46 protein-coding genes (1 of these 46 only partly in view) are annotated in these 57671 nt (G+C 60.2%); 17 read left to right on the plus strand and 29 right to left on the minus strand.

The genetic code is table 11. The features are described 5' to 3' along the window. The first annotated feature begins 134 nt into the window (after positions 1-134). Positions 135-1667 carry a M48 family metalloprotease gene (locus AC1RO0_RS25730; protein ID WP_498595415.1) on the plus strand — a complete coding sequence of 511 codons (1533 nt, stop codon included), beginning with the start codon at positions 135-137 and terminating at the stop codon, positions 1665-1667. A gap of 255 nt (positions 1668-1922) precedes the next feature. Here the strand turns inward: AC1RO0_RS25730 and AC1RO0_RS25735 are convergent, their stop codons facing one another. From AC1RO0_RS25735 to AC1RO0_RS25755, 5 genes are all read right to left on the minus strand, one after another. Next, the gene (locus tag AC1RO0_RS25735) at positions 1923-2786 is read right to left on the minus strand and encodes an RNA polymerase factor sigma-32 (protein ID WP_498595579.1); all 864 of its coding nucleotides are present in this window, start codon (positions 2784-2786) and stop codon (positions 1923-1925) included. Positions 2787-3204: 418 nt separating this feature from the next. Beyond that, positions 3205-3777 carry a CarD family transcriptional regulator gene (locus AC1RO0_RS25740; RefSeq protein ID WP_498595416.1) on the minus strand — a complete coding sequence of 191 codons (573 nt, stop codon included), beginning with the start codon at positions 3775-3777 and terminating at the stop codon, positions 3205-3207. A 398-nt stretch (positions 3778-4175) separates the two neighbouring features. Next, a complete protein-coding gene (fdxA, locus tag AC1RO0_RS25745) occupies positions 4176-4514 on the minus strand; it encodes a ferredoxin FdxA (RefSeq protein WP_498595417.1) in 339 nt (112 codons plus the stop codon). A 211-nt stretch (positions 4515-4725) separates the two neighbouring features. Beyond that, a complete protein-coding gene (locus AC1RO0_RS25750; RefSeq protein ID WP_498595418.1) occupies positions 4726-5130 on the minus strand; it encodes an RNA-binding S4 domain-containing protein in 405 nt (134 codons plus the stop codon). Between the two features lie 3 nt (positions 5131-5133). Then, positions 5134-8325 carry a helicase-related protein gene (locus AC1RO0_RS25755; protein WP_498595419.1) on the minus strand — a complete coding sequence of 1064 codons (3192 nt, stop codon included), beginning with the start codon at positions 8323-8325 and terminating at the stop codon, positions 5134-5136. A 1286-nt stretch (positions 8326-9611) separates the two neighbouring features. Here AC1RO0_RS25755 and AC1RO0_RS25760 point away from each other — a divergent pair. From AC1RO0_RS25760 to AC1RO0_RS25770, 3 genes are all read left to right on the plus strand, one after another. Further along, a complete protein-coding gene (locus AC1RO0_RS25760; protein WP_153369573.1) occupies positions 9612-9767 on the plus strand; it encodes a DUF3309 domain-containing protein in 156 nt (51 codons plus the stop codon). A 47-nt stretch (positions 9768-9814) separates the two neighbouring features. After that, positions 9815-10069, plus strand: a complete 255-nt coding sequence (locus tag AC1RO0_RS25765; protein ID WP_498595420.1) for a YMGG-like glycine zipper-containing protein — start codon at positions 9815-9817, stop codon at positions 10067-10069. Between the two features lie 173 nt (positions 10070-10242). Further along, positions 10243-10416 carry a hypothetical protein gene (locus tag AC1RO0_RS25770; protein ID WP_498595421.1) on the plus strand — a complete coding sequence of 58 codons (174 nt, stop codon included), beginning with the start codon at positions 10243-10245 and terminating at the stop codon, positions 10414-10416. A gap of 46 nt (positions 10417-10462) precedes the next feature. On the opposite strand, the gene phbB is transcribed toward AC1RO0_RS25770, so the two are convergent. Both phbB and AC1RO0_RS25780 read right to left on the minus strand, forming a co-directional pair. Next, a complete protein-coding gene (gene phbB, locus AC1RO0_RS25775) occupies positions 10463-11188 on the minus strand; it encodes an acetoacetyl-CoA reductase (protein ID WP_498595422.1) in 726 nt (241 codons plus the stop codon). Between the two features lie 130 nt (positions 11189-11318). After that, a complete protein-coding gene (locus AC1RO0_RS25780) occupies positions 11319-12500 on the minus strand; it encodes an acetyl-CoA C-acetyltransferase (protein ID WP_498595423.1) in 1182 nt (393 codons plus the stop codon). Positions 12501-12739: 239 nt separating this feature from the next. On the opposite strand from AC1RO0_RS25780, the gene phaR reads away from it, so the two are divergent. Next, positions 12740-13312, plus strand: coding sequence for a polyhydroxyalkanoate synthesis repressor PhaR (phaR, locus tag AC1RO0_RS25785; RefSeq protein WP_007692303.1), 573 nt, complete (start codon positions 12740-12742; stop codon positions 13310-13312). 225 nt (positions 13313-13537) lie between these two features. On the opposite strand, the gene rpmF is transcribed toward phaR, so the two are convergent. The 3 genes from rpmF to mtgA all read right to left on the minus strand — a co-directional run bounded on the left by rpmF (position 13538) and on the right by mtgA (position 15411). Continuing rightward, on the minus strand, positions 13538-13723 hold the full coding sequence (gene rpmF / locus AC1RO0_RS25790; protein WP_006724402.1) for a 50S ribosomal protein L32: 186 nt from the start codon (positions 13721-13723) through the stop codon (positions 13538-13540). Positions 13724-13902: 179 nt separating this feature from the next. Further along, the gene (locus AC1RO0_RS25795) at positions 13903-14553 is read right to left on the minus strand and encodes a glutathione S-transferase family protein (RefSeq protein WP_498595424.1); all 651 of its coding nucleotides are present in this window, start codon (positions 14551-14553) and stop codon (positions 13903-13905) included. Between the two features lie 111 nt (positions 14554-14664). Further along, positions 14665-15411: a monofunctional biosynthetic peptidoglycan transglycosylase gene (mtgA, locus tag AC1RO0_RS25800; protein ID WP_498595580.1), complete on the minus strand. Its 747-nt coding sequence runs from the start codon at positions 15409-15411 to the stop codon at positions 14665-14667. 181 nt (positions 15412-15592) lie between these two features. On the opposite strand from mtgA, the gene AC1RO0_RS25805 reads away from it, so the two are divergent. Together AC1RO0_RS25805 and AC1RO0_RS25810 are read left to right on the plus strand one after the other, a co-directional pair. Beyond that, positions 15593-16507, plus strand: a complete 915-nt coding sequence (locus AC1RO0_RS25805; RefSeq protein WP_498595425.1) for a polyprenyl synthetase family protein — start codon at positions 15593-15595, stop codon at positions 16505-16507. Positions 16508-16633: 126 nt separating this feature from the next. Continuing rightward, positions 16634-17275 carry a LysE family translocator gene (locus AC1RO0_RS25810; RefSeq protein ID WP_498595426.1) on the plus strand — a complete coding sequence of 214 codons (642 nt, stop codon included), beginning with the start codon at positions 16634-16636 and terminating at the stop codon, positions 17273-17275. 16 nt (positions 17276-17291) lie between these two features. Here AC1RO0_RS25810 and ispG read toward each other — a convergent pair whose 3' ends face one another. Together ispG and AC1RO0_RS25820 are read right to left on the minus strand one after the other, a co-directional pair. Then, positions 17292-18545, minus strand: coding sequence for a flavodoxin-dependent (E)-4-hydroxy-3-methylbut-2-enyl-diphosphate synthase (ispG, locus tag AC1RO0_RS25815; protein WP_498595427.1), 1254 nt, complete (start codon positions 18543-18545; stop codon positions 17292-17294). Between the two features lie 126 nt (positions 18546-18671). Then, the gene (locus tag AC1RO0_RS25820) at positions 18672-19871 is read right to left on the minus strand and encodes an MFS transporter (RefSeq protein WP_498595428.1); all 1200 of its coding nucleotides are present in this window, start codon (positions 19869-19871) and stop codon (positions 18672-18674) included. Between the two features lie 256 nt (positions 19872-20127). On the opposite strand from AC1RO0_RS25820, the gene AC1RO0_RS25825 reads away from it, so the two are divergent. Further along, positions 20128-20997 (plus strand): DMT family transporter, encoded by an 870-nt coding sequence (locus tag AC1RO0_RS25825; protein WP_498595429.1) that lies wholly within the window; start codon positions 20128-20130, stop codon positions 20995-20997. Positions 20998-21054: 57 nt separating this feature from the next. Here AC1RO0_RS25825 and AC1RO0_RS25830 read toward each other — a convergent pair whose 3' ends face one another. Further along, positions 21055-22305 (minus strand): MFS transporter, encoded by a 1251-nt coding sequence (locus AC1RO0_RS25830; protein ID WP_498595430.1) that lies wholly within the window; start codon positions 22303-22305, stop codon positions 21055-21057. Positions 22306-22550: 245 nt separating this feature from the next. On the opposite strand from AC1RO0_RS25830, the gene AC1RO0_RS25835 reads away from it, so the two are divergent. Next, positions 22551-23426 carry a LysR family transcriptional regulator gene (locus AC1RO0_RS25835; RefSeq protein WP_498595431.1) on the plus strand — a complete coding sequence of 292 codons (876 nt, stop codon included), beginning with the start codon at positions 22551-22553 and terminating at the stop codon, positions 23424-23426. Between the two features lie 244 nt (positions 23427-23670). Continuing rightward, a complete protein-coding gene (locus AC1RO0_RS25840) occupies positions 23671-24405 on the plus strand; it encodes an SDR family oxidoreductase (protein ID WP_498595432.1) in 735 nt (244 codons plus the stop codon). On the opposite strand, the gene AC1RO0_RS25845 is transcribed toward AC1RO0_RS25840, so the two are convergent. Next, entirely contained in the window at positions 24356-25294 is a 939-nt protein-coding gene (locus tag AC1RO0_RS25845) for a LysR family transcriptional regulator (RefSeq protein WP_498595433.1), read from the minus strand. The genes AC1RO0_RS25840 and AC1RO0_RS25845 overlap by 50 nt on opposite strands. Before the next feature lie 141 nt (positions 25295-25435). Beyond that, positions 25436-25822, minus strand: coding sequence for a cupin domain-containing protein (locus tag AC1RO0_RS25850; protein ID WP_498595434.1), 387 nt, complete (start codon positions 25820-25822; stop codon positions 25436-25438). Between the two features lie 120 nt (positions 25823-25942). On the opposite strand from AC1RO0_RS25850, the gene AC1RO0_RS25855 reads away from it, so the two are divergent. The 6 genes from AC1RO0_RS25855 (at position 25943) to AC1RO0_RS25880 (ending at position 29822) form a co-directional block, all read left to right on the plus strand. Next, complete coding sequence (locus AC1RO0_RS25855; protein WP_498595435.1) at positions 25943-26257, plus strand: ArsR/SmtB family transcription factor; 315 nt, start codon at positions 25943-25945, stop codon at positions 26255-26257. Then, the gene (locus AC1RO0_RS25860; RefSeq protein ID WP_498595436.1) at positions 26254-26613 is read left to right on the plus strand and encodes an SRPBCC family protein; all 360 of its coding nucleotides are present in this window, start codon (positions 26254-26256) and stop codon (positions 26611-26613) included. The genes AC1RO0_RS25855 and AC1RO0_RS25860 overlap by 4 nt, the downstream gene beginning before the upstream one ends. A gap of 45 nt (positions 26614-26658) precedes the next feature. Further along, a complete protein-coding gene (locus AC1RO0_RS25865) occupies positions 26659-27276 on the plus strand; it encodes an ATP-dependent Clp protease proteolytic subunit (RefSeq protein ID WP_498595437.1) in 618 nt (205 codons plus the stop codon). Between the two features lie 245 nt (positions 27277-27521). Next, positions 27522-28295, plus strand: a complete 774-nt coding sequence (locus AC1RO0_RS25870) for an amino acid ABC transporter substrate-binding protein (RefSeq protein ID WP_498595438.1) — start codon at positions 27522-27524, stop codon at positions 28293-28295. 88 nt (positions 28296-28383) lie between these two features. Next, the gene (locus AC1RO0_RS25875; protein WP_174052791.1) at positions 28384-29064 is read left to right on the plus strand and encodes an amino acid ABC transporter permease; all 681 of its coding nucleotides are present in this window, start codon (positions 28384-28386) and stop codon (positions 29062-29064) included. Beyond that, positions 29061-29822: an amino acid ABC transporter ATP-binding protein gene (locus tag AC1RO0_RS25880; protein WP_498595439.1), complete on the plus strand. Its 762-nt coding sequence runs from the start codon at positions 29061-29063 to the stop codon at positions 29820-29822. The genes AC1RO0_RS25875 and AC1RO0_RS25880 overlap by 4 nt, the downstream gene beginning before the upstream one ends. 152 nt (positions 29823-29974) lie before the next feature. On the opposite strand, the gene AC1RO0_RS25885 is transcribed toward AC1RO0_RS25880, so the two are convergent. The 6 genes from AC1RO0_RS25885 to AC1RO0_RS25910 form a co-directional block, all read right to left on the minus strand. Beyond that, on the minus strand, positions 29975-31924 hold the full coding sequence (locus AC1RO0_RS25885) for a M10 family metallopeptidase (protein ID WP_498595440.1): 1950 nt from the start codon (positions 31922-31924) through the stop codon (positions 29975-29977). A gap of 211 nt (positions 31925-32135) precedes the next feature. Continuing rightward, the gene (locus AC1RO0_RS25890; protein WP_498595441.1) at positions 32136-33446 is read right to left on the minus strand and encodes an HlyD family type I secretion periplasmic adaptor subunit; all 1311 of its coding nucleotides are present in this window, start codon (positions 33444-33446) and stop codon (positions 32136-32138) included. Continuing rightward, positions 33443-35164: a type I secretion system permease/ATPase gene (locus tag AC1RO0_RS25895; RefSeq protein WP_498595442.1), complete on the minus strand. Its 1722-nt coding sequence runs from the start codon at positions 35162-35164 to the stop codon at positions 33443-33445. The genes AC1RO0_RS25890 and AC1RO0_RS25895 overlap by 4 nt, the downstream gene beginning before the upstream one ends. 713 nt (positions 35165-35877) lie before the next feature. Beyond that, a complete protein-coding gene (gene aidB / locus AC1RO0_RS25900) occupies positions 35878-36699 on the minus strand; it encodes an AidB family quorum-quenching N-acyl homoserine lactonase (protein ID WP_498595443.1) in 822 nt (273 codons plus the stop codon). A gap of 81 nt (positions 36700-36780) precedes the next feature. After that, positions 36781-40242: a pyruvate carboxylase gene (pyc, locus tag AC1RO0_RS25905; RefSeq protein WP_498595444.1), complete on the minus strand. Its 3462-nt coding sequence runs from the start codon at positions 40240-40242 to the stop codon at positions 36781-36783. A gap of 114 nt (positions 40243-40356) precedes the next feature. Continuing rightward, complete coding sequence (locus AC1RO0_RS25910) at positions 40357-41097, minus strand: helix-turn-helix transcriptional regulator (RefSeq protein ID WP_498595445.1); 741 nt, start codon at positions 41095-41097, stop codon at positions 40357-40359. Positions 41098-41465: 368 nt separating this feature from the next. Here AC1RO0_RS25910 and AC1RO0_RS25915 point away from each other — a divergent pair, with 368 nt between their 5' ends. Then, the gene (locus AC1RO0_RS25915) at positions 41466-43235 is read left to right on the plus strand and encodes a glucan ABC transporter ATP-binding protein/ permease (protein WP_498595446.1); all 1770 of its coding nucleotides are present in this window, start codon (positions 41466-41468) and stop codon (positions 43233-43235) included. A gap of 247 nt (positions 43236-43482) precedes the next feature. Here AC1RO0_RS25915 and AC1RO0_RS25920 read toward each other — a convergent pair whose 3' ends face one another. The 8 genes from AC1RO0_RS25920 to AC1RO0_RS25955 all read right to left on the minus strand — a co-directional run. Beyond that, a complete protein-coding gene (locus AC1RO0_RS25920; protein WP_498595447.1) occupies positions 43483-44574 on the minus strand; it encodes a porin in 1092 nt (363 codons plus the stop codon). 343 nt (positions 44575-44917) lie between these two features. Next, positions 44918-46132: an OpgC family protein gene (locus tag AC1RO0_RS25925; RefSeq protein WP_498595448.1), complete on the minus strand. Its 1215-nt coding sequence runs from the start codon at positions 46130-46132 to the stop codon at positions 44918-44920. 92 nt (positions 46133-46224) lie between these two features. Next, positions 46225-54735 (minus strand): glycoside hydrolase family 94 protein, encoded by an 8511-nt coding sequence (locus AC1RO0_RS25930; protein WP_498595449.1) that lies wholly within the window; start codon positions 54733-54735, stop codon positions 46225-46227. A 421-nt stretch (positions 54736-55156) separates the two neighbouring features. Next, positions 55157-55840 carry a helix-turn-helix domain-containing protein gene (locus tag AC1RO0_RS25935; RefSeq protein WP_498595450.1) on the minus strand — a complete coding sequence of 228 codons (684 nt, stop codon included), beginning with the start codon at positions 55838-55840 and terminating at the stop codon, positions 55157-55159. A gap of 288 nt (positions 55841-56128) precedes the next feature. Next, positions 56129-56287, minus strand: a complete 159-nt coding sequence (locus AC1RO0_RS25940) for a hypothetical protein (RefSeq protein WP_007692368.1) — start codon at positions 56285-56287, stop codon at positions 56129-56131. Between the two features lie 163 nt (positions 56288-56450). Continuing rightward, positions 56451-56639 carry a hypothetical protein gene (locus AC1RO0_RS25945; protein WP_498595451.1) on the minus strand — a complete coding sequence of 63 codons (189 nt, stop codon included), beginning with the start codon at positions 56637-56639 and terminating at the stop codon, positions 56451-56453. Between the two features lie 151 nt (positions 56640-56790). Beyond that, positions 56791-57540, minus strand: coding sequence for an ABC transporter ATP-binding protein (locus AC1RO0_RS25950; RefSeq protein WP_007692372.1), 750 nt, complete (start codon positions 57538-57540; stop codon positions 56791-56793). Further along, positions 57537-57671: the 3' portion of an ABC transporter ATP-binding protein gene (locus AC1RO0_RS25955; protein ID WP_368512370.1), read on the minus strand. 699 nt of this gene lie beyond the right edge of the window; 135 of the gene's 834 nt are visible here — the last part of the coding sequence; its start codon lies off the right edge, out of view; it ends in the stop codon at positions 57537-57539. Before AC1RO0_RS25955 ends, AC1RO0_RS25950 begins: the two co-directional genes overlap by 4 nt.

Below are 57671 nucleotides of genomic sequence, written 5' to 3' on the forward strand. Positions count from 1 at the left end.
GGCTACAGCAAAAGCTTGGATCATCCGGTCGAACTCAGGTCTGATCGCGATGGATGCAATCTTAAACGACACACGGCCATGATGGGCCGGGTCATGATCAAGCAAGTTTGGCGCCCAGCCGGTATGGCAGCGAAATGAGTGGGATACAGGCACTGAAGCAGAGCAAGAACGCGGGACGAAGGATCAGTGCGACTACCGCGGCCCATGCGCGCCGCTTCGCTCTCGTCCTTCTCGCCGCGACGGTGCTTAACAGCTGCCAGTCGGTGATGGACCAGTCCTATCAGCCGAACGTGTCGCCTTCCGCCAATCCGCAGATCGTCTCCGAAGTGCAGAAGAACGATCCGCGCGCGCAGATGGGCGCCCGTGAGCATCCCCGCATTCTGGCGAGCTACGGCGGCGAATATAAGGACGCCAAGACCGAGCGCCTTGTGGCCCGCATCGCCGGCGCGCTGACCAGCGTTTCAGAAAACCCGCAGCAGTCCTACCGCATCACCATCCTGAATTCGCCCTCGATCAACGCCTTTGCGCTGCCCGGCGGCTATCTCTACGTCACGCGCGGCCTGCTGGCGCTTGCCAACGACGCCTCGGAAGTCGCCGCTGTGCTGTCGCACGAGATGGCGCACGTCACCGCCAATCACGGTATCGAGCGTCAGAAGCGCGAAGAGGCCGAGGTCATCGCCAGCCGCGTCGTTGCTGAGGTCCTGTCGAGCGATCTGGCCGGCAAGCAGGCGCTTGCCCGCGGCAAGCTGCGCCTTGCCGCCTTCTCGCGTCAGCAGGAGCTGCAGGCCGACGAAATCGGCATCCGCACACTCGGCCAGGCCGGCTACGACCCCTATGCCGCCGCCCGCTTCCTCAATGCGATGGAAGACTATAGCCGCTTCATGACGGCCAATTCCGACGCCGACCAGAGCCTGGACTTCCTATCGAGCCATCCGAGCACGCCGCAGCGCATCGACCTTGCCAAGGCACATGCCCGCGAATTCGGCGAGGAAGGCAAGGTCGGCGACACCGGACGCGATTACTATCTCAACGGTATCGATGGCCTGCTCTATGGCGACAGCCCGGAGGAAGGCTATGTGCGCGGCCAGACCTTCCTGCATGGCGGGCTCGGCATCCGTTTCGACGTGCCGCCCGAATTCCGCATCGACAACAAGGTCGAGGCGGTCATGGCGACTGGCCCCGGCGACATCGCCGTCCGCTTCGACGGCGTTGCCGATAGCCAGAACCAGAATCTGACGAATTATATTTCCAGCGGCTGGGTCACCGGCCTCGATCCGACATCGATCAAGTCGATCACGGTCAACGGCATGGAAGCGGCAACCGCGCGCGCCTCGGCCGACCGCTGGGATTTCGATGTCACCGTCGTGCGCGACCGCGCGCAAATCTTCCGCTTCCTGACGGCGGTGCCGAAGGGCAGCATCACCCAGCTCGAGCAGACGGCCGATGTGCTGCGCTCAAGCTTCCGGCACATGACGCCGGAGGAAGCCTCGTCGCTGAAGCCGCTGCGCGTGCGCGTCGTTACCGTCAAGGCGGGAGACACCACGACTACGCTCGCCGCCCGGATGATGGGCACCGACCGCAAGCTCGATCTGTTCAAGCTGATCAATGCAATGCCGACCGGCGCGTCGATCGCGCCCGGCGACAGGGTCAAGATTATCTCTGAATAGGCAATTTCAGGAAAAGCGTGCTGCGGTTTTCCGTCCGGATTGCATCAAAGCAAAAAGATGGAGCGCTTTTACGCTACCGTGAAGCGTTGAAACGCTCAACAGAAAAAGCGCCTTCGCCCCAACGGGGAGAAGGCGCGCGGCATGCGCAGGCCGCTGGGCATCAGTCTGCCCCCAACCTGCGCCAAAGGCGTCGGAAACGAACGCTCCTCGTCCCGTTACCGCCCCCGGCACCCTCTCCCCGAGGGGAGAAGGATGTCACGCATAGCTTGCCATGCGTGGATCGGCATCGACCAGGGCGCTGCGGAGCTTCTCCATGGCGCGGCTTTCGATCTGACGGACGCGTTCCTTGGAAATGCCGAGATCGGCGCCCAGCTCCTCCAGCGTCGCGCCATCCTCCACCAGGCGGCGCGCGCGGATAATCTTCATTTCCCGTTCGTTCAGATGCTTCAGCGCGGAAGCAAGCCAGACGCGGCGGCGTTCGCCGTCGATCATGTTGGAGACCTGCTCGTCCGGCAAAGGCTCGTCGCTGATCAGGAAATCCATGCGCTCGGCACTTTCGGCGTCGCCGGATATCGACGGCGCCTGCAGTGAGGCATCATTGCTGGAAAGACGGGCGTCCATGGTCTGCACATCGACGAGGCTGACCCCGAGGGCGACGGCGATTTCCTCATGGATGGATTGCACCGTCACGTTGGTATCGCCCCTGGCGAGCTTGGCGCGCAGGCGGCGGAGATTGAAGAACAGCGCCTTCTGCGCCGAACTCGTGCCACCGCGCACGATCGACCAGTTTCGCAGGATGTAATCCTGGATCGAAGCGCGGATCCACCAGCTTGCGTAAGTGGAAAATCGCACCTCCCGCTCCGGCTCGAACCTTGCCGCCGCCTCCAGGAGCCCTACATAACCTTCTTGTACAAGGTCGCTCATCGGCAGGCCGAAATTGCGGAATTTCCCCGCCATGGAGATCACCAGGCGCATATGGGCGGTGGCGATTTTGTTGCGGGCGCCACGATCTTCGTGGTCCTTCCAGCGGATGGCAAGATCGTGCTCTTCGTCACGGGCGAGATAGGGAGCCGCCATCGCGATCTTTATCATGCGCCGATCTGCAGACATATTCTTCATATGCATCATGTGCATCTCCCTAAATTCGGCCTCAAAATCATCTTTGTGCCGCGGGTCGACGAAAAAGGCAGCAAACATCGTTTCCGAACATTGCTGCGCGGATGAAAAGCTATGAATGGAATGCAATTGGAGACCGATGTCCGAATAGCCGGACGGTCGGCTACCGGTCTAATTCAATGTCATCGAAACAACCTGGCGAAGGAAATGCCTTTAGATCGCCGGGAAATTTCCTGTCAAAATGCATCGGCCGGTCCTCATGAGCGTCAGGGGGGAACGGCTAGTCCGAGAAATCACTCCACGAGAAAAACTCACACCAGCCGCAAACACCAGGCCTAAACGCAGCAGACGGCAAAAGGTTCCAAAGAAAAAACCCGGCACGATGGCCGGGTTTTTTGGATGTGGTATTTTGGCTTTCGACCTATGCGGCCTCGTCCTGAGATTCGTCTTCGTCGACGAGCTTGCCGCGCTTCGGGCCTTTGTTCAGATTGGTCTCGACCAGGCGGACAGCCTCGGTTTCGGACATCTTGTTGACGGCGGCAATTTCGCGCGCCATGCGATCAAGCGCAGCCTCATAGAGCTGACGTTCGGAATAGGACTGCTCCGGCTGGTTCTCGGCGCGATAAAGGTCGCGAACCACCTCGGCAATGGAAATCAGATCGCCGGAATTGATCTTGGCATCATATTCCTGGGCGCGGCGCGACCACATGGTACGCTTGACGCGGGCCTTGCCCTGGACGACCTTCAGCGCCCGTTCGACGAAATCCGTCTCGGAAAGCTTACGCATGCCAATGCTCATGGCCTTGGCCACAGGCACCTTCAGACGCATTTTGTCTTTTTCGAAGTCGATTACAAAAAGCTCAAGCTTCATGCCTGCGACTTCTTGCTCTTCAATCGCGGTGATCGTACCAACGCCATGAGCGGGATATACGATCGATTCACCAGTCTTGAAGCCATGGCGTGCTGCTGAAGGTTTTTTCTGCTGGGTCGTCATTCTTTTCAAAAACTCCCTGTTACGCACCCGGTGAGGGCCGGGGCCGGGTCAGTCAGGCCCGGATGAGACGGAAGCACCGTCGGGGTGACTTCATTCTGTTCCAACCATACGCATAAAAAAAGAAATCCGTTCATCGCGATCCCCGACCCGACAACTCAAATCGTTGATATGTCAAGGAAACCGCGTACGGATTGGTTGTTTGCTTTCGTGATGGTTCAGGGCATGCGGAATGCCACAGTGGATCAGTGTGAGGAAGCTATCATAAAAATCTGAGGAAATCAATAATTTGCTTTACACGCGACCAAACGGCCACGTTGACCGCTCAGCAAGCCAACGGCGATGATTCGTCTCGATGACTACCGACTACACCCTTATCGATTGCCTGTCACGGCCTTCGATCAGTCGCCGGAACCGGGATTGGCCGAGAAATACTTCTCGAACTTACCCTCTTCGCCATCCAATTCCTTGGCCTCCGGCAGCGCTTCGCGCTTCACCGTGATGTTCGGCCAGATCGCCGCGTAGTCCGCATTGATCTTCAGCCATTTGTCGAGGCCCGGCTCCGTATCGGGCTTGATCGCCTCGGCGGGACATTCCGGCTCGCAAACACCACAGTCGATACACTCGTCCGGATGGATGACAAGAAAATTCTCACCTTCGTAGAAGCAGTCGACTGGGCAGACTTCCACGCAGTCGGTATATTTGCAGCGAACGCAATTGTCGGTCACGACATATGTCATGAAGCACTCCAGGAATGACTCTCATTTTCCGTGGACGGGCAACCTGGAACGTCGCGCCTTTCCCCCGGAAGCCGGAACGGACAAGCGGATGTGCTGAGCACAAGCATGCCGCCCGGCCGGATTACCAACGGGTTGACCGTCAGGTATCCACTTTGACAGCCAATTTCAAGGATAAACAATCCCGAAAAATCCCAGAGGGCGACAGAGTTTTCTATTCATCGCCGGAAGTGAGCCGATCGATGGCGCGCCGTTCGCGTTTCGTCGGCCGTCCGCTGCCCGGCGAACGCAGCGCTTGCTCGAATGGCGTGAAGCGTTTTGTCGGGTCCGGCGGTGGCGTCAGATCCTCGTAAAGCAGCTTCGCTTCCTCGAAAGGACCCCGGCGATCACCTGGGAGGCGCACGATCAGGATGACGTCGCGCCGCTCCATCGACAGCTCGATGCGGTCGCCCGCCTTGATGCCATGGCTCGGCTGCGTGATCCGCTCGCCGTTCACCCGCACATTGCCCTTCTGGACGTAAACCTGCGCGAGCGAACGGGATTTCAGCATACGGGCAAAGAACAGCCACTTGTCGATGCGCTGGCGCGAACCGGAAGATGGCTGCTTTTCGTCCGTCATGGCCTACTTCTTCATCTGCTCCTTGAGCACCGCGAGCTTGGCGAAGGGAGAATCCGGATCGATCGGCTTTTCCTTGCGCGGCGGCTTGGCTTCGAAACGCAACGGTTGCGGCGCACCGCGATTGTTGCGGTCGTTCCGGTCATTGCGATCGTTACGCTCTTTCCGTTCGCCACGATCCTGACGGTCGCCGCGTTCGGGGCGGTTGCCCTGATTCTGAGGACGGCCGCCATCGCGGTTGTTGCCACGCGGGCCACGATTGTCGCCACGGGCTTCGCGCCCTTCGCGATTGCCTTCGCCGCTCGGCTGCTGCTCACCGCCGCTATTGTTGCGGCGATTGCCCTGATAACCGCGTGCCTCGCCCTGGCCCTGCTGGCCGCGGCGATCGCCCTGGGCGCGTCCACCCTGGCGCTGCTGGTTGTCGTTGCGTCCGCCAAGACGCCAAAGCAGAACCGGCTTCGGTTCGACCGGCTCGGCAGCGGCCGCGTCGGCAGCATCAGTAACAGAAGCTTCCACAGGTTCAGCGGCGGCGACAGCCGGCTCCGCCAGAGCTTCCGTGACAGCAGCTTCAGCGGCAGGCGCTTCCGCGGCGGGAGCTGCGACCTCGGCAACGGTTTCGCCTTCCGTGGCCGGCTCATCGCTGGCGCCATCGGCGTCGTCGTGATCGGCGGCAACTTCGGCAGCCTGCGCCGCCGGAGTCGGGGCCGAGGAGGCATCCTGCTGTGCGAGGTAGGCCGTCGCGTCCTCTGCCTTCACGGCATCGGCGCGATAACCGAGACCCTTGAGGATCTCTTCCATGTCTTCCAGCGTTGCGCCGAGGATGGAAAGCATCGCCGTCGTCGTCGTAAAGCGGCGGCCGTCATACGCGCCTTCCGGACGCGACGCCTGCCCCGGCTTCCACTGCAGCAGCGGACGGATGATATCCGCCAGGCGCTCGAGGATGTCGATACGCACCGCGCGCTTGCCGAGGAAACGGAAGCCGGCGAGCTTGTAGAACGTGCGCTCATAGGTCGGATCGGTGACGACGGAAGTCCGGCCGGCGGCGAGCACCGGGATCAGGTCGCCATAGCCCGGCTTGTCGAGGCCGTCATTCTTCAGCGCCCAGAGCAGGCTGATGAGCTCGGCGGGCGCCGGCTTCAGTAAGGCCGGTACGAAAATATGGTAGGCACCGAAGCGAACGCCATAGCGACGCATCGAGGCACGCCCATCCTGATCCAGCGACTTCACCTCTTCGGTGACATCGCGGCGGAATAGAACGCCAAGGTTTTCGACCAATTGGAAGGCCAGCCCCTTGGCCAGCCCCTGCAGGTCCTCGGCGCGCGACAGATCGTCGAGCGGCTTCAGGACCGTGCTGATATGATGGTTCACGAAGCGCTCGATGCGCGCGGCGACATGATCGCGTGCATTGCCCGTCAACTGCTCGTCGGCGAGCAGGATGACCCGCGGCCGCATGATGTGATCGCTACCCGACAGGCGCGCCACGGGATCGCCGAGCCAACGGACGAGACCGTCCGCGCTGATCGCCAGATCGCTGTTGCCGGCCGCATGCATCCGAGCGGCGCGCGCCTCGAATTCCAGCGCGAGCGCCTTTAGCGAGGCGGTCTGGACTGCCTTGGCGTCCGGCCCCTCGGTTCCCGAGACCGGCGTAAACCGGAATCCGGTCAACTGTCCCACATGATGTCCCTCAACGAAGACATCCCCATTCACACTGATTTCAGCTTCCAGCATCGCATTCTCTCTCAGGCGCTTCATGAGCACAGATGTCCTGCGATCAACAAAGCGGTTCGTCAACCTTTCATGTAACGCGTCGGACAATCGATCCTCGATTTCCCGCGTCTTTTCTTGCCAGTGTGTCGGATCGGCAAGCCATCCGGGCCGGTTCGACACATAGGTCCAAGTTCTTATCTGCGCGATTCGCGCCGAAAGCGTGTCGATCTCGCCATCCGTCCGATCGGCGCGGTGCACCTGCTCGGCAAGAAACTCCTCCTTCACCGTGCCATAGCGCACGAGGTCGGAAAAGAGGGTAGCGATAAGATCGGCATGCTGGGCGGGCGTAATACGCCGATAGTCGGGAAGCGCACAGGCTTCCCATAATTTTTCGACCCGCGCCGGGCTGCTGGCGAGATCGGCAGTTTCCAGATCGCGCGACAGCGCTTCCAGCGCTTGTTGATCAACCGCCGGCAGTGCCCGCGTCAGGCCCGGTACGCGGGGCGCCTCCTCAAGGCTCGCGCGGAGCGAAGCGATCGACGAAAAATCGAACTGCTTGGTGCGCCACTGTAGCACCTTAACATTATCGAACTCATGACCCTCGATGCGCCGCACCAGCTCGTCGTCGAAGGGATCGACCTGGCCCGTCACGCCGAAGGTGCCATCCTTCAGATGGCGACCGGCGCGGCCGGCGATCTGGCCAAGCTCGCCCGGATTGAGGTTGCGGAACTGATAGCCGTCGAACTTGCGGTCCTGGGCAAAGGCAACGTGATCGACATCGAGATTGAGGCCCATGCCGATCGCATCGGTCGCCACCAGATATTCGACGTCACCGGCCTGATAGAGCGCCACCTGGGCATTGCGGGTGCGCGGGCTGAGCGCGCCGAGCACGACGGCCGCCCCACCGCGCTGGCGGCGGATAAGCTCGGCAATGGCATAGACCTCGTCGGCGGAAAAAGCGACGATCGCGGTGCGTTGCGGCAGGCGGGTGATCTTTTTCTGGCCGGCATAGAAGAGATGCGACAGGCGTGGCCGCTCGACGACGGTGATCCCCGGCAGCAATTGTTCAAGGATCGGCCGCATCGTTCCGGCGCCGAGCAATAGCGTTTCGTCACGACCGCGCAGATGCAGGATGCGGTCGGTGAAGATATGGCCGCGCTCGAGATCGCCGGCGAGCTGCACTTCATCAATGGCAACAAAGGAAGCGCGGGTCTCGCGCGGCATGGCCTCGACGGTACAGACCGAATAGCGCGCATTGGGCGGCGAAATCTTCTCTTCGCCGGTCACCAGCGCAACATTCTGCGCGCCGACCTTCTCGACGACACGCGTATAGACCTCGCGCGCCAGCAGCCGCAGCGGCAGGCCGATCACGCCGTTGCCGTGCGCCACCATGCGCTCGATAGCGTAATGGGTTTTGCCGGTATTGGTCGGTCCGAGCACCGCGGTTACGCCGCGTCCGCTCAGGATCATTGGCTGCGAGGTCTGAGTCATAGGTCCGTGCATGGGCGAGAAACCACTGTCTTACGATCAGCAAGCTCCCCAGGGAAGAGGAGAAGAGATGACGACCATATGTGACAAAGGCAAGACCTGAATCAAAAAACAACCGCCGCAACATTCGATTTCATAAATAACAAGCTCAACCAAAAGCTACATTATCGCTACATCCCAGGCGAGTCCCGACGAGTCCGGAACAGCTTGAGAACGAATCGGCGACGAATCGCTGACTCCGATGAGTTCCTATTTTGTTCACTACAACATATGGATTTCGATTCCTAGAGTCCCACCAAATGCTGAATCGTCTTTTCACCCGCCTTTTCCATGAAAAGGGAGTCAATCGGTTATTCGGCAGGGATCGGGATTACCTTGCGAAACATGATTAACCATTTGTAAATATGGCGACTTCCTTTGCGAATCCAACTCAGGAAAGCGCCCCGTTAAGATTCGGGTCAAAGCCGGAACGAATCGGCGACGAATCACCGATTTCTTCGGATTCCGCCTTTGTTCTCCACAATATCTAGCGCATTTACGGAGGAAACGCACAGGACTCCGGATGGTTGAAGCGCAGAATCGGCCCGAATCGGGGATTGCAATTAACCTTTAAGCGAAGTCGAATAAAATAAATCAATAAATTCCCGCAGGAATTGTATCCGTTAACACCTCGATCAAAGCCGGAACGAATCGGCGACGAATCGCTGATTCCACCTCGTATTCTATTTGTTCACGGCTACATCTAGCGATCGGATGAGGAAGCCGACCCAGATGGAGAATGGGCTGACGGAGTGGACGAGCCCGAAAGCGTGCGATCTTAACGATTTCGATCGATGGGGCACCACCTTGCGGCGATCGGGCCAATACCCGCATGCCCGAAGGCAGTCATCGCTCTAAGGCCCAATCGCTCGCCGGCGTTAACCAAAGCCCAAATGCAGAACGAATCGCTGACGAATCGCGGACAGGCCCATCTTCCCGTTTCGTTCACCGCAACATATTGTATTTAAATAAATTTTTAACCATAAGAAGAGGTCGTCGAACGGCATTTTCGCACGCGCAACGCGCTGCTCCGTTAACCTTTTCACCTCGACCTACCGGCGCGTCCTAACACCGGCGGTTATTTCTGAGCCGGAACAATTTCGCCCGGCGCGAGTTTCTTCGGGTAGCGAACACGGTGCGCCGCCCGTTTGGTATAAACGAGGTAAATGGGCGCACCGTTTGAAGCAACCGCTGGGGCGAAGTCTCACTCCAGCGGAAACTTCAAACGCTGGACGTGGAGGAAATAAGCCATGCTTGGTACCATTTTACTCGTAATCGTGATTCTCATGCTGATCGGTGCATTCCCGAGCTGGGGTTACAGCCGAAGCTGGGGATATGGTCCATCCGGCGGTCTCGGCCTCGTTCTTGTCATTGTTCTCATTCTATTGCTGATGGGCCGGATCTGATCGGGCTGATAACGTTGAAAACCTCGTCATACCAGGGAGCAAATACCATGAAGAAAATCATCGTCGCGATCGCCATTGTTGGCGCGCTCGCCTCATGCAGTGCCACGGAGAGAGGCACGGCCATCGGCGCCGGAACAGGCGCGCTCATCGGCGGCGTTGCCACCAATAGCTGGGGTGGTGCTGCAGTCGGCGCCGTGGCCGGCGGTGTTGTCGGCAACCTCATCGGCCGCTCTCACGAGCGCCGCGGCTATTGCATCTATCGCGACCGCTATGGCCACCGTTACGAGGCTCGCTGCCGCTAAGCCGGTGACAGGCTAAGACAGATTTCCGACCGGTCGTCAGCACGTTGTTAACGACCGGTCGCGAAGATCAAATCGTCATGCAGAAAACTTCGAACCGGCATATTTAGGCGAATACAAGCACCCGCGCCGATCGCGTAGGGATGGGTCAACGTTTTTGAAAAGGGACGGACACCATGATTGCAATCATCGCAGGCGTCGCAGCATTTGCTCTCGTCGGGACCAGCCTCATCGTGCTGATCCACGCCTCGCGGGCGCATGACAGGGAAATGCGCCGGATGGTGTTCAAGCCCGTCATCCTGGAATTCAAGCCCAGGCAACAGCGCTCCAGGAATTCAGGCCGGAACTGATTGCCGGACACTCCCGACAATCAGCCAACACATCGATCCTATAGGCTCAAACGACGAACTGGCCGCCGTTGGCGCTGATCGTCGATCCCGTGATGAAACCGGCATCATCGGCGGCGAGGAAGACGACAACGCGGGCGATCTCCTCCGGCTCACCCAAGCGTCCCACGGGGATCTGCGGGATGATACGCTCATTCAGCACCTTTTCCGGCACCGCCAGCACCATTTCCGTGCCGATATAGCCGGGGCAAATGGCGTTGACGGTGATGTTCTTGGCCGCCCCTTCCTGCGCCAGCGCCTTGGTGAAGCCGAGGTCGCCGGCCTTGGCGGCGGAATAGTTCGCCTGGCCCATCTGGCCTTTCTGGCCGTTAATCGACGAGATATTGATGACGCGGCCGAAGCTGCGGTCACGCATGCCCTGCCAGACGTGATGCGTCATGTTGAACAGGCCGGTGAGGTTGGTATTGATGACCTCGTTCCATTGCTGCGGCGTCATCTTGTGGAACATGGCGTCGCGGGTAATGCCGGCATTGTTGACGAGGATCTCGACCGGACCAAGCTCGTCCTGCACCCTGGCGATCCCCCTGCCGCAGGCCTCGTAGTCAGTCACATCCCATTTGTGGACGGAAATGCCCGTCACCTCATGGAAAGCTCGCGCTTTCTCCTCATTGCCGGCATAGGTCGCCGCAACGCGGTAGCCCGCATTGCGCAACGCCATCGAAATGGCCGCCCCGATGCCGCGCGTACCGCCTGTCACCAACGCCACTCTGCTCATGGTCCACTCCCCTTTGTTGCTGCGAAGACTGGACGACCGATCCTCAGGTCGCCCGCCCCGCCTTCATCGTTTCTTCTGGAAAACCTGGCTCAAAACCGCTTTGCGCGGCCCTGGGGATACGCGAAACGCCTCAAAATGCCTCGAAGCACATCGCCACGCCCATGCCGCCGCCGATGCAAAGCGTGGCAAGGCCCTTCTTGGCGCCCCGGCGCTTCATTTCGAACAGCAGCGTGTTGAGGACGCGGGCGCCGGAAGCGCCGATCGGGTGGCCTATGGCGATCGCGCCGCCATTGACGTTGACGATCGACGTATCCCAGCCGAGATCCTTGTTGACGGCGCAAGCCTGGGCGGCAAAAGCCTCGTTAGCCTCGACGAGATCGAGTTCGCCGACCGACCAGCCTGCCTTTTCCAGCGCCTTGCGCGAGGCCGGGATCGGGCCGGAGCCCATGATCTTGGGATCGACGCCCGCCGTTGCCCAGGAGACGATGCGAGCGAGCGGCTGGATGCCGCGACGCGAGGCTTCCGCCTCGGACATCAGTACGGTGGCAGCCGCGCCGTCGTTGAGGCCGGAGGCATTGCCCGCCGTTACCGTGCCATCTTTGTCGAAGGCGGGGCGCAACTTGGTCATGCCGTCCAGCGTCGCGCCATGGCGGATATATTCGTCGGTATCGACGATGATGTCGCCCTTGCGGGTCTGGATCGTGAAGGGAACGATCTCATCCTTGAACCGACCGGCCTTCTGCGCGGCCTCGGCCTTGTTCTGCGAGGAAACGGCGAACTGGTCCTGCTCCTCGCGCGACAGCTGCCACTGGCGAGCGATGTTTTCCGCCGTGATGCCCATGTGATAGCCGTAGAAGGCGTCGGTCAGGCCATCCTTGATCATCGTATCGATCATCTTCATGTCGCCCATCTTGGTGCCGGCGCGAAGATGCGCTGCATGCGGGGCCATCGACATGGACTCCTGGCCGCCGGCAACGATGATCTTGGCGTCGCCCGTGGCGATCTGCTGCATGCCGAGCGCGACGGCGCGCAAGCCCGAGCCGCAAAGCTGGTTGACGCTCCAGGCGGTCGCCTCCTGCGGGATGCCGGCCTTCATCGCAGCCTGGCGGGCCGGGTTCTGCCCTTCGGCCGCCTGCAGCACCTGGCCGAGAATCACTTCATCGACGTCCCCAGCTTCGATACCGGCGCGCTCAAGCGCGCCCTTGATGACGGCAGCACCAAGCTCATGGGCCGGAACAGCGGCAAAAGCGCCATTGAAGGAACCGACAGCGGTGCGGGCAGCACTGGCGATGACGATGGATGGATTGCTCATGGAAGCCTCCTCACAGGATGAACATATATGAGGCGAAACTGTCAAAGCTTTGCGCCCGAGTCAAACTGCAAGACGGCGGTTGCCCATATTTCATCCAGCCGTCACCACCAACGAAAAATACAACCAATAGAAAGGGCTTGCCGCATCGCACAAAGCGATTGTCACCAAGCTTCTTTTGCGTCTACACTTGGTAATGGAGGAGTATTCCATACAATCAGACGGGGTCAGGAGACTGAGTAATGGCAAAGAATGAGGGCCAGATCGTAATCAAGAAATACGCCAACCGCCGCCTATACAATACCGGCACCAGCACATACGTGACCTTGGATGACCTGGCGGAAATGGTGAAAAAGGGAGAGGAATTTACCGTTCAGGATGCGAAAAGCGGCGAAGACATCACGCATTCCGTCCTGACGCAAATCATTTTCGAACAGGAATCAAAGACCGGAAACACGCTCCTGCCGATCTCCTTCCTCCGGCAGCTGATCGGCTTTTACGGCGATCAGATGCAGATGGTCGTACCGAGTTTTCTTGAGCACTCCATGCGCTCCTTCACCGAGCAGCAGGTGCAGATGCGCGAACAGATCAACCGCGCCTTCGGCGAGACGCCGCTCGTCAAGAATTTGCAACTGCCGATCCAGATGGTCGAGGAACAGGTGCGCCGCAACACCGAAATGTTCCAGCAGGCCATGCAGATGTTCTCGCCCTTCATGAAACCGCCGGCAAAGGAAAGCCGCAAGGCGGAAGCAAAGGACATTGACGAGCTGAAGGAGCAGCTCCGCGCCATGCAGAGCAAGCTGGATAGCTTGTGAGATAATCCCCTTCTCCCCTCGGGGAGAAGGTGCCCGCCCTTCGACAAGGTCAGGAGATGGCAAGCGAAAGGCAATTTCCCCGGTAACGCCGCCTGACCCGGCGCTCCGCACCACCCTCTTCCCACTGGCGCGAGGGTATAGGTAAGCCTCTCACATTCCGATCAAAACAGAAAAAGGCCGGCGAAACGCCAGCCTCTTCAATCTCACCCTTAAGGGAGCGCTAGATTATGCGCTTTCCTTCGGCGTCAGAACCTGACGGCCGCGGTACATACCGGTCTTCAGGTCGATATGGTGCGGGCGACGCAGTTCGCCGGAGTTCTTGTCTTCAACATAGGTCGAAGCCTTCAGCGCATCAGCCGAACGGCGCATACCGCGCTTGGACGGGCTCGTTTTTCTCTTCGGTACAGCCATTTTCGTTACTCCACTTTGCGGACGAAACATGTCAGCGGCCAGCCAGGCGGCCGAAACAGACATGGATCAATTTCGGAATTTGGTGGGGCTTATACATACCTTGCAGGGCTTTGACCAGTCCCTCACAGCATTTTTTGCCCGCGCCACCGGATTCAGATGGATTGAGGCCGAATCGGCGATCAAGCCTCGTCCACCGCCACACGCCAGGTCTCTTCAAGGGCTGCCTTTTCCCATTTCTGCCAGGCGGGCAAGGCCTTCATCGCCGCCATGTAATCCAGCGTGTCGGCGGCGCTGACGAGGTCATAGCTCTCGAAGCGGTGGACGACCGGCGCGAACATCGCATCTGCACCGGAAAACGCGCCGAACAGGAAAGGGCCGCCGGAACGGTCGCGCGCCTCGCGCCAGATCGTCTCGATGCGCGCCACGTCATCCATGACACCTTCCGGCAGATCGAGACGGCGGCCGTTCGGACGGCGCATGTTCATCGGGCAGGCGCCGCGCAGGGCACTGAAACCGGCGAACATCTCCATGCTGTAGGACCGTGCAATCGCGCGCGCCTGCCGATCCCTCGGCCAGAGCCCCACTTCAGGAAAAAGCTCTGCCGCATATTCGATGATGGCCAGCGATTCCCAGACCTTGAGGCCGCCATGAACCAGCATCGGCACCTTGCCCGTCGGCGAGACCGCGCGGATGTCAGGATTGCCGGCCTCGAAATCGAAGGGGATCAGCACCTCCTGGAAAGGCACGCCGCAACCCTCCAGCGCGATCCATGGCCTGAACGACCAGGAGGAATAATTCTTGTTACCGATATAGAGGGTCAGCTTGTCCATGGTTCGTCCCTTTTAGTCCTCGAAAGGCCGGCGGGCGCAGTTCGAGCAGCGTCATCATTCCAGCCGAAAATGCCAGATGTCGGCCATGCGATCGAACGACAAGTTCTGATATCAGTTATAAAGGCATTTGATGTACTCGCCGGAATTCGCCGCCCGGCGCTGGATCAGCGAGGCGAGCTGACGCAGCCCGCGTCCCGGCTTGCTCGCCACCCGGTCGATCGGATTGGGCAGGGAAACGGCGAGAAGGGCTGCCTGGCGAGCATTGAGTTTCGAGGCCGGCACCTTGAAATGATAGCGCGCGGCCGCCTCGATGCCGTAAATGCCCGGCCCCCATTCGGCGATGTTCAGATAGACTTCCATCATCCGCCGCTTCGACCAGACGAAGGAGGAGGACACGGACAGCGGCAATTCCATCGCCTTGCGCACGAAGGAGCGACCATTCCAGAGAAACAGATTCTTCGAGGTCTGCATCGGGATCGTGCTGCCGCCGCGCGTCGATTGGCCCTTCAGCGTCTGCTGCACGAGTGCGCGCATCTCGCCCCAGTCGACACCGCCATGAAAGCAGAACTGCCCGTCCTCCGACGCCATGACCGACCGCACCAACACCGGCGATATCTCATCGAACGAAACCCATCGGCGGTCATACCCTTGAAACGTTACGGCATCGCGCAACATCAGGGTCGAAACCGGATGGACGAAAGGCAAGGCGTAGAGGACGATCAGCAGATAGGGCAGCAGCAGCAAACCGACGACGACGAGGACGATGCGCTGCGCGAGCGGACGGGCCATAAACCGCGCAAGCAGGGCCGACCGTCGTGGCATCTCGGCTTCCTCCTCGCTGTCCGTCGATATGTCCAATTGCCGAAGGTCCACCATCACCCCATCCCGGAACACGCCTTGCACATTCGGGGAACGCGCTGGGAATGCTCCAATCGTCATACCGTCTACACAAAGCGATGACCAGAGTGCGACGAGATTCCCATCCCGGCTGTTGACAATTCCCGTTGCCAGCGACCGACACTCATGCCAAACAGCGGCCATGGACAGCACCACCTCCTCCTTCGAACATCGCCTCAGAGACAATGCCGGCAAGGTCGAGGCTGTGCTGAGCCGGCTTCTCGCCGATGCTCGCCTGGACGACGAGATTGCCCGCCCAGCCCGCCTGCTCGGCGCAATGCGTCATGGCGTGCTGAATGGCGGCAAGCGGCTGCGGCCCTTTCTCGTGCTGGAGACCGCCGCACTTCTCGGTGGCAACGCCGATGCGGCGCTCCGGATCGGCGCCGCGCTCGAATGCGTCCATTGCTACTCGCTGGTGCATGACGACCTCCCGGCCATGGACGATGACGATCTGCGTCGCGGCCAGCCGACCGTGCATGTCGCCTTCGACTATGCGACGGCGATCCTGGCCGGCGACAGCCTGCTGACCTATGCCTTCGACATCATCGCCGCACCGGAAACGGACCTGCCGGCAGACCGGAAGATGGAGCTTGTTCTGGCGCTGTCGCGCGCCGCCGGCATCGGCGGCATGGCCGGCGGCCAGGCGCTCGATCTCGCCGCCGAGAAGGTGACGCCGGACGAACGAGGGATCACCACGCTACAAGCGATGAAGACCGGCGCGCTGATCCGCTTTGCCTGCGAAGCCGGCGCCATCCTCACCGGTGCCCCGGCCGGAGACCGCCAACGGCTGCGCAGCTTCGGCGAAAAGATCGGCCTTGCCTTCCAGCTTGCCGACGACCTCCTCGACCTCACCGCCGACGCCGCTACCATGGGCAAGGCGACCGGCAAGGATGCCGCCCGCGGCAAGGGCACGCTGGTGGCGCTGCACGGCCGGGAATGGGCAGAGACGACGCTTGCAAGACTGGTGAGCGAAGCGGCGGACTTGTTGTCCGGTTACGGCGATAAGGCGGATCTACTGATGGAAACGGCGCGGTTCGTGGCGAACCGCAAGAACTGAGCCTGCGCGTCAGGCGCTTTCGGATCGACGGACATGTCTCCATGACAAGAAATCGCGCGGAAAACGGGTGACGACCACGCCTTTCCATGGCAGATATCGTCGCCTGAAATCCCCCGGAGCCATCCCATGCATGAGGCGCTCGCCTATCTGCCGCAGATCCTGCCGGCCTATATTGCCTATATCATCGCCGTCGTCAGTCCCGGACCGGCGATCATGGCCATCATCGCCACATCGATGACCCATGGCCGCAAATCGGGCATGGCGATCTCGCTCGGCATCTTCGGCGGCTCGTTGACATGGGCGACCGCTGCCGCCGCCGGGCTTGCCACCTTGTTACAGACCTATGCGATGGCACTGGAGGTTCTGAAGATCTTCGGCGGGCTCTATCTGCTCTATCTCGCCTACAAGGCGCTGCGCGCCGCGCGCACGACCGGCGACTTGCAGGCAGCCGTGACGGACGCAAAGGCACCAAGCTACAGGTCGCTGATCCTTAGCGGTTACGGCATCCACGTCACCAATCCGAAGGCGATCTTCGCCTGGCTCGCCATCATCGCGCTCGGCATGCCGCAGGGAGCGCCAGCCTCCGTCGCCGTGCTGATCATCACCGTCTGCGGGGCAACCGGCTTTGTCGCCTTCATGGGCTATGCGCTGCTGTTCTCGACGCCGCATGCGCTGAAGATCTACAGGAATGCGCGCCGCTGGATCGAGGGCGCCATGGCCGGCTTCTACTGCTTTGCCGGCATCAAGCTGCTGACCAGCAACATCTGAGCGATTTGGCGGCGGATCACTCCGCCGCGACGCTCTTCTGACCGAAACGCTTCTCGATATAGTCGGCGACCAGCGCTTCAAAGTCCGAAGCGATGTTCGGACCGCGCAGCGTCATCGCCTTCTGGCCGTCGATGAAGACGGGAGCAGCGGGCGATTCGCCGGTGCCGGGCAGCGAGATGCCGATATCGGCATGCTTGCTCTCGCCGGGGCCGTTGACGATGCAGCCCATGACGGCGACGTTGAGCGCTTCGACACCAGGATATTTGTCGCGCCAGACCGGCATGTTCTTGCGCAGATCGTTCTGAATATTCTGCGCCAGCTCCTGGAAGACGGTCGATGTCGTGCGGCCGCAGCCGGGACAAGCCGCGACAACGGGCACGAACTGGCGGAAGCCCATCACCTGCAGCAGCTCTTGCGCCACCTGCACCTCGCGGGTGCGGTCGCCATTCGGCTCCGGCGTCAGCGAGACGCGGACGGTATCGCCGATGCCGTGCTGCAGCACATAGCCCATGGCAGCGGACGAGGCGACGATGCCCTTGCTGCCCATGCCGGCCTCGGTGAGGCCGAGATGCAGCGCGTGATTGGAGCGCTCGGACAGCATGGAATAGACGGCGATCAGGTCTTGCACCTGGCTGACCTTGGCCGAGAGAATGATGCGGTTGCGCGGCAGGCCGATTTCCTCGGCCAAATCCGCCGATATCAGCGCCGACTGCACGATCGTCTCGCGCGTCACCTGGCGGGCCGACAGCGGCGAGCCGGCGGCGGAATTCTGATCCATCAGCGCCGTCAGCAGATCCTGATCGAGCGAGCCCCAGTTGACGCCGATGCGAACCGGCTTGTCATAGCGGATCGCCATCTCGATGATCTCGGCGAACTGCTTGTCCTTCTTGTCCTTGAAGCCGACATTGCCGGGATTGATACGGTATTTCGCCAAGGCCTCGGCGCAGGCCGGATGATCGGTAAGCAGCTTGTGGCCGATATAATGGAAATCGCCGATCAGCGGCACGTCCATGCCGAGACGCAGCAGCCGTTCACGGATCTTCGGCACGGCGGCTGCACTTTCATCACGGTCGACGGTGATGCGGACCAGCTCCGAGCCGGCCTTGAAGAGGGCGGCGACCTGCGCCACCGTCGAATCGATATCGGCGGTATCGGTATTGGTCATGGACTGCACGACCACAGGCGCGCCGCCGCCGACGATAACGCCGCCTACATCGACGGCAACGGAGGAACGGCGCGGCTTCGGATCAAAATCACTGGCGGACGACATGGAAAACTCTCGTTAGCCTCAGGTAATCAGTGCCTTTCAGGTGGATCACGAAGCGGTCGTTGTCAACCGCTTCGGATATCACTTTCTCAGGCTGGAACATGACCATGGCAGGTCAAGACGGCTGAATTAATGCGAATTCTCGCCGATGCCGTCGGCGTAACGCGCCAGCGATGATAGCGCCAGCACGACGAGCAGCAGCACCGGCAGCGCCAGCAGGACCGGCGAGAAACCGACATGCTCGGCGGCAAAACCGATCGCGGAGGGCGCCACCAGCATGCCGGAATAGCCGAGCGTGGTGACGACCGAGATGCCGATGCCCGGCTGCAACCCCGGAATGTTGCCCGCGGCCGAAAAGGCGATCGGCACCATGTTGGAAATACCGATGCCGCATAGCGCGAAGCCGACGATGGCCAGTTCCGCATTCGGCGCCAGCGCCGCAATCACCATGCCGACAATGGCGAACACCGTGCAGACACGCAGCGTCTTGACCGCGCCCAGCTGGTCGCGAACGAAATCGCCGGCAAAGCGCATCACCGCCATGGTGAGCGAGAAAGCGGCAAAGCCGAAGCCCGACAGCGTCACGGAGGCTGCCTTTTCCTGGCTGAGATAAAGCGCGCTCCAATCCAGCACCGCGCCCTCGGGCATCATGGAGAACAATGCCATGAGGCCGAGCAGCCAGGGCAGCGGCACCATCGGCAACCGCGCCTTCGGCTTCGCCTCGTCGGGATGCGGCTGGTCGCCGAGGATCATCGGCCATGCCACAGCCAGGATGAGAATGGAAAGCACGGTGACGACCTCGGCGTGACCGAGGTAGCCCAGATGCGAGATCAGGAAACCGCCGATCGCCGCGCCGAGCAGACCGCCAAGGCTCCAGAAGGCATGGCAGGACGACATGATCGCCCGGCGCATGGATTTTTCCACCGAGACGGCATTGGCATTCATCGCCACGTCCATGGCGCCGATGAAACCGCCGAACAGGAAGATGGCGATAGCCGCAGTCCACACGCTCTCGACCAAGGTCATGGCGAGCAGCATCGGCACGAGCAGCACGGCGAAGGCCTTGACGACGATCTTCGAACCGCGCCCGGCGATCTGCGCGCCGGCGATCGGCATCATCACCAGCGAGCCGACACCGAAGACCAGGATCATCAGGCCGAGTTCGAACTTGCTCAGTTGCAGCCGCTCGGCAAATTCCGGAATCTTCGGCGCCCAGCAGCCGACGCTGAAGCCGTTCATCAGAAACAGCAACGAGACGGCCGCGCGCGGTTTCGTAAAGAATCCGCTTCTGCGTGCCTGAAGACCCTCGGTTTTCATCATGTCATCCATAAAAAATCCCCCAAATCGGTGCTCGCAACATATTTAAATCGATTGAAATCGCAATATCCGAAAAGAGGCGAGTCAGTCACGTTTCATCACCATCTGTTAAAATGGAAGCAACGGGGCCACAACCATGCATAAATATTTCCCGCCTAATCTGCCCTGCACATATGGCCTATTGACGACGAAAAGGTAGGCTCCTATCGCTTGAGTCGGACAAGATTCCTCGCCTGCTTCGCATCGGCCCTTCCCCCTTGGTGCTCTAGTGAAAAACCCCATCAGCTACGGCATCCTGCTTACGGTGTTTGGCTATATGCTGTTTACCGCCCATGACTCGGCGGTGAAACTGCTCGTCGTCACCATTCCGGTCTGGCAGGTGCTGTTCCTTCGCAGCTGCGCCATTCTCGCCGGCTGCTTCGTCTATGAAGGGCCGTCGCTGGTGCGCAAGGTGGCGCGCTCGCCGGTCGTCAAGCCGATGATCGTGCGCAGCATGCTGCTGCTGATCGCCTGGATCTCCTATTACTCGGCTGCCAAATATCTCCAGCTCGCCGAGGTCACCACCCTCTACTATGCCGCCCCGATCGTCGGCACGATCCTTGCGACTATCGTACTCCGAGAAAAGGTCACCATCGCCCGCTGGATGGCGGTTGGCGTTGGCTTCTGCGGCGTGGTGATCGCCTCAAATCCGGTAGGATTGTCGATCTCTTGGCCGGTCTATCTCGCCCTGCAGGCAGCCGTGCTCTGGGCAACCGGCATGGTGCTGCTGCGCAAGACCGCACTGCACGAAAAGAGCCACATCCAGATGGCCGTCTCCAACATCATGCTAATCCTGATGACGGGCACGATGGCGATGCTGCACTGGAAGACGCCGACAAGCCACGAACTGCTACTGCTCTGCATCACCGGCATCTTCTCCGGCATCGGCCAGCTGGCTCTGTTCGAAGGCATGCGCCAGGCGCCGGTCTCGGTGCTGGCGCCGTTCGAATATACCTCGCTCGTCTGGGCCTTTGCACTCGGCTATCTCATCTGGGGTGACGTTCCCGGCATCAACACCTTCCTGGGCGCGATCCTGATCCTCAGCGCCGGGCTGATCATTATCTTCAGCGAACGGCGACGGCGGGTGTCGGTAGTTTGAGGTAGGCCCCTGCTGCCACAAACAACCATAGCAATAAGCTGAATCGGCATTCAGGATTCAGTTCTGTTGTGCTGCCGGATTCATTCGGCGGTGCAGCAGCAAAAGGCCGAGAAGCGCACACAAGGCGAAGATCGAGATGACCAAGGCCAGCCATAGGGCAGCGTGGGGACCAGCCGAGGTGAGGATGGCAGTGAATACCGGTGGTGCGGCCGCAAAGGAGAGGTTGAGCGGCACCGCCAGTCGCGCCGATGTGCGGGCATAGGCGCCGGTGGGGAAAATCTGCAACGGGAGCGTGGCGCGGGTGACGGCGGTGACGCCGCTAGCAATGCCGTAAAGCGTGGCGAAAAGCATGACGCCGAAGAAGTTGCTGGCCAGCAGAAGAACGATGAAGCTCAACGGAAACAGGACAGAGCCGGCAAGGCCGGTGACGAAGCCCGACCAGCGCCGACCGCCGAGGGAATCGATCATGCGCCCCGCCCATCGAGCAATCCCCATGAAGGCAGCCGCCGCCAGCGCACTGGCGTGATCGAGGCCTGCAGCTTCGAACAGGATGATGATGGTGAGAGCAAAGCCCCAGGTGACGAAGCCGTTGGCCGCAAAGCTTATAGCCAGCAGGGCGAAGCGTGGGCGGTCGATTGGGGAGGGTTCAGCCACCGCCTTCGCGGCGAATTCTTGCCTGGGCCGTCGAGCAAGCATGGTCCAATGCAGTGGCATGCAGACAATCAGCATCAGGGCGGCATAGACCAGTGTCGTCGTTCGCCAGCCCCATTGAGCCTGCAGAAGCCCTGTCAGCGGCCAGACGATGGTTGATGTCAGCCCACCTGCCAGGATCAGCACACCGAGGGCCTGACGCGCTTTCTCGCCGGCGATCTCGGTCACCGCGATCTGCGCCGGCGTCGTCAACATGGAGGCACCGGCGAGGCCGAGAATGAGCCACGACAGGACGAAGGACACCGGACCATTGGCCAGGCCCATGATCAGCAAGCCGGCTGCGCCCAACAATGATCCCAACACCATAATCGGCCTCGTGCCATAACGCTCGAAGATGGCGCTCAGCGGCCAGGACACCATGGCCATGACGACAAGCATAACCGTCGGTCCCGCCATGACCATGGGCAGGGCCATGGTCAGCTCGCCCGCCATGGCAGGTCCAGTGACCGCGGGCAAATAGAACGTGGCACCCCAGCCAATGAGCTGTGTCAGCGACAGGGCGGCAACGGCGCGAGCTGTGGGCGAGCGGAGCTGCATCCCGGCAATTGGTGCGGAGAGCGCAATCGAGTTGCGGTAGCGGCGTGGAAGGGAAAGCATCAAGGACCTTTAGACACGATTAGCTTTTTGTTTCTGAAGAAATGAGGAAGAGACGGCACTTCCGTCAGCGAGAGAAGACTAAAGAAAATAATGCTACCCCAGCGGATACCCATGCGATGGATTTGGGGTAGGAGTAAAATTGGCTTGGTCGCATCTCAGTTTCTGAGGGGCTTTTGACTTTCGCTTGTGCTAGATTTTCGTGTGATGCTCAAACGAGGAATTTGAGGGGAGCCTGAGGAAAATTCATGCAGGAAAAGCATCGCGTCTCTCTCAATGCCGTCAGGGTATTCGCGATCGTGGCACGCACCGGGAGCCTTACAGCCGCGGGCACTGAACTCGGCGTTACACCCGGCGCAGTGAGCCACCAGCTCAAAAAGCTCGAAGACGAGCTTGGGGTAAGCCTCTTCCGCCGAGGAAATAATACCATTTCCCTGACTGACGTAGGGCAGCGCTTCTATCAGGAGGTCGCACCGGCGATCGGGCTCATCGAGCGTTCGGCTGATGCCCTGTATCGCGATGAAAGCGAAATCAGTGTTCATGCGACGACGTCGCTTGCGCTGCGCTGGCTCATCCCGTCACTGGATCGTTTTCGCGCGCTCTGCCCACAGGTCCGCGTTCGGGTGGAAACCAGTTCTGCGCGAGGTTTTCCAGCCGTCCCCGACTCCGATGTCAGCATCCGTTATTTTCGGGCAGGGGCAGCAGCCGAGGGATGGGAATTCCTTGCTCGCGACCTGCGCCGCCCGGTTGTTTCTCCGAGCCTGTTAGCAAAAAATACCAGTCAGGAGATTGCTGTTCCGGACATACCGGCTCTTCAATGCTGTGTGGGAAACTGGGACTGGAAGCTCTGGTGCGAGACATTTAATATTTCGCTGGCAGACCTTTCCCTCACCCATGCATTCGACACGGACGACGCCGCTCTTCTTGGCTGTGTTGCCGGTCTTGGGATGGTGCTTGCACCGACGATTCTCACAGGCAGGGAAATGAAGTCGGGCGCGTTGGTGACCCTGCCTGGATATGAGCCAGTTGAGACCGGAACATATCGTTATCAGCGCCGCTCGGAATCGAAAGCGGTCCGGCAATTCTGTGGCTGGATGGACACCGAAATGCGGAACCTCGAATGAAGGGTTTCCATCGCAGAAAACGGCAGTTTTGACTGCGGGTGATTTCCGCCGCCTTCACTCACAACGCAGATCCTGCCGTCAGCGAACCGAAAGCCCGGCACGGGCCGCGCCCAACACAGACATAACCATACCCCAAATCCCCTCATCGGAATCTCCGATAACACCATCGTTTTTCCCCGTTTGCCCTCCCCACACGTCTCTGCCAAGTCTCCCTCGCAAACATTCACCTTCGGGAACAAACGACATGGCACTTGCAGACATCGCGAATTCACGAATCCTCATCGTCGGCGGCAGCTCCGGGATGGGCCTGGCGCTGGCGAAACACACGCTTGCCTCCGGCGCGGAGGTGATCGTCGTCGGGCGGAACGAGGATAGGCTTCGCCGCGCCAGTGCGGAGCTACAAAATCCGGCCCTCTCCACGGTCGCGGTCGATATCACGCAGGAAGCGCAGGTCGCTGACCTGTTCGAGCGGATCGGCCGGCTCGATCATATCGTCAGCACCGCCGCCGATATCGAAGGCGCCTATGAACTGCTGCCGGCGCTGGATCTGAAAGCCGCGCAACGGGTCGTGGAGAGCAAATTTTACGGGCCTTTGCTGCTCGCCAAATACGGCGCACCGAAGCTCTCCGCCACCGGCTCCATCACCTTCACCTCCGGTATCGCAGCCTATCGCCCTGCGGCGCGCGGGTCGGTCGTCGCCGCCGTCAATGCCGCGCTCGAGGGCTTGGTGCGAGCGCTCGCGATCGAGCTGGCGCCGATCCGCGTCAATGCCGTTTCGCCCGGCTGGGTCGACACCCCCATCTGGACATTCGTTGCCGGTGACAGGAAGGACGAGACGCTGGACGCCATGGCAAAGCGGCTGCCGGTCGGGCGCGTCGGGCAGCCGGAGGATATCGCCGATGCTATCGGCTATCTGATGGGCAACGGCTTTACGACGGGGACGACACTGCATGTCGAGGGCGGACATCGGCTGATCTAGTTGGCGCAAAATGATCGCTCGCGGCCGCCAGCAACTGTCTCAGCGCCGGCGGCTGCACGCGCCGGCGCCGCCATATCATCACCAGCGAGACCGTCTGCGTCGGCCCCGGCCACGGCAGCTCGCTGATCTCACCTCGATCGAGCGCCTCGGCAACCGCGAGGCGCGGCACCAGCCCAATACCGACACCTGCCGCCACAAGCCGCGCGATCGCGCCGATGCTGCCGACCTCGGCGGCGGGCTTCGGCGCCACGATACCGGCCTCCGCAAATGCCGTGTCGAACATGGCCCGATAGGCGCAGCCGGCTTCCGTCGTCAAAAAATCCATCGAGGCAAGTTCGGCCAGATCCGGCTTCCCCGCCGCAAATTTGCCTGTGGGAGCTGTAACAAGGATCAGCGGTTCCGTCGCAATTGTACGGCTGACAAAACGCTCGTCCAGACGTCCCTGATCGAAACAGAAGGCGACATTGATCTCGCCGGTCTCGAGCTTTCGCAACAGATCGCCGCTGCCGGCCACCTTCAGCCTGAGACTGATATCGGGATGGTCGGCCTGGAAAACGGATAGCCAAGCGGGAAGCTTGACGGCGGCAATCGTCTCGAGCGCCCCGATGGTGACCGATCCGGCCTCATGCCCGGCGCTTGCCGCCACCGCCGCACGCGCCTCGTCCGCCAGCGCCAACAATTCCTGCGCATAGGAGACCAGCGTCTCACCCGCCTGCGTCAGCTCCAGACCCTGCTTCGACCGGGTGAAAAGTGCAGCACCCAGCTCGGCCTCCAGCAACTGCATCTGGTCGCTGACGCTCGATTGCGCCAGATGAACTTCCTCGGCCGCCCGAGTGAAGCTTTTGCTCCGGGCAACCGCGAGGAATGTCTTGAGAAGGCGAGGATGCATCGGGACACGCCGCATTTGTTTCGGGCCAGCACCGCAACGATCAAGATGACGAGGCGGCGCCCACTACCGGGAACGCTGCCACATCGCCGACATCGCCGTCAACAAGCCCGGCCTTGGCGGCCGTGCTCGGCGGACTGCGTTCTATATCCAAAGATCGTTCTCAGCCGTCCTATCGCCGCCCTCATGCCCGGTGTTCAACGTGCCGCGCGGTTCGATCAACATCATCCGGACTTCCTTCTCGGCGAAAGGTTTGTGCTCCACGCCCTTCGGAACGACGAACATCTCGCCGGGTCCGACATGGACGGCGCCATCGCGAAAATCGATCCGCAACTGCCCCTCGAGAACGATGAAGGTCTCGTCGGTTTCCGGATGATCGTGCCAGATGAAATCCCCCTCGATGCGGACGAGCTTGAACTGGTAGTCGTTCATCTCGGCGACGACACGGGGTTGCCAGAAGCCCTCGATCTTTCCAAGCTTTTCCTGGAAATTGATGGGCTGTTTGCTCTGGGTCGCGCTTACGTCTTTCATGGTCTTCCCTTTCGGATACAGGAAGAATGATTATCGACCGCAGCGCTGGATCGATCTTGAACGTTTGTGCAAAGAGCGAAAGGCCTTGCGAATCGCATAAGTGTGTGCTTATGTGTTGGCATGATCGAAAACGACATATTCCGAGCCTTGGCCGACCCGACCCGCCGGGCAATCTTTGAAAAGCTGGCGGCAGGCGGCACGAACGCCAGCGCCTTGCGCGAGGGCATGGAGATCAGCCAGCCGGCGATGTCCCAGCACCTCTCGGTTCTTCGAAGTGCCGGGCTTATCAAGGAAGAACGACAGGGGCGCTTCGTGAATTGTGAGGTTGATCCGGAAGGGCTGGCTCTCATCGCAGAATGGTTGGCGAAATATCGTGCCTATTGGCCCGCACGCATCGACGCTCTGAAAGTCTTGTTGAAGGATATGGACCAATGAACAACGAAAAGACCGTGGAGCAGAAAAACAGGATCGCGCTTGAGTATGAGCTCAATGAGCCCCCGCAAAAGGTCTGGCGCGCCATCAGCATTCCGGAATTTCGCGAAAGCTGGTTGCCGAAGGATGCATTGGCGGACCCCGAAGCGACCTCCTCCACGCCCGGCGAGGAGGTTTGCTACAGGATGCGCGACAACGCACCGCCATTCCTTGAAAGCACCGTGACGTTCAGGATTGCTCCGAACGCAACCGGGGGAACCTGCCTGCGGATCATCCACGAACTCACCGACATGAGGCTCGACCGGATGATGGGGGCCGCCGCAAACAAGAACAGCCCGCCTCTCATGCTCGCTGCCTGACGGCCGCGAGACGCCCCGAAAATCTTGCAAGATTGGAGTTCGCCGATGCGCGAAGCGATGCAACTCGTCCCTATGGTCGTAGAGCAGTCCAGCAGAGGGGAGCGATCTTTCGACATCTATTCCCGCCTCCTGCGTGAGCGGATCATTTTTCTCAATGGTGAAGTGAACGATACCGTCGCAGCTCTAGTCTGCGCGCAATTGCTGTTTCTTGAAGCGGAAAACCCCAGGAAGCCGATCAGTCTCTACATCAATTCGCCGGGCGGCGTCGTGACCAGCGGCCTCGCCATGTATGACACCATGCACTATATCCGCGCGCCGGTGCATACGCTCTGCATGGGGACTGCCCGTTCGATGGGTTCGTTCCTTCTGATGGCGGGCCAAGCCGGTGAGCGAACCGCACTACCGAACTCCAGCATCCATATCCATCAGCCGTTGGGTGGCTTCCAAGGACAGGCGTCCGACATGCTCATTCATGCTGCCGAAATGGAGCGGACCAAGCACCGTATGACGCGGCTCTACGCTGAACATTGTGGACGCACCTACGAGGAGTTCGAGCGCGCGATGGACCGCGATCATTTCATGACCGCAGAACAAGCTCTCGAATGGGGCCTTATCGACCGCATCCTCCAGGTTCGCGAGGAAGATCCGCTTGTAGTCTCATAGACCTGAGTGCGATCAGGCTCCGACCGGCAATGTTTCAGAATAGGGAGTGTTGCAACCGCTGGGCTATGGCCGACTGGCTAGCCCACAGGTTCGGCATGCTCGACAAAGCTGTCAAATCCACCATCTCTTGAGAAAAATATTCGCAATTGCCGATTTCTTTCGCAGTTTTCTACGCTTTCCCGCTCCGATTTTTCTGCGATGTATGCAACATTGATTGCAACACGTTCCAGAAACGGAAGAAAACGATGAACTGGTTGAAGACTGTAGCCGCCGCTGCCCTGGTGCAAGCCGCTTTCCTTTTGCCCGCCCATGCCGGGGATAATCTCAAGGCGATCCAGGCCGCCGGCGTGCTGAAGGTCGGCACGGAAGGCACCTATGCGCCCTTCACCTTTCATGACGCAAGCGGCAAGCTTGTTGGCTTCGATGTCGAGATCGCCGAAGCCATCGCTTCCAAGCTCGGCGTCAAGGCTGAGTTCCTGGAAGGCAAGTGGGACGGCCTGATCGCCGGCCTCGACGCCAAGCGCTACGACACCGTCATCAACGAAGTCGGCGTCACCGACGCCCGCAAGCAGAAGTATGACTTCTCCGACCCCTACATCGCCTCAAAGGCCGTGCTGATCGTCAAGGAAAGCAACACCGACATCAAGGATTTCGCCGATCTCAAGGGCAAGAAGTCCGCGCAGTCGCTGACCAGCAATTTCGGCAAGCTCGCTCAAGCGTCCGGCGCCGAACTCGTCGGCACCGACGGTTTCGATCAGTCGATCCAGCTCGTGCTCACCGGCCGCGCCGACGCCACGATCAACGACAGCCTGTCCTTCCTCGACTTCAAGAAGCACAAGCCCGACGCGCCGGTGAAGATCGTCGCCCAGCAGGCCAATGCCGATTTTTCCGCCGTCATCATCCGCAAGGGCGAGCCGGAACTGCAGGCCGCCATCAACAAGGCGCTGGCCGACATCAAGGCTGACGGCACCTATGCCAAGATCTCCGACAAATACTTCGGCCAGGACGTTTCGAAGTAAGTGGGAATAGGCAGAAACGCCAAATTGTGAAAAAGATGCGTCCGGGGCCATCCCCGGACGCATTTTGTTATGGAAAGGTCGCTTCTCCGTGGAGCACTGGTTGCAATTGATGTGGGAGTCGCTGGGCACGCTGCTTTGGGCGGGGCTCGTCTTCACCATCCCGCTCACCCTGATCACCTTCGTTCTCGGCCTGCTGCTTGGCCTGGTTACCGCCGTCACGCGGCTGTTCGGCCCCAAGCCGCTCGTCGCCATCGCGCGCTTCTATGTCTGGGTGATCCGCGGCACGCCGCTGCTGGTGCAGCTTTTTGTCATTTTCTACGGCCTGCCGAGCATGGGCATCTTGCTCGACGCCTTTCCGGCCGCCGTCATCGGCTTCACGCTGAATGTCGGCGCCTACTCGTCCGAGATCATCCGCGCCGTCATCTCCTCCGTGCCGAAAGGCCAGTGGGAAGCCGCCTATTCCATCGGCATGAACTGGCGCCAGGCGATGAGCCGCACCATCCTGCCGCAGGCGGCCCGCGTCGCCGTGCCGCCGCTGTCGAACACCTTCATCTCGCTGGTCAAGGACACCTCGCTTGCCGCCGCCATCACCGTGCCGGAATTGTTCCAGGCAGCGCAGCGCATCGTCGCCACCACCTATGAGCCGCTGATCCTCTATATCGAAGCCGCCATCATCTATCTCGTGCTCAGCACCTTCCTCTCGACGCTGCAGGGCTACCTCGAACGCCGTTTCGCCCGCTCCGGCGGCACGCTGGAGGCACGGACATGATCGAGCTGTCACATATCGAAAAACGCTTCGGCGACAGTGTCATCCTGAAGGATATCAGCCTGACCATTCCGGAAGGCACGGTGACGGCACTCGTCGGCCCTTCCGGCGGCGGCAAGAGCACGCTTTTGCGCTGCATCAACCTCCTGGAAATCCCGACGGCCGGTACGATCCGCATCGGCGAGGTCAGCACCACCTTCCAGCCGGGCAAGAAGACCGCCTGGCAGGATATCCAGAAGATTCGCCGTCAGACCGGCATGGTCTTCCAGAATTTCCAGCTCTTCCCGCACCGCACTGCCATCGAGAACGTCATGGAAGGCCTGACGACCGTGCTGCACTGGCCAGCCGACAAGGCCCGCGCCCGCGCCGTCGAGCTTCTGACCAAGGTCGGCATGGCGCACAAGATCGACGCCTGGCCCTCGACGCTGTCGGGCGGGCAACAGCAGCGCGTGGCGATCGCCCGCGCGCTCGCCCCCTCGCCCCGCGTCCTCCTTTGCGACGAGCCGACCTCGGCGCTCGATCCGGAGCTGGCCGCCGAAGTCGTCGATGTTCTCGGCAAGCTCGCCAACGAGGGCACGACCATGGTGATGGCGACGCACGATCTGCGCCTCGCCTCGAAGATCGCCACCAACGTCGTCTTCCTCGAAGCCGGCATCATCGTCGAAACCGGCCCATCCCGCACCATCTTCGGCGCACCTCAACAGGAACGGACGAAACAGTTCATCTCGACGCTGAATGCGGGGCACAGCTACGACATATGAGAGCGGGGCTTCCTCTCTGAGTGAACAACGTGAAGAGAGGTCGGAGGCTTGGCGAGTCGTCTCCTGCCACGCACCATGCTGATTTCAACCATGAAAGGCGGTCAACGCATCCGAGTACGACAGTACACGGATGCGTTCATCCACGCCCACAGCTATGCGAACGTACCGTCACTCACATGGGTTCTGCCTTCGAAAACCCCAAACTCCAGATAGTGCTCAAGAGGATCGATACCGGCGGCGGCAACGTCTGGATAGAGTTTCAGATAGCCCGCCGTATCGAAGTTGCGGGAGGGGTCACGTCCTTCATGCCAGCCGTACTGCAGATAGTGGGTGAACGGATTGACGCCGGCAGCAGCCACATCATGGTACGCTGCTAGATATCCTGCTGTATCAAAAAATGCGTTGGGGTCACGCCCTTCATGCCAGCCGAACTGATTGTAGTGCTGTTCGGGGTCCGCATGGGCTGCTGCCACATCGGGGTTGTTCTTGAAATAGAAGTTGTCGTCGATCAACAGGTCTTTGGCATTAACATTGCGACCCTCATAGATGCCAAACTTCAGATAATGCTCAAGGGGATCGATCTTGGCGGCGGCAACGTCTGGATTGAGCCGTAGATATTCCGATGTATGGAAGGAGCTCGATGGATCCCGCCCCTCTTTCCATCCAAACTGGGCATAGTGCTGCAGTGGATCAATGCCGGCAGCCGCTACATCATGGTACTTCGCCAGATATTCGGACGTATCAAAGAATTTGTTCGGATCACGCCCCTCGCGCCATCCGAAGCTTGAGTAGTGCTGATCCGCGTCAGCACCCGCATCAAAAACGTCGTGATAGTGAGTATAGTAAAACATATCATCGACAAGGGGAGAGCCGTCATCCTGAACGATTGTCCTGTCGGAAAACTGCAGCTTCTCGATCGAGACAAGGCTGGCCTGGCCTTCGCCACCCCTAACCAACATCGCACGATTGCCATAGTCGACCGTTGCTTGCTTCAGGCTGAAGTTGAAGGCCGCCGTGTCGATACCGGCGCCGCCGTCAAGCCAATCATTACCGGCACCTCCACTGAGCCAATCGTTTCCGCCTCCCCCCTTTAGCGTATTGTTGGCGGCATTGCCGATAATCGTGTCGTTGCCGGATCCACCGATTGCATTTTCGATCAACGAACGATTGTCGCCGTTATACTGGAGGGCATTGTAGACGTTGCCATGGGCAAAATGGCCGTCACCGAGATAAGCGAGCTGTGAGTTCGACATCGCCGACCAGCCGCCGGGCGTCAAGTTTATGGATTGAGCCGAGGTGTAGTTCGAGAAATCATAGGTATCGACACCGCCGCCATCCCACACGGTGAGGAAGACGCGGTTGTCTCCAGGTCTTCCCTGCCCGACTCCGTCGATGAACATCTCGCCGGTCGTGGGAGAAAACGTGTAGGTGGTATTGCCGGCGTGCGTGGTAAAATCAGCTCCATACAGTTTTTGGATCGCGGCGATGTCGTACATCATCAGCGACTGCGCAAAGCCGAAGTCTCCATTTGTGTAGCCGGCATTCAAAGGCTCCCCTGTATAGGAGCGATAGCTCATAACCGAAAATTCCATGCTGTCGTGCGCAACGCTCGTTGTCGCGGAATTGGTACTTGACGCCTCGTGCGGATGCTTGAGGCCAAGTGCATGCCCAATCTCATGCAGCGTGGAGACCCACGCGTAATTACCCTTGACCGGATTGGTCATGGCATTTGGGCCGCCCTGTGTACCGAACCAGACATCGCCGCCCTGAGCGCCATCCGAGGGGAAATAGGCATAAGCGGTGTTCTGCGCGGCGTCCGACATGCCAAAACGCAAGGTAGCGTTTCCGGGAACCGACGTTTCTTCCACGAAAGAAAGGTTCGCGATGGAACCGTACTGCGCCAAGGCCGAGCGCACTGCTGCCTGCATGGTTGCATTGAGGGGCTGGAACGTCAGCTCCTCCCCGCTATAGCTGCCATATTGCGCACCGCTGGTGGTAAACGAAAAATCCAGCGCGGAGGACGACCAATATTGACCGTAGATCAGCCCATCAACATCATTCGGAGTGCTGGACCATGGAACCGGAAAGTACGAAGTAAGCATTCAAAAGGTCTCCTAACGTACCGTAAATTCAATGGTCACTGCTCATTGAGGGGCTTAAACCGCAAACAGGCAATCTGCAAGTAAGAGTAGCATTTTCTATCGACATCTTTCGCTACCATGTAAGGATGAGAGCTGTGGCACTACGCAGCACCGGCGCATTACTGCCAGTTCAAAAACCTAAATCCTGAGAATCAAGTCAAATTCGGCATCGTCACTCTTCTCTAAACGCCCGAGCCATTTGGTCGGTAAACGGCTTTGCCAAATACGCCAGTGCAGTGCGCTCACCCGTCTGAATGAACGCCTCCACCGGCATCCCCACCACCGGTGCAAGATTGCCCAAGCGGGTCCATTCGGTCGCCGAAACGGCGACCCTGAGGCTATAATAGCTTTGCCCAGTGCGCTGATCAGTGGTCAGATCGGCGGCAATCTTTGTAATGCGGCCACTCAATTCCGGTGTGGTGCGCTGATTGAACGCAGAAAACCGAAGCGTTACGTCCTGCCCCATAACCACCTGATCGATATCCTGCGGCGACAGCTTGAGTTCCGGTGTCAGCACATCGTTGTCGGGCACAATCTGCATGATCGCTTCACTGGGCGTAACGACCGCCCCTGATGCATGCACGGCCAGCTGATGGACAATGCCCGCCTGCGGTGCGCGGATATCGATGTGTCTCAACTCGTCTTCAGCAGCAACAAAACGCTCGGAATATTCACCGATTTCGCTTTCGGCCTGACGCAGTTGGTCCGATACCTCGGTTCTTTGGTCGTCATCAACCTGAATGATCTGCAGCTGGGTTTCAGCGATCTTGCCGTTGGTTTGGGCCGCGGAGGCGACCAGACTGCCGAGTTCACCGGTGAGGTCTGCTGCGTCGCGCTGCAAGTTATAGACCCGGGTCGCCGGGATAATGCCCTGATCGAGCAACGGCTGCAGGCTAGCGAGTTCCTTGTTGATAATGGCAATCGCTTGCCGTTTGCCGTCCTGTTGGGCGCTCAGCCCCTCCGCCTCCTTCGCGAGCTGACGCACCCGCTCGGCCAGCTGCGCTTTGCGCCCCATCTTGGAAGACTGTCGATCATGAAACAGTCGCTGCTCACCATCGAGCATCGCCGCCACTTCGACAATCTCCCGCTCCTTCAAAAGGGCCTCAGGAAAGGTGATATCCTCTTTAGAATCTCGTTCGGCTGAAAGCCGTGCGGTGCGCGCGGCAAGTTCCTTCAGACGTTTCGAAACGATCGCAAGATTAGCACGCGCCTGGGTGTCATCGAGATGTATGAGTATTTGGCCAGCCTCGACACGATCCCCGTTCTTGACGAACACTTGGCCGACAGTCCCGCCCTTTTGGTGCTGAACGGGTTTAACGTAGCTGTCGACGACCAGCGTGCCGGCGGCAATGACGGCGCCCTGAAGGCGAATGGTAGCAGCCAGACCTCCCATGACCCCAACGAGTAAAATAATCGCGGTGATCGCAACGAACGTCAGGCGACGGATGGCTTGCTCGGCAAGCGGCGCGTGATCATCTGTCATTGCGTCATCTCCTCACCGGCGATCATTAGTCGAACAGGCTGAAGCCCGGACGGCGCTGGCAGCGTCGTCTTCCTGAGGACCTCATCCTTCGGCCCAAATGCCTGCATCTGACCATTCGCCAGGACGAGAACCTTGTCGACAACGCCAAGTGCACTTGGGCGATGAGCGATAATGATAGCAATGCCGCCACGCGCCCTCACATCCAGTATCGCACATGACAACGCCGCCTCCCCCTCCGCGTCGAGGTTTGAGTTAGGCTCATCGAGAACGACCAGGAACGGCTCGCCATAGAGCGCACGTGCCAGCGCGATACGCTGCCGCTGTCCGCCAGACAGCGCCGATCCTTGTTCGCCGATCTTCGTGTCGAAGCCTTCGGGGAACTGCACAATCATGTCGTAGACACCAGCCGCCTTCGCAGCAGCAATGATTTTTTCTGACGGCGCATCCGGATCGAAACGGGCTATGTTTTCGGCGATAGATCCACCAAACAACGAAACATCCTGCGGCAAATATCCAATGTGTTGGCCGAGCTGTCGCGGATCCCATTGTGACAGAGACGCCCCATCCAGGCGAACCGCACCTGAAATCGGCGGCCAAATCCCGACGAGGCCGCGCGCGAGCGAGGATTTACCTGATGCGCTTGGACCGATGATACCGACGGCTTCTCCTGCCCGAAGCTCGAAGGAAACGCCGCGCACAATCGCGAGCTTTGAGCCCGGCGCCGCGAGATGCAGGTTTTCAGCTTTCAGGGCGCGTTCGGGCCTGGGAAGGGAAACTTCTTTTTCGTCAGCCTGCATCAGTTGCGCAAGCTTCATCAGCCGTGACCAGCTATCACGCGCTGCCGCGAAACCCTTCCATTGGCCGATCGCCAGTTCGACCGGCGCCAACGCCCGACTAACAAGGATGGAACTCGCTATCATAATGCCGCCCGAGGCCTCTTGGCGGATGACAAGTATGGCCCCAACAGCAAGCACCGCTGACTGCAGTACCATTCGCAAGATCTTGGAAATTGTCCCGAGTATGCCTGTTACGTTTGACGCACGCAGATGGTTACTGAGATAGCGGCGATTGATTTCGCTCCACTGCCTACCAAGCAGATGGCCAAAACCCATCGCAAGCACGGCTTCTGAATTGCGACGCGTTGCTTCCGCAAGAGCCATTCGCTCGGAGGCGATTTTCGCGGCCTCCTTAGCCGGCTGACGTGACTTCAGTTCCGCCAAGATCGTGAGACCGATGAGCATTAGAGCTCCGGCCAAAGCCGTCATACCGATCCACACATGAAACAGGAAGCATAAGCCGAGATAAAACGCCATCCAGGGAATATCGAACAAAGCAGTTGGCCCCGGCCCCGAAAGAAACATTCGTACAGTATCCAGGTCGTGCACCGACTGAAGACCATTTCCGGGCACCTGCATGCGCGACGGAAATAAGACGAGGGAATCGTAGACAGCTGTTCCGAAGCGCTCATCTACCGATAGGCCGACGCGCACCAAAAGCATCGAACGGACAAGCTCGAGGATTCCCTGAAACGCGTAAAGTGTGGCCGTTATGATGCCCAGACCAACCAGCGTCGGCAGACTGTGGCCAGGAATGACGCGATCGTAGACCTGCAACATGAAGAAGGAGCCGGTCAAGGCGAGAACGTTGACAAGCGCGCTGGTCGCACCAATCCCGAGAAAGGCTTTCTTCAAGGAGGATAAAACGGCCACAAGGAACATCTGTGGAGTCTTCGTAGCAGTACTAGACAAACTCAAGCCCCACTCATGCTGCCGCAATGAAACGGAAGTCGTCCGGATGGAAGGTTGCCGGGGCAACGTTCTTCAACAAGATCGAGTTGTTCGCGTCCCTGGAAATTTCAGATAATTCTTCGCGCTCGTTAGCCATATGCTCCAGAATGCTCTTGAAAGTTGATCGGTTAATCGTCGGGCCGTTGGTTGGAAGCTAGTTGCAATCGCAATCTGGATGATCCGCGGGAAAAGGACGGTGGACTCGATACGAAAGCGTGGTGTGCAGCAGGAGCCCGGATCAATCTGCATCCGAGAGGTAGGAGATTTGTAAAACCGCGAAGCGTTCTATTCAAGTGGAGTGAGAAAACATTATCGTCGGTCGACGAATCCGCATCCGTTACGCATAATTATGCTTAATAAAGCGAAAACTAACTTCGCGATCTGGGTTCTTCCGCCTATTTGCCAGAGGCAGATTCCTGCATCCTGCGAATAACTCATAGATTCGGGGTTGTCGTCTATAAAGTGATTTACGCATACTTCAGATTTTCAGTTCGCGCTTCCACTGAACTTTGAGAGATAGTGTGACGATGAAGCAACAATGTCATCTCGGCATGGTCGATTTGGGCTTCATCGTCCACACGCACAAATCAATCGGATCGTCTGCAACAGGCCTCGCGACGGGATAGGAGCAAATTGGCCGGATTTCACACCGGCAGGATCTGGTAGCCCTCGGGGGCCCGCTCCACGCAGCCGAAACCGGTGATATGGCCGCCAGCGACAACCCAACCTTCGCGGGCGGCGTCTTCCAGCGTGGTCTGGCGTGTTCGTACCGCCATCTCGGGATCGAGATCGAAAACCAGCCCGATCTTTGGATCGCGGGGCTGAAGATCTTCCAGATGTAAGGTATCGCCCCAGATCAGGAGATCCTTGTCTCCGCCGCTCACTAGATAGCCAGTGTGGCCGGGGGTGTGACCCGGCAGAGGACGGGCCTCTATACCGGCCAACACGGGACCATCTGGAATCTGCCGGACTCGGGACCCATAAACGCGGACAAGCTGCTCAGCCACCTTGAAGCCACCGCGACGCGCCTCAGGTGTTGCCTCTCGGGCGACCGGATCGGTGAAAAACGCAAAATCCCTGGCCGGCACGACTATGTCGGCATTGGGGAAATACGGAGCGTCTCCGTCGAACAGACCGAGCGCATGATCGCCATGGATATGGGTCAGCAATATCAGCTGTATCTGGTCCGGCGTGATGCCGGCCTCCTGCAACGCCGATCGCGCATGGCCGTATTTTGGTCCCCAAGCGGTCCCGGTACCGGCATCCACGAGAATGATGCCATCGGCGCCGCGCAGGGCAAAACAGTTTACATCCACCTGAAGCATCGGCTTGCCCAACGCTTCGATCGCGCGCTGCCGTGCAACGCTGCCATCCGCATGGATCAACACGTCCGCTGGCGCTTCGAAGACGCCGTCGCGCAAAAGGATAACGTCGTATTGCCCGAAATGCCTAGGACTGTCGGTCATTGATGCGATCTCGCCTTGAAGGCCACGTTCAGGAAAAGGCCGGCCCAGGAGCCGGCCACTTCCTTTGTCTGGTGACGGACACTAAGCCCCGTAGACGACCAGCAAGTCCTTGGCGTCGATCTGGTCGCCGGCAAGGACGAGGACTTCGGTGATGGTGCCGTCCTTCTCCGCATGCAGCGCCGTTTCCATCTTCATCGCTTCGATGGAGACGAGCACGTCGCCGGCCTTGATCGCCTGGCCGGGGGTGACGAAGACGCGGGAGATGACGCCCGGCATCGGCGCGCCGACATGGGCGGCATTGCTGGGCTCCGCCTTGCGGCGCACCGCACTGCCCGATGCGCCGTGGGCACGGTCCGGTACCTTGATGCGACGCGGCTGGCCGTTGAGCTCGAAGAACACCGTCACCATGCCCTTTTCATCGGTCGCCGTCATCGCCTGGTTGACGACCACCAGCGTCTTGCCCTTCTCAATCTCGGCAAAGAGCTCGCCGCCCTCCTTCAAGCCGTAGAAATAGGCAGGCGTCGGCAGCACCGAGACCGGACCATAGGTATCGGCGGCCAGCGCATAGTCGGTGAAGACCTTCGGATACATCAGGTAGGAAGCGAATTCGAAGTCATCGACCTTGCGCTCGAGCTTGGTCTCGATGACCTTGCGCTCCGCATCGAGATCGGCCTCGGCCAGCAACGAACCGGGGCGCACCGTGTAGGGTGCCTCGCCCTTCAGCGCCTTCTTCTGCAACGCCTGCGGCCATCCACCCGGCGGCTGGCCGAGATCGCCCTTCAGCATCGAGACCACCGATTCCGGGAAGGACACTTCCCGGTCGGGATTGACCACGTCGGCAACCGTCAGATCCTGGGAGACCATCATCAGCGCCATGTCGCCCACCACCTTGGAGGACGGCGTCACCTTGACGATATCGCCGAACATCTGGTTGGCGTCGGCATAGGCCTGCGCCACCTGATGCCAGCGGGTCTCGAGGCCAAGCGAGCGCGCCTGTTCCTTAAGGTTGGTGAACTGGCCGCCCGGCATTTCGTGCAGGTAGACTTCCGAGGCCGGTCCCTTGAGATCGCTCTCGAAGGCCGCGTACTGATGGCGCACCGCTTCCCAGTAGAAGGAGACGCGGCGGATCCATTCGGGATCGAGGCCCGGATCACGCTCGGTGCCCTTCAAGGCCTCGACGATCGAGCCGAGGCAGGGCTGCGAGGTATTGCCGGAAAGCGCATCCATCGCCGCATCGACCGCATCGACGCCCGCGTCCACAGCCGCCAGCACCGTGGCGGCGGCAATGCCCGAGGTATCATGCGTGTGGAAGTGGATCGGCAGGCTAGTCGCCTCGCGCAGCGCCTTGAACAGCACCTTGGCGGCGGCCGGCTTCAAAAGACCGGCCATATCCTTCAGCGCGATGATATGGGCACCGGCCTTTTCCAGCTCGACGGCAAGATCGGTATAGTACTTCAGGTCGTACTTCGGGCGAGCAGAGTTCAGAATGTCGCCGGTATAGCAGATCGCCGCCTCGCAGAGCTTGTTCTCCTCGATGATGGCATCCATCGACACGCGCATGTTCTCGACCCAGTTCAGGCAGTCGAAGACGCGGAAGAGATCGATGCCGCCCTTGGCCGCCTGACGGACGAAGTATTTCACGACATTGTCGGGATAGTTGGTGTAGCCGACGCCATTGGCGCCGCGCAGAAGCATCTGTAGAAGCAGGTTCGGCGCGCCCTCTCGGATCAGCGACAGACGCTCCCAAGGATCTTCGGTGAGGAAGCGCATGGAGACGTCGAAGGTGGCGCCACCCCAGCATTCCAGCGACAGCAGTTGCGGCAGAGCGCGGGCATAGGTCCCAGCCACCTGGGCGATATCGAAGGTCCGCATGCGGGTGGCGAGCAGCGACTGATGGCCGTCGCGCATCGTCGTGTCGGTCAAAAGCACGCGCTTCTCATTGCGCATCCATTCGGCGAACTTCTGCGGGCCGAGCTGGTCGAGCCGCTGCTTGCTGCCATCGGGAACCTTGCCGTCGATATAGGGCAGAATGGGCTCCGAGGCCTTCGGCGACGGCGCCGGCCGGCCACGGGCTTCCGGATGACCATTGACGGTGACGTCGGCGAGATAGGTGAGCAGCTTGGTGGCGCGGTCCTGGCGCTTGACCTGCTGGAACAGCTCCGGCGTCGTATCGATGAAGCGCGTGGTGTAGCTGTTGTCACGGAATTTCGGGTGGGTGATGATCGCTTCGAGGAAGGTGAGGTTCGTCGCCACGCCGCGGATGCGGAATTCGCGCAGCGCACGATCCATGCGGGCGATCGTCTCGTCCGGCGTCGACGCCCAGGCCGTCACCTTGACCAGCAGCGGATCGTAGAAGCGGGTGATGATGGCACCGGAATAGGCCGTGCCGCCATCGAGGCGGATGCCGAAGCCGGCAGCCGAGCGATAGGCGGTGATGCGGCCGTAGTCCGGAATGAAGTTGTGCTCCGGATCCTCGGTGGTGACGCGGCACTGCAGGGCATGGCCGTTGAGGCGGATATCCGCCTGCTTCGGCACGCCCGAGCCCGGCGTGCCGATGGCAAAGCCGTCGAGGATATGGATCTGCGCCTTGACGATATCGATGCCAGTGACGACTTCGGTCACCGTATGTTCGACCTGGATGCGCGGATTGACTTCAATGAAGTAGAATTTGCCAGTATCTGCATCCATCAGATATTCGACAGTGCCGGCGCCGACATAGCCGGTCGCACCGGCGATCTTCAGCGAATAGGCGGCCAGTTCCTGGCGCTGGGCGTCGTTGAGGTAGGGCGCGGGCGCACGCTCGACGACCTTCTGGTTGCGGCGCTGTACAGAACAGTCACGCTCGAACAGATGGACGACATTGCCATGCGTATCGCCCAGCACTTGGCTTTCGACGTGGCGGGCGCGCTCGACCAGCTTTTCCAGATAGACCTCGTCCTTGCCGAAGGCGGCCATCGCCTCGCGCTTGGCCTCCGTCACTTCCTTGGCGAGATCCTTGGGATCGCGGATGGCGCGCATCCCACGACCGCCGCCGCCCCAGGACGCCTTCAACATCACTGGATAGCCGATCTCCTCGGCCATCTTTGCCACGATCTTCATATCGTCGGGCAGCGGCTCGGTCGCCGGCACGACAGGCACGCCGACCGAGATCGCCAGGTTGCGGGCCGCCACCTTGTTGCCGAGTTGGCGCATCGTGTCGGCGCGCGGGCCGATGAAGATGATGCCGGCGGCATCGCAAGCATCGACGAACTCGGGGCTTTCCGACAGGAGGCCGTAGCCGGGATGGATGGCATCGGCACCGGACAGCTTGGCGACGCGGATGATCTCGTCGATCGACAAATAGCTTTCGATCGGCCCGAGGTCCCGGGAAAGATGCGGGCCGCGGCCGACCTGATAGCTCTCGTCCGCCTTGAAGCGGTGCAATGCCAGTTTGTCTTCCTCGGCCCAGATGGCGACTGTTTTAATCCCGAGCTCATTGGCGGCGCGAAACACGCGAATGGCAATCTCGGAACGGTTGGCAACCAGGATCTTGGATATAGGCAATGCAGTCTCCTCACGGCATCGAAACGGGCAATGCTGCACCCGCGAAGAGAATTCTTAACTTCTTGTCACGGGAAGTTCAATTTCCCGTAGCGTCAGAAACCAAAATAGTTGCGGCTATGGAACAAGTCCGTTTCTGAAGGCGATTGCGACGATATGCTGGCGGTTCCGGGCGTTCAGCTTGTCCTGGATGCTATTCATGTACCAATCGACAGTGTGATTGGAGATCTTCAGCGTGCGGCTGATGTCCATCGAGGTCATGCCTTCCGCCAGATGATTGAGCACCTCGATCTCACGCCTGGTCAGCTTGGCGTCGAGCCCGGGGGCTTCCTCAAGCGGCCGCGCCTCGTCACGCAACTCCAGAAGCCGCCAGAAGACTTTTTTTGCCACGGCGTCGAACAGCGAAAGTTCGGCGGGCGACAGATCGACCGAATTGCCGCCGATCGTCATCGTCCCGAGCAGGCCGCTACGCCCGAAAATGGGAAAGATATAGCCGTCGACCAGCCCGTTGGCACGGGCGTCGGCCATCATCTGCTCCATACGGCGGCGGAGCGGATCGCTCTTCAGCGCCGCCATCGCGTCCCGCCAGCGGAAAGGCCGCTGCGCCTGGCCGAGATAGCGCATGGTCGGATCGACCAGCACATATTTCCGGGCGACATAGGTGAGCGGCCATTTGTCCGGCCAGCGACCGGCAAGCATGACGCTGATAATGTCGACCGCCGGCCGTGGATGCTTCAGCAGACCATAGAAGTCGAACTTATAGGAGCGCAGCACCGACTCGAGTTCCGTCACGACATTCTTGGCCTGATTGCATTCTTCAACAACCACAAGCAATTGCATTAACGAATGAATATTCACACATACCCCCTGGCCCGAAAAGCCTGGTTCCTCGTCGACGGACGCCCCACCGATATCCACTCTGCCTCCGGCGCGGCGGATGGCGGGCAAACATACTCGGATCGAGATAATTTTGAACGTCTGCGGCGAGAAATTCAGAATTCAACTTCGCATAGCAATCGCTTCGCCGCGCGACAATGCTAATGTAAGAAAGTATTCCTGAATCCTCATATTTCTCAAGTGGCCGAAGGCCTGCCCTGGCGACCGGGCGCGTAATCCATGAAAATTGCTCTGAAAAAACAGCGCCGGATTCCGTTAATCGCCGGTTCAGGTAGCAATCTGTAGTGTCCCAACATTCCGAAATTGCTGATGCACAGAGGTTGCCAGACGTGTCTCTTTTCAAAGTCTATGCAAGAGCCCTGAAGTATCTTGGCGCGTATCGTTACCGCGTATGGATGGTCGTTGTCGCCAACATCGCGTTGGCGATGACCACGATCTATGAGCCGGTTCTGTTCGGCCGCATCTTCGACGCCATCGGCAAGAAAGAGCCCGTGACGCCGACCATGATCCTGTGGGCCGGCTTTGCCGTCTTCAGCGCGGTCGCCTTCATCATCGTTTCCCGCGAGGCGGACCGTCTCGCCCATGGCCGCCGCGCATCGCTGCTGACGGAAGCCTTCAGCCGCATCATTTCCATGCCCTTGTCCTGGCACAGCCAGCGCGGCACGGCGAGCGCGTTGAACACACTGCTGCGTGCCTGTGAAGCCCTGTTCGGCCTGTGGCTCGAATTCATGCGCAATCACCTGACGACGGCCGTCGCCCTCGTCGTGATGATCCCGACCGCCATGGCCATGGACTTGCGTCTGTCCGCCGTCCTCGTTCTGCTCGGTATCTTCTACTGGATCATCGGCAGTGTGGTCATGAACCGCACCAAGGACGGCCAGACCTCGGTTGAGAGCCATTACAATACCGTCTTCTCGCATGTTAGCGACTCGATCAGCAACGTCTCGGTGCTGCATAGCTACAACCGCATCGAAGCCGAAACCAAGGCGCTGAAGTCCTTCACCGAACGGCTGCTCGCCGCCCAGTATCCCGTCCTCGACTGGTGGGCGCTGGCTGGCGCGCTGAACCGTACGGCTTCGACCATCGCAATGATGGCGATCCTGATGATCGGCACTGTGCTGGTCCAGGGCGGCACCCTCAGCATCGGCGCGCTGATCACCTTCATCGCCTTTGCCAACGTGTTGATCGGTCGCCTGGAGCTGCTGCGCAACTTCGCGAACCAGATCTTCGAAGCCCGCGCCAAGCTGGTGGACTTCTATACGCTGGAAGATTCCGTCCGCGAGCGTGAAGAGCCGGCTGGCCTTGCCGAAATCAAGGACGTCAAGGGCGAAGTCGAGTTCCGCAACGTTTCCTTCGGCTTCGGCAACAGCGCCCAGGGCCTGCACAACATCAACTTCACGGTGAAGGCCGGCCAGACCGTCGCCATCGTCGGCCCGACCGGCGCCGGCAAGACGACGCTGGTCAACCTCCTGCAGCGTGTCTACGATCCGCAGGGTGGCCAGATCCTTGTCGACGGCAACGACATTACCAAGGTGACGCGCAAGTCGCTGCGCCGCTACATCGCCACCGTCTTCCAGGATGCCGGCCTGCTGAACCGTTCGATCAGCGACAACATCCGTCTCGGCCGCGAGGGTGCGACCGAGGAAGAGATGATGCGCGCTGCCGAAGCGGCTGCCGCCAACGACTTCATCGAGACGCGTGAAAGCGGCTACGAGACCCGTGTCGGCGAGCGTGGCAACAAGCTCTCCGGTGGCGAACGCCAGCGTATCGCCATTGCCCGCGCCATCCTCAAGGACGCGCCGATCCTCGTGCTCGACGAGGCGACCAGCGCGCTCGACGTGGAGACGGAAAACAGGGTCAAGGCGGCGATCGACAATCTGCGGCAGAACCGCACGACCTTCATCATCGCCCACCGCCTGTCGACGGTTCGCGAGGCCGATATCGTCCTCTTCCTTGAAAACGGACGCGTTATCGAGAATGGCAGCTTCAGCGCGCTCAGCCAGAGCAACGGCCGCTTCGCCGCCCTGCTGCGCGCCAGCGGTATCCTGACGGACGAGGAAGTCCGCAAGGCACATACCACGGAACACGAAGCCGCCTGATCATTCAAATGGGGCCTAAAAGTCGAAGCCGGGGGAGCAATGCTCCCCCGGTTTTTTTGTGGCAGCGCCTATGTCCCGGCTAAAACTCCAAGGCAGAAACAAGAAAGGCCCGGCAGGGAAAACCGGACCTTTCTCCGTCTCTGATCGGAGGTCAAATCGGCCGTGATGCCCGCGGAGTTATGGCGGGCATCAAACCGGTTATGATGGGTGTCAAGCCGGGTAGGACCGGCCTCACGCCGGGATCAGATCAGAACTTGCGCTCGAAACGCAGGGCGCCTGTCCACTGGTCGGTATTGGCGGCATCGTAGCGCATGTAGGTGAGTTCCGGTATGACGACCAGATCCTTGACCGGACGCCAGGCCAGGTTCGTCGTCGCCTGCAGAATGCCGCTGTCGGTATAGGCGACCATCGTGGTGTTCTGCAGCTTCGGCGTAAAGGTGTAGCTGAAGCCGGTCCAGAAGGCCCAGTCACCCCATCCGCAGTCGGCGCCATTCTTCGGGCAAGCAGCCGCGTTGGTGCTGAGGAAGGATCCGGCATATTTGTTCAGCTTGTCACCGTCCGTATTCCAGCCACCCATGAAGAACGGCTTGAAGGCACCGAAGTCGCCATCGATGCGTGCCTTGATCGCACCCTCTTCGACGACGGAATCATAGCCGCCGACGATCCTGAGCTGGAACATGCTGCCCTTGTAGCCGGCACCAGCCACGACGTCCGGAGCGTAGTGATCAGCCTTTCCAGTCTGCCATGCGCCGCGATAGGAAGAGCTGGTCGCCGAGGAGTTGGAATCCTCCAGCGACACCAGCGCGGTAAAGCCGTTGCCGGAATCATATTTGTAGGTGAGCTGGTTGAGCTCCTTCGGGCCTTCGTAGACGACCTCGTCGTTGATGAGACTGGTCGTGTAGCCCATGTACATCGTATATTGGGAGTCGAGCTTGCCGACGGTGAAGCCACCGAGGCTGATATTGGCAAACAGCAGCCGAGCGTTGGTCGTGCCGCCATCCTGCCAATCCCAACGATAAACGGTGTTGGTCTTGAGTGGACCGTATTCCGTATCGGTCGCGGTATCGAAGGAAAGCTCCGCGCGGGTATGCCATTGTGTGCCGATGTTGCTCGCAGCGTTCCTCGGATCCTTCCAATAGCCCTCGGTGCGGACCTTGCCGCCGACCTTCAGGCAGGTTTCGGTGCCGGGAATGAAGAAATAGCCCGCGCCAAAAGCGTCGCAAATCCGGACATATTCCAGCGGTTCCGGCTCGGCAGCCACGATGGCGTCAGCCGCCTGCGCTCCCGAGACGGCGACCAGGGCGGCGGCGGAACCGAGAAGAAGACTTCTGATATTCATAGATTACTCCAATCCAGTGGCGATTGGGCTTGAGTCATCGCGCCGAAAACTCGACGTGCCCTACCCCATTCCCGTTTGACGATCCCCACGATCGCGTCACGCACTCATTCGGGCGCGTGTGGCGCCGGGATGGCGTTACTCCCCGAGCACCGCCACGACGCCGATGTAGGCGTTTAGGTTTTGCACAACAAGATTTTGAGCAATCGAATTTTCGCGGCGGCGCTCCGAAACGCTGCCGCGTTGCAGAAACATCACGTCACACGTCCTTCACGAAAGTGTCGTGAATAGATTTTCTTTGGGAATTGATCTGTTGCCCGTTGCGGCACTGAAGGCGCCAAGCAGATTATCGACGCTGCTCGACCCGCAATGGCAAAGGCAGTGCAGCCGCTGTCGTCTTCGTGGGACGATTGCTGGCCGTGTCCAGCCGCTTGTGCTCGAGATAATAGGCATAGGCAAACTGCAGGACGATGCCGACGACGACATAGGCGGCGCCGACGGCCGGATCCTTCTCGGTAACATAGAGAATGACCTGCCCTGCCATGGCGAGGATGGTGCCGGCAACGAAAATACTGAGGGAATGCCGTCCGAGGATCGTTAGCGGATGGTCGGCCGGCCGGCGCAGCACACGCGAGACCGACGGTATGCAGATGATGAGATAGGCGAGCGCCAGCACATGCAGCAGCCGCGGCAGCGAGAGGAACGTCTTGTCGAAGCCGGTGATGACTGCGGGCAGGCCGAGCGCGGCCAGCTGGTCGCCCAGCACCCAGAGCTTGTCGGTGACCCAGATGAAGGACAGCATGACATAGGCGAGCGATAGCGCGAACAGGACCGGGTTATAGGCAATCCGGCCGCCGCGTTTCACATGCATGACGGCGACGAAGCCGATGACGAACAGGAACTGCCAGGAAAGTGGGTTCAGGAACCAGAAGCCGTCGAGCAGCGTCGTGTGCGGTGCGATATGATAGATACCGGCCAGCAGCCAGACGCCGGCAGAGACCAGCAGCAAAAACAGCGGGCTTCTCGCCTCCACCACCAGCATCAGCGGCAGCATCAGGAACAGTGCCCCGTACATCGGCAGGATATTGTTATAGCCGATCTGATGGCCGAGCAGCAGCAGGGCCTGAATGCCGCGCGCCGGGTTCATTAACACCGCAAGGATGTTCACCTCGCAAAGCAGACCCACCTGCCGGAAGATCCAGGCGCCCGAAATGAACAGCACCAGCGTGATGAAGGTGGTGATCATATGCGCCGTATAGAGCGTGAAGGCACGCTTGATCGCTTTCCAGGCGATCAGGAGCCGATTGCCGGGCTTGAAGCGCGTGCCATAGGCGAGGCCGACCGAGATGCCGGAGATCAGCACAAAAGCTTCAGCGCCATCGGAGAAGCCGAAATTCTTGGTCGTCAGATGCTCGAAGAACTGGCCGGGAACATGGTTGATGAAGATCGTGATCAGGGCCAAAGCCCTTAGAACATCCAGCCTCGTATCGCGCCCCGTCGATATCTTCGGCGAGCCGCTGGCGCTTCCCGACCGTGTGTCGATATGTGCCCTGATGTTCATGAACATCTCCTGTTCCGGCATTCAAATGCCGATAGGGCCAAAGAGTTCCCTCTTTGGCCCTATCGATCAATGCAAAACAGTGCACAAAAGCGTTACTGTTCGATCGGATAGCCCTCATCGGGATGGGCAATCGCCCTGTCATTCACGGTGACCGAGTATCCGCTCGCATCGGGCGCTTTTGAGACGGAAATGCGGTATTTTCCGCTCGGCAAATCGAGGTCCGCCGCAAAGCCATCCCACGTCGACGGCAGTGCCGGCTTGACGTAGAGGCGACCATTCTTGACGCGGATGCCGAGAAGGCCCTCGATCGCCACGCGATAGAACCAGCCGGCCGAGCCCGTATACCAGGTCCAGCCGCCGCGGCCGGTCAACTGTCCCTCGCCATAGACGTCGGCGGCGATGACATAGGGCTCGACGCGGTAGGTGTCGGCCTGCTCTCGATCAAGTGCGTGGTTGACCGGGTTCAACATCTCGAAGCAATGCCAGGCATCGTCGCCGCGGTTCATTTCCGCCAGCGCCATGACCACCCAGGTGGCGGCATGGGTATATTGACCGCCGTTTTCACGGACGCCCGGCGGATAGGACTTGATGTAGCCCGGATCGCGTGCCGACTTGGAGAAGGGCGGTGTGAACAACCGGATCATCTTGTTGTCGTCGTCGACCAGCTTTTCGAGAACGGCGTTCATCGCCGTCTCGCCGCGCTTGGGGTCGCCCTCGCCGGAGAGAATGTTCCACGACTGCGCGATCGAATCGATCTGGCATTCGAAATTCTCGCTGGAGCCGAGCGGGCTGCCGTCGTCGAAATAGCCACGGCGATAATGGTTGCCGTCCCAGCCCGCCGTTTCCAGCGACTTACGCAGTTCGGGCAGATGCTTGGTCCAGCGCTCGACGCGCTCCTTGTCGCCGCGCGCTTCCGCATAGGGCAAGAAGGCGGTGAGCGTGCCGGCGAGGAACCAGCCGAGCCAGACGCTTTCGCCGCGGCCCTGAATGCCGACGCGGTTCATACCGTCGTTCCAATCGCCACCGAGGATCAGCGGCAGGCCGTTGCCGCCCTTGCGCTTGATGGCAAGATCGAGTGCCAAAGCGGCATGCTCGTAAACGCTGACCTTATCCTCCGACACCGTCGGCTGGTAGAAGGCGTCGTGCGTGCCGGGCATGAGGGCAGCACCCTCGACGAAGGCAAGCTCTTCATCCAGCAGCGACTTGTCGCCCGTCACCGTGCAGTATTGGTTGATCGCATAGGCGAGCCAGACGACGTCGTCCGAAATATGCGTACGCACACCGGCGCCGCTGCCCGGCAGCCACCAATGCTGCACGTCGCCTTCGCGGAACTGACGCTGGGCCGCGTTCACGATCTGCTTGCGCGCAAGTTCCGGCGCATGCATCAGGAAGGCCAGCGTATCCTGCAACTGGTCGCGGAAGCCGAAGGCGCCCGAGGCCTGATAGAAGGCGGTGCGCGCCATGATACGGCAGCCGAGGCTCTGATAGGGAAGCCAGGCGTTGATCATGTTGTTCATCGCCTTGTCCGGCGTCGAGATCTGCAGACGGCCGGTAAAGCCGTCCCAGAAGCCTCGGGTCGCCGACAGCACAGCCTCGAAATCCGCCTTGCGGATCTCGGAGACCAATACGCGCGCCTCTTCGAGAGAGGCGGTGTCGCCCATATAGAAGCAGATATCCTTCTCTTCACCCGCACCGATGGTCAGGTCGAAGGCAAGTGCCGCGCAGGGATCGCCGTCAAGATCGTTGGAGTTGGAGAGGACGGCACCGGAGACAACCGCTTCCGGCATCTGCACCGTGCCATGACGGCCGATGAATTCGCGGCGGCTGGCCGAGAAGCTCGAATGCGCCTCGCTCGCCGCCATGAAGGCGACCCGCTTGGAATAATCGATGCTGTAGGGATTGTTGGCAAACAGCGCGCCCGTCTCCTCGTCCAGCGACGAGAGGATGAAGGGCTTGGTCTTGTGCGGATTGATGCCGAGCACCCATTCCGCATAATTGTAGAGCCGCAGCCGCCGGGTGCCCTTGCCCTTGTTGCTGACCCGCAGGCGGAAGACCTTCACGGGACGCTCACGATCGACCGTCTGCGTCAGCTCCAGCGCAATGCCGTTCTCTTCGCTCGAGAACACTGAATAGCCGAGGCCGTGGCGGGCCTCAAACTGTACTTTCGGATTGCGCGACAGGCCGGCATAGGGGGTCATGACCGCATTGCTGTCGAGATCGGTCACATAAAGCGCCTCACCCGGACGGTTGATGACCATGTCGTTGGTCCATGGGGTCAACTGATAGTCGCGCGAATTGTGGCTCCAGGTGAAACCGCCGCCTTCGGCGGGCACATGGAAACCGAAGCGCTCGTTGGTGATGACGTTGATCCACGGTTGCGGCGTCGACTGACCACCGGCAAGCCGGACGACATATTCGCGGCCGTTTTCGGCAAAGCCACCATAACCGTTCCAGAAGTCGAGGTCGGCCTGCGCTCCGAGTTCCGTGGCGACAAACACCGATTCCTGCGGCGCGAGCGCCACGGCACGACGATCGACCGGAGCCTCATCGCTCTGCGGCACAGAGCCGAACAGCGTCGCCGCGCGGGCGATCTGGTCGACCAGCTTGCCGTTGCGGGCATGGAAGACGACGCGCGAAGCGGCGAGGATCTGCTGGTAGGTCTCGTTCTCGATCAGATCCTTGCGCACTGCGAAGATGTGCTGACGCAGCCCATCCCCCTGATTGTGGCGGATATGATCCGCAAGCGCATCCAGCTGATGTTGCATCGCCTGCGCATGCTCGGCGGCGCATTCATTCAGGATCACCAGATCGGCGGCGATACCGCGCGAGCGCAGATACTCCCCGGCACTCAGCGCTTCCTTGGCGATTTCGATGTCGATTTCGTCATTGATGCGCAGCGTGAAGATCGGGAAATCACCCGAGATGGTCACCGGCCAGAGCGCCGACTGCGAATGCAGGCCGGCAAGGACGGTGGCGCTGTCGGCGCGCAGATGCATGTCGGGATAGACGAGGTAGCGGGCAAGCTTCTGGAAAGCGGCCGCCTGCTGCGAGGAAACGCCGACATGGCGCATCTGCATCTGCGTGCGCGTCCAGGCCTGCGTCAGCTCGACCCCGAAGGCATCCGGATTGCGGTAGCGGTCGACAGCCTTGTCGACCTCTTCGCGGTTCGGCGCTGCAATCGTCCAGAAGATCACGCTGACCTTCTTGCCGGCCGGCACGCGCACGACGCGGCGCAGCGACAGGCAGGCATCCATGGTGAAGCCTTGCGTGCCCGAGAGCGTCGCGCCCGGATCGAAGGCGGCGGCTTCGGCAAGCGTACGGCCACGGCCGAGGAATTTGCGGCGATCCGTCTCGAATTCGGTCGGGCGCTCCGAGCCGGCATTGTCGACGACCAGATGCGCGATCGCCATGTCCGGCTCGTTATACTCGCGCTTGTTGCGCTCGGCGCGAAGCACGTCGCCGCTGCTACCGACTTCGGTGCGAACGAACATGCGGGCGAAGACCGGATGGCCGGAATCGACGTCGTCGCTGGCAATCGCCGGTTCGAGATAGGAGGTCACTTCGATGAAGCGGTCCTCCGACCCCATGTTGAGCAAGGTGACACGGCGGCCTTCGGCATCGTTTTCGGTGGCGACGATGCATTCGACCTCACTGGTGAAGTCACCAATGGTCTTGCTGTATTCCGCCTTTTCGTCGCTGAAGGCGACCTTGACCTTTTCGCCTTCGATGCTGCGCGGCTCCGCGGTCGCCGACCACCATTGGCCGGATGCGGTATCGCGCAGGAAGATGAAAGTGCCCCAGCGGTCTTCCGTCGGATCGGGCCGCCAGCGCGACACGGACAGGCCGTTCCAGCGCGAATAGCCAGCGCCGGTCGCCGTCAGCATGACGGAGTAATGGCCGTTGGAGAGGAAAGCGAGTTCGCGATCCTGTGTGGACGGATCGGCGATCTTACGGATCTCCGGACGCAGCATGTCTTCCTGGATATTGGCCGGCTGGTCGCTCTCGTGCTTGGCGGCCATGACCGGGATATCGCGCGGCGCCTTTTCCTGCAGCAGCAGTTCTGCCGCTTCGATCACCGGATCGGCGTGGAAGAGTTCGCGCAGACGGCCGTTGAAGGCGACGTTGGCAATAGCTGCAATCGACATGCCATGGTGGTGGGCATAGTAGTTGAAGACCACCGCGCATTTCTTGCCTTCGGGAACGCGGGTGGGCGTGAAGTCGACGGCATCATGGAAGCCGTAGATCCCGAGAGCGCCGACCTTGCGCAGCTTCTGCAGGTTTTCGAGCGCCGCTTCCGGCCGGTACTGGCTGGCGAGGATCGAGGCATAGGGCGCGATGACGGCATTCTGGCCGAGGCCACGCTTCAGGCCGAGCGAGGGCACGCCGAAGTTGGTGTACTGATATTGCATCTGATGGTCGCGGGCGTTGAAGGCCGCTTCCGAAATGCCCCAGGGAATGCCGGCGCCAAGACGCTTGGCATAGTTCATCTGTTCCTGGACAATCAGATTGTTGGTCTGGTTGAGAATACCGCCCTGACGCTCCTGCATGACGAGCGGCGGCATCAGATATTCGAACATCGACCCGGACCAGGAGACAAGCGCACCGCGCGAGCCCACCGGCACGACCTGACGGCCGAGACGATACCAATGCTCCGTCGGCAGGTCGCCCTTGGCGATGGCGAACAGGCTGGTGAGACGGGCTTCCGACGCCAGCAAATCGTAGCAGGCGGCATCGAGCTCGTTGGTTTCCACGCGGAAGCCAATGGAGAGCAGGCGCCGTTCCGGACGATAGAGGAAGGCGAATTCCATGCCGAAGGCGGTTTCGCGCATGCGGTCGCGCAGCTTTGCCAGACGCTGGCGCAATGCATCGACATTGGCGAGATCGAAGACGCTGTCGGCAATATGGCCTTCGCAGACCTTCACCAGCGATTGCGACCAGGTGAGCACCTCGCCGCTTTGCGGCGACTTGACCTCGTGGTCGAGGTTGGCGGCAAGCTTCTCGATGTCATGCGCCAGGACCGAAAGGTTGATGATGCGGATCGAGGCGAACTCATGCTCGCGCTTGACCGCGGCCAGCGCATTCTGGAAGCCGACGATGCGCTCTTCCAGGCGATGACGCAGCGGGCGCACGGTCTTGCGGTCATCCGGAAGCTCGGCGAGTATTTCGCCAAGGATGCCGGCGACATCGCCGATGCCGTCGAGATTGCCCTGCATATGCGCGGAAGGGGCTTCCGCCCAGATACGGCAGGCCGAGGACACGGCGATCAGGTGACCGGCGAAATTGCCGCTGTCGACCGCCGAGACATAGCGCGCGCCCATCGGCTTCAGCGTGTCCGTATGATACCAGTTGCAGAGATGGCCGCGGAACTTTTCGAGCTTCTCGACCGTCGCCATGGTCTTTTCCATGCGATCGATGGTTTCCTCGAAGGAAATCCAGCCGAAATGGCGGGCCGAGATAATCGAGAGGAAGTAGACGCCGATATTGGTCGGCGATGTGCGCGAAGCCACGACCGGATGCGGCGTCTGCTGCACGTTGTCCGGCGGCAGGTGGTTTTGCTGCTCGACCACGAAAGTATCGAAATAGCGCCAGGTGCGCCGCGCGATCTTGCGCAGCTCCAACGAGACGCTCTCCGGCACTTCGAGCTTGTCCTCGGTTTCCGCCGTTTGGCTGACATACCAGGCGATCGCCGGCGACAGCACCCAGAGCAGTGCAAAGGGAATGCCGACGAGGAAGGCATTGTCGCCCGACAGCGACGCGAAGGCGAGCGCCAGCAGCGCCAGCACCGGCGCATGCCACATGACGCGGTAGTGGCCGAGAATGGTGGTCTGCGCCGCGGCCTGGGCACTGGCGGCGGTGCGCCATTGCAGCATCAGCTTGCGGCTGACGAAGGCGCGATAGAGCGAACGGCCGATGGCATCGGCCATGATGCAGGCGCCGTCGGCGATGAAGACGATGCGCAACGCCACTTGCGCGTTAGCGGCGCGAATATCCGTCCAGACCGTATAGAGATGGGCGCGGGCGACGATATCGCTGGTGCGCGGAATGATGCCGTTGATCAAGGAGAGCGTCGGCGCAACGAACAGGCAGAAAATCAGTAGGATCTGCCAGATCAGGGCAGCGAACGGCCCCATGAAGTACCAGCCGAGAACCGAGGCGAAGAACCAGGCGATTGGCGTCAGCGAACGACGCAGATTGTCCATCATCTTCCAGCGACCGAGACCGGTCACGCCGCGCTTCGGATTGAAGATATAGGGGAGGAGCTGCCAGTCGCCGCGAGCCCAGCGATGCTGGCGCGAGACTTCCACTTCATAGCGGATCGGGAAGTCTTCAACGAGCTCGCAGTCAGTCACCAGCGCGCAGCGCGCCATCGAACCTTCGAGCAGATCGTGGCTGAGAACAGCGTTTTCATCGATCTTGCCCTTCAGTGAGGCCTCGAAAGCATCGATATGATAGAGGCCCTTGCCGGTGAACGTGCCTTCCTCGACCAGATCCTGATAGACGTCGGACACGGCGAAGACGTAGGGGTCGAGGCCGCGATTGACGGAGAAAACGCGCTGGAACACCGAGGCGTCCTTGCCCGTCGTCAGCGACGGGGTGACGCGCGGCTGCAAGACGCCATAGCCGCGAACGACACGCTTGGTCTCGGGATCGAAGACCGGCCGGTTGATCGGATGATGCAGCTTGCCGACGAGCTTCGTGACCGTATCGCGCACCAGGCGCGTATCGGAATCGAGCGTCATGACGTATTTCACGTCCTTCGGCACGGTATTGGCACCAGGCAGGAAGGTGGTATCGCGGTCGCCGCGCAGGAGCAGGTTCAGCTCGTGCAGCTTGCCGCGCTTGCGCTCCCAGCCCATCCAGGATCCCTCAGCCGGGTTGTAGAGGCGGCGGCGATGCAGGAGATAGAAGCGCTGCTGGCCATCCTCGGCGTAGCGGGCCGCAAGATTGGCGACTTCGCGGCGGGCATAATCGAGGATTTCCAGATCGCGTTCGCTCTCTTCCTCCTGGCTGTCCGGCCAGTCGCTGAGCAGCGCGTAGTAGACTTCGCCGCGCGGATTGGCGAGGTAATGAACCTCGAGATTGCGCACGAGCTCATCGACGCTGTCCCGGTTGCCGATCAGCGTCGGCACGACGACCAGCGTGCGGGCCTCTTCCGGAATGCCTTCCTTGAACTCATAGCCGACGAGGCGCGCCGGCGTCAGGTACATGGTGACAAAGAAGTTGAACAGGCCCGTCGCCCCTTCGGACGCCGGCAGCGAGAACATCAGCAGCATGAGAATGGTTTCAGCCCAGCCCATGCCGGCCTGGATCATGAAATAGCCGACGGCAGCCAGTGCAAGGGCTGTCAAAAACATCACGGGCGCTGCGATCGCCAGCCAGTTGAGCTTGCGCCACTGTCGCACGAAGCGTGCGGACAGGAAGGGGCGATAGCCGATCGCCTTTTCCAGCTTTTCCGTCTGCTGGCCCATGATGTAGTCGCCGATATTCGGCTCTTGCGGCTGTGGTTCGCCGGAAGCCTTGGCCGCTTCCGTCATCGCCATGGCGACCTGGGCGATCTCCATCTCGGTCTTCTTGGAGCGACGGGCGAGCTTTTCGATGCGGCGGCGATAGCTGTTGCGCGAACCGGGATCGAGCTTGGCGTAATCGGTCTCGTCCCAGAGCAGCTTGTCAACCGCGCTCACCTCTTCGACCCAGACCGACCAGTCGGTGTCGTCGATCAGGCGCAGGCTCTTGATGATGTTGCCCATCGTCACATTGCCGGACGACAGCCGGTTATGCTCGGCCATCATGACGCTTTCGGCGTCCGTGCCGGCATCCGCCATGCGCTTTTCCATCCAGGTGACGGCGAGACCCGAGGTGTGCGAGCCGTCACGAAGACGATAGAGGAACTGCGTCGCGAAGGTATTGTCCGACGTATAGGGTTCCAGCGTCTTCAGGAATTCCGCGACCTTGGTGTCGTCATTGAGGCGGATCAGCTCGTCGACGGCCTCGTTGGCCTTCTTGCGCGTGATGCGGCTCTGTTCGACGCGGCTGGAGATGCGGCGCAGATTGTCGACCAGGATATAGCGCACGAGCGACGGAACAGCCCAGAGCTCGCCGATCTTCAGCATCTCAACAGACTGGAAACCCTCTACCAGCGCCAGCAGACCCTGGTTGGACACGGTGCTGTGCGTATGGGCAACATAGAGCCAGGCGAGCGCCATGGTACGCGGCATGACCATGCCGCCAATGGTGATCGTCTGGAGCTGCTCGTAGAACTTCTTCGGGAAATCGCGGCGGACTTCCTGGATCGCCTCTTCGATGACGTAATGGTTGTCGAGCAGCCATTCGGCGGCCGGCGTGATCGATTCGCCTGCGTCGACATCGGCATTCGCCGAACGATAGACCCGCAAGATCTCCTTCTCGTTCTCCTTGTGACGCGCAAAGAAGTCGAAAGGCGCAAAGCCCGGCAGCGTCGTTTTGGCGCCGTTGCGGGCGAAGGTCGCGCCGCATTCGCGTATCTGCTCGTTGGAGAAATAGGTCGCCCGGATCGAATCGTTGTGATCGATCTGCTTGGCTTCAGAATCGCGTAGCGAAACAGTGGAGAGGTTTTGAGTCGTCATGGATTCGGGTTCTGGGTCCAAACAGAGTGATAGGCATTATCGCCGTCGATGTTTTTGTCCTGCCCGTCACAACCATTCACACATTTGGACCCTTTTGCTTCGCTTCCCGGCGCGCGAAGGGGGTGAATTCGAGGTGGCGGCTTAGAACAAACGATTCAGGCGAAGATTTTCATGGGCTCTTCTTCGGGCTCGTGGCGATTTTACGCCACCATTCGAAACAGGCTTCCCATGAAACTTGAGACGCGGCCGGATGGTTCCGACAGCAGTCCCGGTGTGTCAAAAACAATCGATCAGAGTCACGAGGCATTCTCCTTGGGCTGACTTCTTGCAAACAGGAATCAGGGTATTTCAGACTGAGCCCTCCATATCCCGCGGAAGATGAACTTAAACTGAACTCCCTCAAAAGATTCGCAAATTCGTCTCAAGGGCCGCTTTTCTCCGGATAGGAAATAATCGACAGGAAACGGATCGGCAGACTGACCAGCACTTCCGGGCCATGCGGCGCATCGGCATCGAAGAACAGGCTGTCACCGGGCAGCATGGCATAGAGCTTGTCGGCATGGCGATATTTGACCTCGCCTTCCAGCATATAGATCAATTCCAGCCCCGCGTGCTGAAACGCCGGGAAAACATCCGAATCGGCCGTCAGGGTAATGAGATAGGGCTCGACCTGCAGGCCGTTCGACCCGTTGCCGATATGACCGAGCAGATTGTACTGATGACCGGCGCGCGTACCCCGTCGCTCCATCTCTAGCCCCTCGCCGGCCTTGACGAAGACGGCATTGCGCTTCTCTTCAAATCGCCGGAAGAATGCGGTGACGGGCACGCCGAGCGCCCGCGCCAGGGACTGCAGCGTCGTCAGCGACGGCGAGGTGTTGCCGTTTTCGATCTTGGAGAGCATGCCGAGCGATATGCCCGTGGCCGAGGCAAGATCCGCGCCGGTGATGCCGAGCTTCTTGCGATAGGCGCGAACCTCATGGCCGATCGCCATTTCGAGGTTGTTCTCCTTCGCGTCGCGCAGCGCGTGCGGATCCTGTTTCAGAATTGCCTTCGCATCGTGAGCACCACTCCGTCTGCTGCCGCGCCCAGCCTCCACCTTCGTCATGCCTCCGCCCCAATCTATTTTTGTATTTTGGCGGAGCTTACTGTTTTAACGAAGCGCATTCTATTGGGCAGGGCAAAATTTCTTTGCCCGGCAAAGTTCTGGTCATCTACAGGAAGAAGAATTGTTGTGGGAGCGGATTGAATTTGAAAGAAGGCGGATCGAACCGCCGGTCATAGCCGGTCGGACCCGAGCCTCGGCCCGATGAAATACTATCGTCCCTGGGGACAGAAGAGAGAAGAACTCTTCAGTACGATCGGTCAGACCCGATCGCATCACCCTCGACAGAAATCAGACCACGATGCCGCAAACGATGGCCGCAACGAAAATGAACGCGGCGGAGCACAGCGCAACGTTGATCGCGGTGTGGATCTTGTGCCGCGTCGCGGCAGCACGCTTCGAAGCATCGAACCGGTTCACATGCGTATTCGACATACCCAAATTCGCCATGTGTTGCCTCCGTTGATTTTTTATTGTCGCAGGGACGAGCCCATGCCTGACATTTATATAGTCTCTATCAATTAGGTAGAGATAATTTTCCGTCCAGAGGGCCGCGAGGGAAAAAATAAACCACTGGGTTCAGGTGGGGCTCGATAGTCGGCGGAGCAGAAGCTCAGCAGAGAATGCGGCGAGCCCAGATCAAGGTGCGCTCGACGGCGCTTGTTTCAGAGGCCGAAGCCTCGGTTTGACCGATCAGATGACGGTTCTTTTCTTCCGGCAGAGTGACGGTCAAGACGTCCTCTTCCTTCTCCGGAATCGGCGGATGAAGATAGCCCATGGTCATGCCACCCATGAAAAACATGCCTGCCTCCACTCGTGTACGACCCGGTGAGGATCACGAAAGTTAACCGTCATTAACAACATCATGACAGAAATGCGGCAGGTGTCAATAGTCTATACGATTGGTCGTCTTTTGAACGGATATCGACTAAAAACAAAATGATTACAAATGTTTAATCGCGAACAAACCCTTTGCTCGCGATCATCAGATTGCGCGTATAGTCTTCTTCGACCTTGCCGGCGGCCAGATCTTTCGCACTCAGCCGCTCGACGATGGCGCCGTTCTGCATGACCACCAGGCGCTCGCACATATGGGTGACGACGCCGAGATCGTGGCTGACCATGACGAATGTCAGATGGCGATCCCTGCGCACCTGCTCCAGCAGATTGAGCACTTCCGCCTGCACGGAGGCATCCAGCGCCGAGGTCGGCTCATCAAGCAGCAGAATGGACGGCTCGACGATCAGGGCGCGGGCGATTGCCACGCGTTGGCGCTGGCCGCCGGAAAGCTGATGCGGATAACGAAACCGGAAGCCGGTGCCGAGACCGACTTCGTCGAGCGCTCTGGCAATCCGCGTCTCGCTGTCGCCGATGCCATGGATCGCCAGCGGCTCCAGCAGCAACCGGTCGATGGTCTGGCGCGGATGCAGCGAACCGTAGGGGTCCTGAAATACCATCTGGACTTGCCGATAGAACGACTTGGCGCGCTTCGAGCCCTTCAGTGCCGCGCCGTCGATGCGGATCGTGCCGCCGCTGACCGGCGCCAGACCCGCGACGGCCCGCAGCAAGGTGGACTTGCCGGAACCGGACTCGCCGACGAGGCCGAAGGATTCGCCGCGGTTCACATCGATGCTCACCGCATCCAGGGCATAGTAACCGTCATAGACAACGCTGAGGCCGTCAACTGCAAGCGCCGCCGTCATGCCGCCCACTCCGGCTTGCGATCGAGAACCGGCAACGGATGGCGGTTCTCGCCGATCACGGGCATGCAGTTCAAGAGGCCGCGCGTATAGGGATGCTGCGCATTGTTAAGCTCGGAGGCTTTCAGTTCCTC

It is taken from the genome of Rhizobium sp. GW821-FHT14E12, assembly GCF_058803745.1.

Coding starts and splice junctions, on each gene's coding strand:
- AC1RO0_RS25730 (WP_498595415.1), top strand. CDS start 135: ATGAGTGGGATACAGGCACTGAAGCAGAGCAAGAACGCGGGACGAAGG.
- AC1RO0_RS25735 (WP_498595579.1), bottom strand. CDS start 2,786: ATGAAGAATATGTCTGCAGATCGGCGCATGATAAAGATCGCGATGGCG.
- AC1RO0_RS25740 (WP_498595416.1), bottom strand. CDS start 3,777: ATGACGACCCAGCAGAAAAAACCTTCAGCAGCACGCCATGGCTTCAAG.
- fdxA (WP_498595417.1), bottom strand. CDS start 4,514: ATGACATATGTCGTGACCGACAATTGCGTTCGCTGCAAATATACCGAC.
- AC1RO0_RS25750 (WP_498595418.1), bottom strand. CDS start 5,130: ATGACGGACGAAAAGCAGCCATCTTCCGGTTCGCGCCAGCGCATCGAC.
- AC1RO0_RS25755 (WP_498595419.1), bottom strand. CDS start 8,325: ATGACTCAGACCTCGCAGCCAATGATCCTGAGCGGACGCGGCGTAACC.
- AC1RO0_RS25760 (WP_153369573.1), top strand. CDS start 9,612: ATGCTTGGTACCATTTTACTCGTAATCGTGATTCTCATGCTGATCGGT.
- AC1RO0_RS25765 (WP_498595420.1), top strand. CDS start 9,815: ATGAAGAAAATCATCGTCGCGATCGCCATTGTTGGCGCGCTCGCCTCA.
- AC1RO0_RS25770 (WP_498595421.1), top strand. CDS start 10,243: ATGATTGCAATCATCGCAGGCGTCGCAGCATTTGCTCTCGTCGGGACC.
- phbB (WP_498595422.1), bottom strand. CDS start 11,188: ATGAGCAGAGTGGCGTTGGTGACAGGCGGTACGCGCGGCATCGGGGCG.
- AC1RO0_RS25780 (WP_498595423.1), bottom strand. CDS start 12,500: ATGAGCAATCCATCCATCGTCATCGCCAGTGCTGCCCGCACCGCTGTC.
- phaR (WP_007692303.1), top strand. CDS start 12,740: ATGGCAAAGAATGAGGGCCAGATCGTAATCAAGAAATACGCCAACCGC.
- rpmF (WP_006724402.1), bottom strand. CDS start 13,723: ATGGCTGTACCGAAGAGAAAAACGAGCCCGTCCAAGCGCGGTATGCGC.
- AC1RO0_RS25795 (WP_498595424.1), bottom strand. CDS start 14,553: ATGGACAAGCTGACCCTCTATATCGGTAACAAGAATTATTCCTCCTGG.
- AC1RO0_RS25805 (WP_498595425.1), top strand. CDS start 15,593: ATGGACAGCACCACCTCCTCCTTCGAACATCGCCTCAGAGACAATGCC.
- AC1RO0_RS25810 (WP_498595426.1), top strand. CDS start 16,634: ATGCATGAGGCGCTCGCCTATCTGCCGCAGATCCTGCCGGCCTATATT.
- ispG (WP_498595427.1), bottom strand. CDS start 18,545: ATGTCGTCCGCCAGTGATTTTGATCCGAAGCCGCGCCGTTCCTCCGTT.
- AC1RO0_RS25820 (WP_498595428.1), bottom strand. CDS start 19,871: ATGGATGACATGATGAAAACCGAGGGTCTTCAGGCACGCAGAAGCGGA.
- AC1RO0_RS25830 (WP_498595430.1), bottom strand. CDS start 22,305: ATGCTTTCCCTTCCACGCCGCTACCGCAACTCGATTGCGCTCTCCGCA.
- AC1RO0_RS25835 (WP_498595431.1), top strand. CDS start 22,551: ATGCAGGAAAAGCATCGCGTCTCTCTCAATGCCGTCAGGGTATTCGCG.
- AC1RO0_RS25840 (WP_498595432.1), top strand. CDS start 23,671: ATGGCACTTGCAGACATCGCGAATTCACGAATCCTCATCGTCGGCGGC.
- AC1RO0_RS25845 (WP_498595433.1), bottom strand. CDS start 25,294: ATGCATCCTCGCCTTCTCAAGACATTCCTCGCGGTTGCCCGGAGCAAA.
- AC1RO0_RS25850 (WP_498595434.1), bottom strand. CDS start 25,822: ATGAAAGACGTAAGCGCGACCCAGAGCAAACAGCCCATCAATTTCCAG.
- AC1RO0_RS25855 (WP_498595435.1), top strand. CDS start 25,943: ATGATCGAAAACGACATATTCCGAGCCTTGGCCGACCCGACCCGCCGG.
- AC1RO0_RS25860 (WP_498595436.1), top strand. CDS start 26,254: ATGAACAACGAAAAGACCGTGGAGCAGAAAAACAGGATCGCGCTTGAG.
- AC1RO0_RS25865 (WP_498595437.1), top strand. CDS start 26,659: ATGCGCGAAGCGATGCAACTCGTCCCTATGGTCGTAGAGCAGTCCAGC.
- AC1RO0_RS25870 (WP_498595438.1), top strand. CDS start 27,522: ATGAACTGGTTGAAGACTGTAGCCGCCGCTGCCCTGGTGCAAGCCGCT.
- AC1RO0_RS25880 (WP_498595439.1), top strand. CDS start 29,061: ATGATCGAGCTGTCACATATCGAAAAACGCTTCGGCGACAGTGTCATC.
- AC1RO0_RS25885 (WP_498595440.1), bottom strand. CDS start 31,924: ATGCTTACTTCGTACTTTCCGGTTCCATGGTCCAGCACTCCGAATGAT.
- AC1RO0_RS25890 (WP_498595441.1), bottom strand. CDS start 33,446: ATGACAGATGATCACGCGCCGCTTGCCGAGCAAGCCATCCGTCGCCTG.
- AC1RO0_RS25895 (WP_498595442.1), bottom strand. CDS start 35,164: ATGTTCCTTGTGGCCGTTTTATCCTCCTTGAAGAAAGCCTTTCTCGGG.
- aidB (WP_498595443.1), bottom strand. CDS start 36,699: ATGACCGACAGTCCTAGGCATTTCGGGCAATACGACGTTATCCTTTTG.
- AC1RO0_RS25920 (WP_498595447.1), bottom strand. CDS start 44,574: ATGAATATCAGAAGTCTTCTTCTCGGTTCCGCCGCCGCCCTGGTCGCC.
- AC1RO0_RS25925 (WP_498595448.1), bottom strand. CDS start 46,132: ATGAACATCAGGGCACATATCGACACACGGTCGGGAAGCGCCAGCGGC.
- AC1RO0_RS25930 (WP_498595449.1), bottom strand. CDS start 54,735: ATGACGACTCAAAACCTCTCCACTGTTTCGCTACGCGATTCTGAAGCC.
- AC1RO0_RS25935 (WP_498595450.1), bottom strand. CDS start 55,840: ATGACGAAGGTGGAGGCTGGGCGCGGCAGCAGACGGAGTGGTGCTCAC.
- AC1RO0_RS25940 (WP_007692368.1), bottom strand. CDS start 56,287: ATGGCGAATTTGGGTATGTCGAATACGCATGTGAACCGGTTCGATGCT.
- AC1RO0_RS25945 (WP_498595451.1), bottom strand. CDS start 56,639: ATGTTTTTCATGGGTGGCATGACCATGGGCTATCTTCATCCGCCGATT.
- AC1RO0_RS25950 (WP_007692372.1), bottom strand. CDS start 57,540: ATGACGGCGGCGCTTGCAGTTGACGGCCTCAGCGTTGTCTATGACGGT.